This window comes from Peribacillus frigoritolerans, from assembly GCF_030676415.1.
Lineage (GTDB): Bacteria > Bacillota > Bacilli > Bacillales > DSM-1321 > Peribacillus > Peribacillus frigoritolerans_A.
The window spans coordinates 173015-217049 of record NZ_JAUUTW010000006.1 but is presented as its reverse complement, the minus strand read 5'-3'; the positions used below and the strand labels follow the sequence as shown (position 1 = coordinate 217049).

General features: G+C 38.8%; 49 protein-coding genes and 1 other annotated feature (1 of these 50 only partly in view). Of the genes, 11 read left to right on the top strand and 38 right to left on the bottom strand.

Going from position 1 to position 44035, the window contains the following annotated elements:
- Positions 1-384: 384 nt before the first annotated feature.
- The 4 genes from Q8G36_RS08710 to Q8G36_RS08695 all read right to left on the bottom strand — a co-directional run bounded on the left by Q8G36_RS08710 (position 385) and on the right by Q8G36_RS08695 (position 5242).
- On the bottom strand, positions 385-1677 hold the full coding sequence (locus tag Q8G36_RS08710) for a CitMHS family transporter (RefSeq protein ID WP_305159663.1): 1293 nt from the start codon (positions 1675-1677) through the stop codon (positions 385-387).
- A 256-nt stretch (positions 1678-1933) separates the two neighbouring features.
- A complete protein-coding gene (locus Q8G36_RS08705; RefSeq protein WP_305159662.1) occupies positions 1934-2815 on the bottom strand; it encodes a helix-turn-helix transcriptional regulator in 882 nt (293 codons plus the stop codon).
- A 148-nt stretch (positions 2816-2963) separates the two neighbouring features.
- The gene (locus Q8G36_RS08700; RefSeq protein WP_305159661.1) at positions 2964-3653 is read right to left on the bottom strand and encodes a response regulator; all 690 of its coding nucleotides are present in this window, start codon (positions 3651-3653) and stop codon (positions 2964-2966) included.
- A complete protein-coding gene (locus tag Q8G36_RS08695; protein WP_305159660.1) occupies positions 3647-5242 on the bottom strand; it encodes an ATP-binding protein in 1596 nt (531 codons plus the stop codon). The genes Q8G36_RS08700 and Q8G36_RS08695 overlap by 7 nt, the downstream gene beginning before the upstream one ends.
- A 173-nt stretch (positions 5243-5415) precedes the next feature.
- Here Q8G36_RS08695 and Q8G36_RS08690 point away from each other — a divergent pair, with 173 nt between their 5' ends.
- Positions 5416-5781, top strand: a complete 366-nt coding sequence (locus Q8G36_RS08690; protein WP_305159659.1) for a hypothetical protein — start codon at positions 5416-5418, stop codon at positions 5779-5781.
- Positions 5782-5957: 176 nt separating this feature from the next.
- On the opposite strand, the gene Q8G36_RS08685 is transcribed toward Q8G36_RS08690, so the two are convergent.
- Complete coding sequence (locus Q8G36_RS08685; protein ID WP_305159658.1) at positions 5958-6884, bottom strand: DNA-3-methyladenine glycosylase family protein; 927 nt, start codon at positions 6882-6884, stop codon at positions 5958-5960.
- 222 nt (positions 6885-7106) lie between these two features.
- Between Q8G36_RS08685 and Q8G36_RS08680 the strand changes: the two genes are divergently transcribed.
- Together Q8G36_RS08680 and Q8G36_RS08675 are read left to right on the top strand one after the other, a co-directional pair.
- Positions 7107-7703 carry a bifunctional transcriptional activator/DNA repair enzyme AdaA gene (locus Q8G36_RS08680; RefSeq protein WP_305159657.1) on the top strand — a complete coding sequence of 199 codons (597 nt, stop codon included), beginning with the start codon at positions 7107-7109 and terminating at the stop codon, positions 7701-7703.
- A complete protein-coding gene (locus Q8G36_RS08675) occupies positions 7693-8217 on the top strand; it encodes a methylated-DNA--[protein]-cysteine S-methyltransferase (protein ID WP_305159656.1) in 525 nt (174 codons plus the stop codon). Before Q8G36_RS08680 ends, Q8G36_RS08675 begins: the two co-directional genes overlap by 11 nt.
- 60 nt (positions 8218-8277) lie before the next feature.
- Here the strand turns inward: Q8G36_RS08675 and Q8G36_RS08670 are convergent, their stop codons facing one another.
- The 4 genes from Q8G36_RS08670 to Q8G36_RS08655 all read right to left on the bottom strand — a co-directional run bounded on the left by Q8G36_RS08670 (position 8278) and on the right by Q8G36_RS08655 (position 10558).
- A complete protein-coding gene (locus tag Q8G36_RS08670; protein WP_305159671.1) occupies positions 8278-8721 on the bottom strand; it encodes a DUF2690 domain-containing protein in 444 nt (147 codons plus the stop codon).
- An 84-nt stretch (positions 8722-8805) separates the two neighbouring features.
- Positions 8806-9267, bottom strand: coding sequence for a YjfA family protein (locus Q8G36_RS08665; RefSeq protein WP_370694023.1), 462 nt, complete (start codon positions 9265-9267; stop codon positions 8806-8808).
- A 359-nt stretch (positions 9268-9626) separates the two neighbouring features.
- On the bottom strand, positions 9627-10253 hold the full coding sequence (locus Q8G36_RS08660; RefSeq protein WP_305159654.1) for an NUDIX hydrolase: 627 nt from the start codon (positions 10251-10253) through the stop codon (positions 9627-9629).
- A gap of 38 nt (positions 10254-10291) precedes the next feature.
- On the bottom strand, positions 10292-10558 hold the full coding sequence (locus Q8G36_RS08655; RefSeq protein ID WP_230176643.1) for a transporter suffix domain-containing protein: 267 nt from the start codon (positions 10556-10558) through the stop codon (positions 10292-10294).
- Positions 10559-10845: 287 nt separating this feature from the next.
- Here Q8G36_RS08655 and Q8G36_RS08650 point away from each other — a divergent pair, with 287 nt between their 5' ends.
- Entirely contained in the window at positions 10846-11526 is a 681-nt protein-coding gene (locus tag Q8G36_RS08650) for a copper homeostasis protein CutC (RefSeq protein ID WP_305159653.1), read from the top strand.
- Positions 11527-11557: 31 nt separating this feature from the next.
- On the opposite strand, the gene Q8G36_RS08645 is transcribed toward Q8G36_RS08650, so the two are convergent.
- Together Q8G36_RS08645 and Q8G36_RS08640 are read right to left on the bottom strand one after the other, a co-directional pair.
- Positions 11558-11980, bottom strand: coding sequence for a UPF0715 family protein (locus Q8G36_RS08645; protein WP_305159652.1), 423 nt, complete (start codon positions 11978-11980; stop codon positions 11558-11560).
- 204 nt (positions 11981-12184) lie between these two features.
- Positions 12185-12922, bottom strand: coding sequence for a MerR family transcriptional regulator (locus tag Q8G36_RS08640; protein ID WP_305159651.1), 738 nt, complete (start codon positions 12920-12922; stop codon positions 12185-12187).
- Between the two features lie 559 nt (positions 12923-13481).
- Between Q8G36_RS08640 and Q8G36_RS08635 the strand changes: the two genes are divergently transcribed.
- Entirely contained in the window at positions 13482-13706 is a 225-nt protein-coding gene (locus Q8G36_RS08635; RefSeq protein WP_305159650.1) for a hypothetical protein, read from the top strand.
- Here the strand turns inward: Q8G36_RS08635 and Q8G36_RS08630 are convergent.
- Positions 13694-14548 (bottom strand): pentapeptide repeat-containing protein, encoded by an 855-nt coding sequence (locus Q8G36_RS08630; protein ID WP_305159649.1) that lies wholly within the window; start codon positions 14546-14548, stop codon positions 13694-13696. The two genes, Q8G36_RS08635 and Q8G36_RS08630, sit on opposite strands and share 13 nt — an antisense overlap.
- A 302-nt stretch (positions 14549-14850) precedes the next feature.
- On the opposite strand from Q8G36_RS08630, the gene yyaC reads away from it, so the two are divergent.
- On the top strand, positions 14851-15423 hold the full coding sequence (gene yyaC, locus Q8G36_RS08625) for a spore protease YyaC (protein WP_305159648.1): 573 nt from the start codon (positions 14851-14853) through the stop codon (positions 15421-15423).
- Positions 15424-15602: 179 nt separating this feature from the next.
- Here the strand turns inward: yyaC and Q8G36_RS08620 are convergent, their stop codons facing one another.
- The 6 genes from Q8G36_RS08620 to Q8G36_RS08595 form a co-directional block, all read right to left on the bottom strand.
- A complete protein-coding gene (locus Q8G36_RS08620) occupies positions 15603-15761 on the bottom strand; it encodes a hypothetical protein (protein WP_305159647.1) in 159 nt (52 codons plus the stop codon).
- 67 nt (positions 15762-15828) lie between these two features.
- Positions 15829-17139: a CitMHS family transporter gene (locus Q8G36_RS08615; protein ID WP_305159646.1), complete on the bottom strand. Its 1311-nt coding sequence runs from the start codon at positions 17137-17139 to the stop codon at positions 15829-15831.
- A gap of 174 nt (positions 17140-17313) precedes the next feature.
- Entirely contained in the window at positions 17314-18012 is a 699-nt protein-coding gene (locus Q8G36_RS08610) for a response regulator (RefSeq protein ID WP_305159645.1), read from the bottom strand.
- 2 nt (positions 18013-18014) lie between these two features.
- On the bottom strand, positions 18015-19604 hold the full coding sequence (locus tag Q8G36_RS08605) for an ATP-binding protein (protein ID WP_305159644.1): 1590 nt from the start codon (positions 19602-19604) through the stop codon (positions 18015-18017).
- Positions 19605-19632: 28 nt separating this feature from the next.
- Positions 19633-20103, bottom strand: coding sequence for a VOC family protein (locus tag Q8G36_RS08600; protein WP_305159643.1), 471 nt, complete (start codon positions 20101-20103; stop codon positions 19633-19635).
- Between the two features lie 144 nt (positions 20104-20247).
- Positions 20248-20757: a GNAT family N-acetyltransferase gene (locus Q8G36_RS08595; RefSeq protein WP_305159642.1), complete on the bottom strand. Its 510-nt coding sequence runs from the start codon at positions 20755-20757 to the stop codon at positions 20248-20250.
- Positions 20758-21055: 298 nt separating this feature from the next.
- Between Q8G36_RS08595 and Q8G36_RS08590 the strand changes: the two genes are divergently transcribed.
- On the top strand, positions 21056-22444 hold the full coding sequence (locus Q8G36_RS08590) for an L-cystine transporter (protein WP_305159641.1): 1389 nt from the start codon (positions 21056-21058) through the stop codon (positions 22442-22444).
- A 94-nt stretch (positions 22445-22538) separates the two neighbouring features.
- On the opposite strand, the gene Q8G36_RS08585 is transcribed toward Q8G36_RS08590, so the two are convergent.
- The 3 genes from Q8G36_RS08585 to Q8G36_RS08575 all read right to left on the bottom strand — a co-directional run bounded on the left by Q8G36_RS08585 (position 22539) and on the right by Q8G36_RS08575 (position 26138).
- Positions 22539-23744: a hypothetical protein gene (locus tag Q8G36_RS08585; RefSeq protein WP_305159640.1), complete on the bottom strand. Its 1206-nt coding sequence runs from the start codon at positions 23742-23744 to the stop codon at positions 22539-22541.
- 156 nt (positions 23745-23900) lie between these two features.
- Positions 23901-24557 (bottom strand): phosphatase PAP2 family protein, encoded by a 657-nt coding sequence (locus Q8G36_RS08580; protein WP_305159639.1) that lies wholly within the window; start codon positions 24555-24557, stop codon positions 23901-23903.
- A gap of 231 nt (positions 24558-24788) precedes the next feature.
- The gene (locus Q8G36_RS08575; RefSeq protein WP_305159638.1) at positions 24789-26138 is read right to left on the bottom strand and encodes an amino acid permease; all 1350 of its coding nucleotides are present in this window, start codon (positions 26136-26138) and stop codon (positions 24789-24791) included.
- Positions 26139-26197: 59 nt separating this feature from the next.
- Positions 26198-26434 (bottom strand) — a binding site (T-box leader).
- Positions 26435-26729: 295 nt separating this feature from the next.
- Here Q8G36_RS08575 and Q8G36_RS29150 point away from each other — a divergent pair.
- Complete coding sequence (locus Q8G36_RS29150; protein ID WP_370694027.1) at positions 26730-27077, top strand: HTH domain-containing protein; 348 nt, start codon at positions 26730-26732, stop codon at positions 27075-27077.
- A 453-nt stretch (positions 27078-27530) separates the two neighbouring features.
- Here the strand turns inward: Q8G36_RS29150 and Q8G36_RS08565 are convergent, their stop codons facing one another.
- The 11 genes from Q8G36_RS08565 to Q8G36_RS08515 form a co-directional block, all read right to left on the bottom strand.
- A complete protein-coding gene (locus Q8G36_RS08565; RefSeq protein WP_305159636.1) occupies positions 27531-28226 on the bottom strand; it encodes a cupin-like domain-containing protein in 696 nt (231 codons plus the stop codon).
- Between the two features lie 13 nt (positions 28227-28239).
- Complete coding sequence (locus Q8G36_RS08560) at positions 28240-29313, bottom strand: TldD/PmbA family protein (protein WP_305159635.1); 1074 nt, start codon at positions 29311-29313, stop codon at positions 28240-28242.
- Positions 29310-30545: a UPF0489 family protein gene (locus Q8G36_RS08555; RefSeq protein ID WP_305274998.1), complete on the bottom strand. Its 1236-nt coding sequence runs from the start codon at positions 30543-30545 to the stop codon at positions 29310-29312. The genes Q8G36_RS08560 and Q8G36_RS08555 overlap by 4 nt, the downstream gene beginning before the upstream one ends.
- Positions 30538-31332, bottom strand: coding sequence for a hypothetical protein (locus tag Q8G36_RS08550; protein WP_305159633.1), 795 nt, complete (start codon positions 31330-31332; stop codon positions 30538-30540). Before Q8G36_RS08550 ends, Q8G36_RS08555 begins: the two co-directional genes overlap by 8 nt.
- A complete protein-coding gene (locus Q8G36_RS08545) occupies positions 31317-32282 on the bottom strand; it encodes a DUF692 family multinuclear iron-containing protein (protein ID WP_305159632.1) in 966 nt (321 codons plus the stop codon). The genes Q8G36_RS08550 and Q8G36_RS08545 overlap by 16 nt, the downstream gene beginning before the upstream one ends.
- Positions 32283-32306: 24 nt before the next feature.
- Positions 32307-34193 carry a B12-binding domain-containing radical SAM protein gene (locus tag Q8G36_RS08540; protein ID WP_305159631.1) on the bottom strand — a complete coding sequence of 629 codons (1887 nt, stop codon included), beginning with the start codon at positions 34191-34193 and terminating at the stop codon, positions 32307-32309.
- Between the two features lie 95 nt (positions 34194-34288).
- Positions 34289-34423 (bottom strand): hypothetical protein, encoded by a 135-nt coding sequence (locus tag Q8G36_RS08535; protein ID WP_260286709.1) that lies wholly within the window; start codon positions 34421-34423, stop codon positions 34289-34291.
- 55 nt (positions 34424-34478) lie between these two features.
- Positions 34479-34613, bottom strand: a complete 135-nt coding sequence (locus Q8G36_RS08530; RefSeq protein ID WP_258831800.1) for a hypothetical protein — start codon at positions 34611-34613, stop codon at positions 34479-34481.
- A gap of 55 nt (positions 34614-34668) precedes the next feature.
- Positions 34669-34803, bottom strand: a complete 135-nt coding sequence (locus Q8G36_RS08525) for a hypothetical protein (RefSeq protein ID WP_258831800.1) — start codon at positions 34801-34803, stop codon at positions 34669-34671.
- A gap of 71 nt (positions 34804-34874) precedes the next feature.
- The gene (locus Q8G36_RS08520; RefSeq protein WP_305159630.1) at positions 34875-36266 is read right to left on the bottom strand and encodes an MFS transporter; all 1392 of its coding nucleotides are present in this window, start codon (positions 36264-36266) and stop codon (positions 34875-34877) included.
- A gap of 87 nt (positions 36267-36353) precedes the next feature.
- Positions 36354-36482 carry a hypothetical protein gene (locus Q8G36_RS08515; protein WP_285847022.1) on the bottom strand — a complete coding sequence of 43 codons (129 nt, stop codon included), beginning with the start codon at positions 36480-36482 and terminating at the stop codon, positions 36354-36356.
- Positions 36483-36650: 168 nt separating this feature from the next.
- On the opposite strand from Q8G36_RS08515, the gene Q8G36_RS08510 reads away from it, so the two are divergent.
- Together Q8G36_RS08510 and Q8G36_RS08505 are read left to right on the top strand one after the other, a co-directional pair.
- A complete protein-coding gene (locus Q8G36_RS08510) occupies positions 36651-37556 on the top strand; it encodes a helix-turn-helix domain-containing protein (protein WP_305159629.1) in 906 nt (301 codons plus the stop codon).
- A gap of 528 nt (positions 37557-38084) precedes the next feature.
- Complete coding sequence (locus Q8G36_RS08505; protein WP_305159628.1) at positions 38085-39248, top strand: MFS transporter; 1164 nt, start codon at positions 38085-38087, stop codon at positions 39246-39248.
- Between the two features lie 479 nt (positions 39249-39727).
- On the opposite strand, the gene Q8G36_RS08500 is transcribed toward Q8G36_RS08505, so the two are convergent.
- From Q8G36_RS08500 to Q8G36_RS08480, 5 genes are all read right to left on the bottom strand, one after another.
- Positions 39728-40369, bottom strand: a complete 642-nt coding sequence (locus Q8G36_RS08500) for a response regulator transcription factor (RefSeq protein ID WP_305159627.1) — start codon at positions 40367-40369, stop codon at positions 39728-39730.
- Positions 40362-41408, bottom strand: coding sequence for a sensor histidine kinase (locus tag Q8G36_RS08495; protein WP_305159626.1), 1047 nt, complete (start codon positions 41406-41408; stop codon positions 40362-40364). The genes Q8G36_RS08500 and Q8G36_RS08495 overlap by 8 nt, the downstream gene beginning before the upstream one ends.
- On the bottom strand, positions 41405-42151 hold the full coding sequence (liaF, locus tag Q8G36_RS08490; RefSeq protein ID WP_305159625.1) for a cell wall-active antibiotics response protein LiaF: 747 nt from the start codon (positions 42149-42151) through the stop codon (positions 41405-41407). Before liaF ends, Q8G36_RS08495 begins: the two co-directional genes overlap by 4 nt.
- Positions 42152-42309: 158 nt before the next feature.
- The gene (locus Q8G36_RS08485) at positions 42310-42945 is read right to left on the bottom strand and encodes a PspA/IM30 family protein (protein WP_305159624.1); all 636 of its coding nucleotides are present in this window, start codon (positions 42943-42945) and stop codon (positions 42310-42312) included.
- Positions 42946-42964: 19 nt separating this feature from the next.
- Positions 42965-43312 (bottom strand): flagellar basal body rod protein, encoded by a 348-nt coding sequence (locus tag Q8G36_RS08480; protein WP_034309581.1) that lies wholly within the window; start codon positions 43310-43312, stop codon positions 42965-42967.
- Positions 43313-43507: 195 nt separating this feature from the next.
- On the opposite strand from Q8G36_RS08480, the gene Q8G36_RS08475 reads away from it, so the two are divergent.
- Complete coding sequence (locus tag Q8G36_RS08475) at positions 43508-43636, top strand: hypothetical protein (protein ID WP_305159623.1); 129 nt, start codon at positions 43508-43510, stop codon at positions 43634-43636.
- Positions 43637-43710: 74 nt separating this feature from the next.
- Here Q8G36_RS08475 and Q8G36_RS08470 read toward each other — a convergent pair whose 3' ends face one another.
- Positions 43711-44035 carry the 3' portion of a TetR/AcrR family transcriptional regulator gene (locus Q8G36_RS08470; RefSeq protein WP_305159622.1) on the bottom strand. 290 nt of this gene lie beyond the right edge of the window, so the window shows 325 of its 615 coding nt (coding positions 291-615); the start codon falls outside the window, past its right edge; it ends in the stop codon at positions 43711-43713.

Below are 44035 nucleotides of genomic sequence, written 5' to 3'. Positions count from 1 at the left end.
TTCTGATGATTCTGCTGTCCATCACTGGACAGGTTACCAAGTGTACTTGGCTGTCATCAGACCTCCCCGGGTAAGAGTGCAATCTTTCCCTCCATCTATCTGCTTCATTTACTCTGTACCACCTTTGGCAGTAAGGACTTTGTTTTGTTTCGCAAACTCATCCAATGATACCTAGCCTTATATGAAGTTCGTGTTCCTCAGACCGGAGGTTTGCCGCTTGCTTCCTTCAGATTCCACGTCACCGTGGACACCCTTGCATTAAGCTAACCACTACTACTGCCTTCATGGTTCGGGACTTTCACCCTATAGATTGCACCCATGCCGGGCGCACGAAAAGAGTCCCGTTCGCATCTTGACGAACGGGACTCTTTTATAAATGGAGCTTTATAGTGGGATGATTCCCAATAGGACAGATACCACTATCATGACAAGCGTCGATCCGCATGCCCATTTCAGGAAAGTGCGCTGCAATGCACCGAAATCTTCCCCTACCATTCCAACCAATAGATAGGTGGATGGAACAAGCGGGCTTAATAGATGGACGGGCAACCCTAATAGTGAAGCTCTACCGATCAGGGCAGGATCAATTCCATAAGCAGCTCCCGCTTTAGCAAGTAATGGGAGCACACCATAATAGAATGCGTCATTAGACATGAAGAACGTGAAAGGTGCAGAGATGATGGCTGTGATGACAGCAAAATGTGCGCCCATTTGATCTGGAATATGCTGAATCAAAGAGTTTGCCATGGCATCCACCATTTCCGTACCGGCAAGGATTCCAGTGAAGACACCTGCTGCAAAAATCATCGAAATGACAGATAAAGCATTGTCCGCATAGTTTGCCACACGCTCTTTTTGATCACTGAGTTTCGGATAATTAACCGTAATGGCAATGGCAAAACCTATCATGAACAGGACTGCTGAAGGCATAAGTTCCATGATCAGCGCAACCAGCAGTGTAAGAGTCAATGCGTAATTGAATATTATCAATTTAGGACGCTTAAGATAAGCATCTTCCGTTGCAGCCGCGTGCTGTGCCACAGCACGATAATCGACTTCTATGATCCCAATTCTCTTTCTTTCTTTTTTACCCAGGCAATATGCCATGAAAAGGACGAATAGGACTCCGCCAATCATCGCAGGAATGACAGGGGTGAAAACATCGGACATTTCAAGTTTTAAAGCGGTCATCACCCGTGCTGTAGGGCCTCCCCAAGGAAGTAGATTCATGACTCCAGATGACGAAACAGCAATACCGGCCAATACTAGCGGTCTCATTCCAATCCGTTTATATAGCGGAAGCATGGCTGAAATCGTTATCATATATGTAGTCGTACCATCTCCATCCAAGGAAATCAGCAAGGCCAGGACTGCCGTGCCGATGGCAATTTTCACTGGATCACCTTTTACAACCTTAAGGATCGTATTGATGATCGGGTCAAAAACGCCAGCATCGATCAAAATCCCAAAGAAAAGAATCGCAAACAAAATCATGATTCCCGTTGGCGCAACGTCTTTGATCCCTTCTAGCGCCATCTCACCCATTTCACCGCCAAACCCACCAATAAGTGCAAAGGCACTTGGTACTGCAATCAAAGCTATCATGGCTGAAAGTCGCCCTGTCATAATTAAAATCATAAACACAACTATCATCAAGTATCCTAATAAAGCGAGCATATCTATCACTCCTAATCTTCTAATAAGATAAATTGTATATGAAACCGCTTCATCTGTAAGCGTTTTCAATTTATTGTGTTTTAAAACTATTTTGTCAATTGTGTTCATTGTGTTCACGGAAGCGATTTTTCGAGGCCGAACCGGACGCCACTCCCCGGGTTGAATGGCGGGTTCTTTTAGGAAATGATACGATTATTAAGCAAACAGTGGCTTAATCTTTATGCAAGGCAGAGGCATACTAAACGAACTGCCGCATTTATTCTTCAAATGATAAATTTGCCGGTCCATCCAGGAGGTCACAGCCGTAATCTATATTGGTCGTTGGTGTATCTATACTGACTTCCTCAAATTCCAGTTCATCGACCCATACTTGGCCACGCCCTGAAAGAAGGACCCCGAATGAAATGATGGAACTGTTTTCGGGTACATCCAAGACAATATAATAATGGTTCCATTCCGTATCGTTAACGATGGGCCGATTCCCCATATTGTCGAATTGCAAAACATCATGAAGGGCATTATCCACCCTCATCCATAAACCACAAAATCCATCAACATCCTTTGATTTTAAAAAACCCGACAGTTTCATTCTTTTACCAAGGTAATGTTCCGCCTTGAATTGTTGCATCATCGTTGCAAATTCCCCCTTTGATTCCGCAGTGACGGATTTCAGGAAACCTGATGCCTGGCCTTTATGGAATATCTCCCTGTCAATTCCCATTTTATAATTGAATGGATGACTCCCGCTTAAATTCCATCCTTTTAATAGTTGTTCGTTTTTCATCGTCATTTCCTCCTTTTGCAAGGTTAATTTACTTACGAGTTTCCGATATTGCCCTGGCGGCAATTCATAATATTTCTTAAATGAACGAGTAAAGGATTCTTGTGTTTCAAAGCGGTAATATAAAGCAATGTCAATTATTTTTTCATCCGTATAAAGCAACATGTTAGCTGCATTGGCGATTCTTCGATATCGAATATATTCTGATACGGTCACGCCAACCTCCTTGTGAAAAACTCGATGATAATGAAACTTCGAAAAACCTGCGAATCGTGCGATGTTCTCCAAGGACAATTCGTCTTGTAAGCTATTCTCTATATATTCAATCGTTTTTTGAATGATGGGACTGTATCTCATTTCCGAACCTCCTTAAGAATAAGATAACAGATTAAAACATCATTCTTTTGACATATATTGCTTTTTTTGAAATCTTTCAAAGCATTTTAACTGCTGTACAGCATCAAAAAAAAACACCTCCAATCTTGAAGGTGTTCCACACTTAATTCTATTGAATTTTATAATATCTTCGCTCAGGTCTTCCCACTACCCCGTATACGACTTCCGCTTTACATTTCTTAACGGATATCAAGTATTCCAGATAGCGTCTCGCAGTTGTCCTGGAAGCACCGATCTGACCGCTAACTTGCTCAGCCGACAAACCGATATCGCTTGCTTCGAGTACCTCGATCACTTTCGCCAAAGTGATTTCGTCGACCCCTTTCGGTAAGGCCGGCCCATCGTTCGTTTCCGAAACCGAAGATCCCTTTTTCAAAATGAGATCAACAAAATCCTGATCTATTTCTTGTTTGGATTTCATCAGATGGACTTTCTTCAGATACTCTTCGATTACTTGGTTGAAGCGCTTCATTTCCACTGGTTTAATTAAATAATTCTCTACACCATAGTGAAGCGCCTTTTCAAGTTGTTCTTTATCCGTTGCCGCGGTAATCATGATGATATCCACATTCGGGAATTTTTTCCGTATGTCCGGAAGGAGGTCTGTACCAAGCTGATCTGGCATATAGACATCAAGCAAAAGCAGATCCGGGCTTTTTTGTTCCAAGATCCGAAGCGTTTTTTTGGCATTGACGGCTTTTCCGACCACTTCTATTTCATCAAAGTTTTTTAAGAATTTTTCATGGATATCCGCTACACGAAAATCATCTTCTGCGATGACTGCTCTTATCTTCAGCATTCTTTCCCTCCTCTCTGTTCTTTAGGAAGATACACGGTGAATATGGTGTTTCCATCCTCGCTTTGAACTTCGATGATGCCGCCCAGCTCTTTTACGACATGATCAGCATTCGAAAGTCCATAACCACTCGGACTTCCGCTGTTTTTCGAAGTGAAACCCCGATCGAAAATATGGGCGATGGCATCCTCAGGTATTCCTTTTCCGTTATCACTCACTTCAAATACCATATCATTTCCGATATCTGTGGCGAAAAATTTCACGAGCGGCTCTTCCATGCTTGAAACCGCTTCAAGTGCATTATCGATAATGTTGCCTAGAATCAATGTTAGTTGTGACAATTTTATATGATCAGGGAGTTTCTCTAGGTAACTTTGTGCGTCTATTTCAAAGATGATCTTCTTCTCCGAGGCTTTCCCTATCTTACCAAGTAACAGGGCTTGTACTTTTGTATCCTTTATCTGTTCGAACACGACACGGTTCAGGGAATGCAATTCGGATGTTTCGCTTTGAATCATATCTATTGCTTCATCGTATTCCCCTAATTGTATCAATCCTGAAAGGACGTATAATTTATTGGTAAATTCATGGGTTTGTGCCCTTAAATCCTCTGAATGCATCTTCACTTCAGATAATGTGTTGACCATTTCCTCAATTTCCGTTCGATCACGGAACGAAGCGACAACACCGCTTACCCCTTCACTATCGAAGATTGGCGTACAATTAACGATAACGGATTTGTCTTTCCATGAAATCTCCTTATCCATTTGCGGTTCACCGGACTTCAGCACTTCGAATAAATATTTCGAAGGAAATAGGCCATCCACGTTCAAATGGCGAACGGACTCTTTAATATCCAGCAATTTTTTCGCCGGCTGATTCATCGAGGTAATCAACCCATTTGGGTCAATGGCCAGAATCCCTTCTTTCACCGATTGAAGCACTGCATTTTTTTCTTTATATAAATTGGCGATTTCAAATGGTTCCAGCCCCAATGTATCTTTACGTATGCTCCTTGCCAGCATATAACTGCCAATGATCGATATCATGATGGCCACTAAAGATACAATCATCTCTTTGGACAAATCCTTAAAAATTTGGGCGCGGACATCGTCCACTAAAAAACCGACCGAAACGATCCCAATTATTTTCCCATCCTCATTGAATACCGGTGACTTCCCCCGAATGGAAAGACCGAGTGATCCTGCCGCTTCGGAGACATAATATTCGCCTTCCCGAATGGCCCTGCTATTATCCCCGCCCTCCATCCGCTTCCCAATTTCAGAAGCCAGCGGATGGGAATAGCGAATTCCCTCTGTATTCCCTACAACAATGAACTCAGCCCCTGTTTCCCTGCGGATCTTTTCGACAATCGGCTGGATTGTGCCAGCGGGATCATCCGTTTCAAACGCCTCTGTAACGGTAGGCATGAAGCTAATCGTCTTTGAAAGTTCCAACGCCAATTGACCTTTATCCTTCGCTATCTGCCTTCCTTCCATATAGGAAAAAGTAGTCGTCAATAAAAGAATCAAAAACAGGCTCAACGATAAGACTAACCCGAGAATCTTGGTTTCCAGTGATACTTTCCTCATATTCAACAGCATCCTCTATTTTCATTTTCATTCTCTAAATTTTATAGGAGCATAATGATTTTACCATTTCTATTAAATATTGAACATTGTTGGCCGTATATTTCGCCACATTCAAAAATGAAAGGATTTAAGCAATAAAACAAGGTAAAATTTAACAAAAAAGGGAGTGCGAAATGAATTTCTTGAATCCTTTTCAAATGATTTATATGATCATCATCACCCTTTTGCTTATTTATGATTTTTTTCCAGTCTTTTTTCTTTCTGATATCTTTTCACCTGAGGTACTTCTTGGGGTTATGATCGGTTTATTTCTCAGTGTCCTATTTAAGAAAGATGGTCGTGCCGATCATGGTGCGAAGTTCAAGGAGCAATTGTTGTACACCTTTTACCTCCTTTCCGTGGTGGGAGTGTTGACCGCTTTAGGGGGACGATCAGCGATAGGCATTTCCCTTAATGATGTTTTTCTTTGGATAGTGCTGCTTCTGTCTTGCTGCCATATCTATTCGTATTGGAAGAAAGCAAAACAACCTGAAATATAAAATGCTCAAAGGAAACATCTCCTTTGAGCATTTTTTCAAAAACAGCTAAATGAATTGATTTGCAATACATGGTCATTCACCTCTATAAGATTGAATGTAATAAGTTATAATATATGGACTAAAGGTGTTTGGGCTGGAAATGCAATTTATCTCCGAAAATAGGAATATACACCAATTCAATATAGCAATCTCCATAAATAGAAGGTCGCATAGGATTCCCAATCGGCCCACGCTTCCGATAGTTTCTGGATTTCCGCTTTCGTTGGTTTTACTTCCGTTTGCATGACCAGTTTCATGGAATTATGCAGCCCGACGTCATCGATGGGAAAGGCTGCTGGAAAACGCAAGCACCGCATCAAGACATAGTTCGCTGTCCAGGGGCCGATTCCCCGTATTTTGGTCAGCATTTTTTCAGCCTCTTTTACATTCTTTGCATTCAAAAGCTTTTCTTTTGTAAGTTCTCCTTCTGCAATCAGTTGAGCAACAGCTATTAAATATTCACACTTCTTCACCGTCATCCTCAAATCGGCAAAATCTTCGACCGTCAATTTTGCGATCACATCAGGCTTCGGAAATAGCCAATATTGCTTTCCTTCAAATTCAACAAAATCACCAAATCCCTCCACAAGCCTCCGTTTCAAGGTATAGGCATAAGTCAAGTTAATCTGCTGTCCAAGTATTCCCCAGGCAATCGCTTCAAATAAATCAGGGATGCCCATATTTCTCAAACCGAAGAATTGGCTTACCGGCTTTTGCAATAAAGGGTCATTTTGGGCCAACTCATAAAAAGGAAGCAGATTTGTCTCAAGATCGAACCAGTGACGAATATATTGGGAAACAGCATTCTTTACCTTATTATCCAATGGTGCAATTCTTCCTGGAAATCGAACGGTCAGCTCCGTTTCATTCATCGTACTGATTTCTATTAAAAGTGCCTCGTTTTCGACAACAAGTGCTCGATAAATTTTTTGATCAACAATATCGAACAGACATTCATTGGAGGATCTTGATAAGTATTTAAGATTTTCCGAAAAACTAAACTCTTTTGGTGCACGGATTCTCAATTCAATCATGCCTTCATCATTTGATAATGTCTCTTTCATTCTGCTCCTCCTTTGGCCTATTCTTTTTATTCTAATGATAAATGGGTACGTTATCTTGCTTTTCCCTTCAAATAGTGATTCATCAACTCCCTTATTTTAACAGACCAATAGTCATCCTCCCCAACTTTTCACTTATTGAATTATTACGTTATCTTGCTTTTATATTATCAAAATGTTTGTATATCAACCCTTTCTTGTATACTAAATGGAGAGGTGAATGTGATGAATCCGAAAAAAGCAGATTTCCCGAATGAATATTGGAAAGCTATTATAGATTGTGATTCAGCATATGATGATCATTTTTTATATGGAGTAATGACGACGGGCATCTTTTGCAGGCCTTCCTGTAAATCCAGGGTGCCGAATAAGGAAAACGTGAAGATATTCAAAAATGCCATGATGGCTTTGGAAGAAGGTTTTCGGCCTTGTAAACGATGTAAACCGGAAGGACTGAATTTGCCGACAGAAGAATGGGTTGAACAAATAGCCGAATGGATCGACACCCATTACAGCGAACCCCTCACTTTGAACAAATTGGCGGATATTTCCCACGGCAGCCCCTATCATTTACAACGATCATTCAAGCGTGTGAAGGGGATATCGCCCACTGAATACATTCAACGGCTTCGCCTTGAAAAAGCAAGGAGGCTGTTGGAAAACTCCGAACAGTCGACAACTGAAATAGGCTTGGCTGTCGGGTTCTCCAGTACACCCTATTTCATGACGCTATTCAAAAGGAAAATGGGGAATACCCCTTCAGGATATCGGAAAGCTTATCTCAAAACTCAAGCTTTGGAGCGTGAAGAAAATGAAGAATGATAAAGAACAAACCATTGATTGGGCCATATTGCATTATGATAAGTGGCAATTATATGTGGCCAAGACGGAAAAAGGCCTTTGCTATGTAGGCTCCCCCGGTCAAACGTATGAAGAACTGAAGTCTTGGTTACAAAAACGCTTTCCAATGGCGAGCCTTGTTGAAAATGAAAAAGCATTAAATCCCTATCTAAAAGAACTTCAAGAATATTTCGAAGGAACCAGGCAGACTTTCTCAATTCCAGCGGATGTAAAAGGCACGCCCTTTCAACAAGAAATTTGGGCAGCGCTGAATCAAATACCTTATGGAAAAACCTGTTCCTATTCCGATATCGCCCACCTCATCCAAAGACCTGCAGCTGTTCGGGCGGTCGGTACGGCCATTGGTGCCAACCCTGTTCTGATCACGGTGCCATGTCACCGGGTTATCGGAAAAAACGGGGCCATTACCGGTTACCGGGGAGGTACGGAGATGAAACAATTTCTCCTTCAATTGGAAGCAGAAATGAAAGCGTGAGTACAATCCGACCGTAAAAAAAGCATCCGACTATTAGGATGCTTTTTTGCGTCTTTGTTTTTAGTACCAAATGGTCACCGCTTTTTTATATGCATCACTATTAGGGATCGCATGTATCCCTTGGGCCTGTGCTTTGCGCGGGTCATAATCATATACCATTGGTGTATAGCACGCGGTCTGCCCGATATTCACAACACCATTGCCCCCGGAACTGGCGCATGTATAGGCTTTACCATCAGTACTTCGGACGATCCTGGCATCCGCTTCATGGTTGTACACGGCAGGGCGAGTTACGGTCACTTTTGCCCAGGCGGTTTTACAGACAGTGCTGAATTTCAATTCTACGTACGAATTGGAATCGATCCATTTTTTATCCTTCGTTACCGCCGAACTTGCACAGCTATTATAGTATGGACTTTTCCCATCATAGGTGTGTGTTTCGGCCAGTGCTTGATTTTTCCCAAATCCAAAGTCGACAAGAAACATCGACAGTGTCATCACCATGGATAAACCTATCATTTTAAGCTTTTTATTCAATTCATTCATCCTTCCTTTGCATAAAAATAGATGAAGGCTTTTCCTTTTTCATTAATACCAGTCGGTTTCACCTGCTGTATATGGCCAAAAAGCGACCGCTTTTGCTTTTCGCGGATCTAAATCATATACCATTGGTGTATAGCATGACGTTTGACCTTTATTTATTTCACCATTTCCTCCAGGAGATGCACAGCTAAATTGTTTATTATCAGTATTTCGAACAACCAATGCCGTTGCCTCCCCATCTGTTTTAGCCGGTCTGCTTAGAGTGATCTTTGCCCAAGCCGTTTTGCAAGTTGTGCTGAATTTCAACTCCAAATTGGCAGAAGCACCGTTGGCATAAATTTTCACGGACTTCTTCGTGACTGCGCTATTCGCACAACTATTATAGTAAGGACTTTTTCCATCATAAGTGTGTGTTTCTGCTGATGCTTTGCTCGCAAAAGAATCAAGGGAGCCAAAAAAGACTAAAAAAGCTACAAAAAATGAAATGCTTAAAACCATTTTTTTCATTATTTCACTCATCCCCTTAACAAAATTTGTACACTGTTCATCTTACAATTTTGTCATATTCTTACAAGTGATAAATTCCCTAGTTCATGAAAAACTACAGAAACCTCCTTTAACTCGCATCCTGCAATCACTATAACAGTCTGGTATGTCTCGCTTTATCAACTGAATCAACACAGAGACAAAGTCATTATCCCTATGAGCAATTCAGGACAAACAAAGTACCAACTAAGGACTTATGCGTATCGAGCTGAGACAAAACGAGCCAATAGGCTGCCGTTTACCGGGAAAGATACAGATCGATGTACTTAATGTTTAAAAAGCCCCGACAAAACTCGAATCGTTTTGTCGGGGCTTTATTTTCATTTAGCGAGGTTCTCTCTGATCAATCTAATGATGCTTTCATAATAGGAAAGATCATGCGGCACGAACTCATCTCGTCCAACTAATCGATCGATCATCATCCTACGGCCTTCGCGATTCATTTCAAATCCCTTAATATTCACTCTGTCCTTCGCTTCGGCCCAAAGCTCTTCGAAGTCATTCAGCACAACTTTCACCATCCCGGAAACCTCTTCTGGCTGCAGGGTGAAATCATCGAAGCGATGTGCACTTTCATATAGAAAGACGTTTGCCAGTTCTTTGTCGATGAAATCTTCTTTCGTTTGATGGTATTCAATAATCCCTAATGGAACCAACTCGTCAAAGGAAACGTCAATGCCTATTTCTTCATTGATCTCCCTGACTCCGTCGTATACCGTTTCATGAGCCAGTAAATGGCCGGCAGCCGTAATATCCAATAGATTCGGATAATCTTTTTTCATCGCACAACGATGCTGAAGATATAGGTAATCCACACCCGCTTCCCTACTGACGAACCAGCAATGGAAAACCTCATGCCAATATCCCAATCTATGTACTTCCTCACGCGGAGCCACGCCGGTTTGAATCCGATCGGAATCGAAAACTTTCAACCACTCAGTTTCCATGGAGCTTCACTCCCAGCCCTTTTTTATAAAAAACAGCTTCATCCTTTTTCTTTTCTCCAATTTTTCGGGTTTAAATAACCTTTATATTTAGCAGCGACTTCTTTCCCGACCAAAAGCGCGCCTGCCCAAAACATGACTTCCGCAAAGACGATCGCACCTGTTATGACTCCCGCTTTCACCGCAGTCGAAAATGGCGTAAAAGGAGCTACGACAGGAATGATCCAAGTGAGAAGGGAAATGATCAGGAATCCCATCCCTACTTTGTAAAACCTCGATTTCTTTATTTCCTTACTTTCTTTATCCAATTAAATAACCTCCGTCATGATAATTTTCATATAATTACTTCACCAAACATTACACTTTCAAATATACCATTGAATCTATTCTTTTTTTATACGTTTAACTGTTCATTTCGTTTCATAAATATGAGAAATAAAGAATTTCCATTTGAGGAAAGCAAGGGAAAATCGGAGCAGGTATTTGATAAGAGGTCATTGTATCTATTAATGAATTGACTTTACTATTCTTAATGGATTTAATAATCTTATACAAACTATTCTTATAACACTTGCATGCTGGAAAGGAAAATCCAATGTACATTGAATTCATTGCCACAACGATAAAAGATGCCATTTTAATCGAAGAATCGGGCGCAGACCGAATCGAGCTTGTCAGTTCTTTAGCCGAAGGGGGATTAACTCCTAGCCACGCCCTGATAGAAGCTGTCGTCAATTCGGTAAAGATACCAGTCAACGTGATGGTTAGGCCTCATAGCCAGTCGTTTTGTTATACGCAAAGTGATTTGGAAATCATGAAAAAAGATATCGAAATCATTCGATCACTGGGAGCGAACGGGGTCGTATTGGGCGCATTAAATGAAAAAAATGAAATCAATCGACCATATCTCGAGGAACTATTGACGGTATGTGAAGGTTTGGAGATTACATTCCACCGAGCCATCGATGACACAAACGACCCAGTCAATTCAGCTGAAATGCTGGCACAATATCCAGAAATCACAACGATATTGACGTCAGGTGGGCATGGGGATTTCCCCAGCCGCATGAAAACGATTCAACAAATGAAAAGAGTCTGCGGCGACATAGCGATACTGGTTGGAAGCGGCTTAAATAAGGATAATATCCTTTCCATCCATTCCGAACTGCATACCGGTCACTATCATTTCGGTACGGCTGTTCGAAAAAATAACAGTATCATTGAAGGAGTTACATTAAAAAAAGCTAAAGAAATCGTAAACATGCTAAAGAAATAATGTCGGAAAGGGACCATTTAACTGGTCCCTTTTATGATGCAGATCTCTTTTTTTGTAAAAAGACCGAGTCCCAAAACCAAAAAAACAGGGCCGCAGAAAGGCTTATTGCATAGTAATTCTTTGTAGTTAAAACATCCATACTGAAGTCAAAATTAAGCACCGAACTATAAATGAATACAGCCAGCAAAGAGAACAAAATATAAAGGCTAAAATAAATTAAACTGAATTTTTTAGGATATTTATTGAAGAAAACCTGTACCGGAACAGCAAATAATAAATAAGGGATAACGACATAAAAAGAAAACACGATAATGCCAAGCCCCCCCAAGGAACCCTCGATAATAATAACCATCATCGTGGCAAGCGACAGACAGGAAGAGACTAGACTAAAAAAATAATAAGGAATCACATCGCTTAGCTCCGATACCTTTTGATTCATTTTCCAAAGTTCCATTTTAACCAGCACCTCTCTATAATGCAGACGCACAACGTAGCCTACAATACTATAATGGTAATTTTTACATAATCATTATACTATATAAAATGGAGGTGTATTTATTTTTGGGCTAAGCAATCATCTTGATTGCCTGATATTCAGCTGCAAAATAAGAAGGTTGCCGGAGCAACCTTCCATCATGAAATTTCTCAATCTTGAGATTTAATTTTTGTTAGCGTCAGCAAAGTGCCCCATCGCCTCACACATGAATTTTGCTAAACCATCACCGTATTGGTCAATATTTTTGGTGAAGCGTTGATCATCCACGTACATTTGACCTAATCCTTTGAAAGCATCCAGTGAGTATGTTCCGAAATTATTGTTCAAACAATCATACCATTCTTTAATTGCCTCTTGTGCCTCCTCAGATTTGGGCGAGGCAGCACGGATTGAAGCAAGTTTTAAATAGATGTCCGATACAATTTTCTGTGCATCTTCGGACATGCCCGCCACTTTAGCCTTCGACTCATCGACAGCTTTATCCCCCCAAAGCTTGCGAGCTTCTTCTTCATATGGATTCTGACTGAAGTCGAACCCTTCAAATTTTTCTTTATTCGTCATTTGAATTTCCCCTTTCATATGCTTAATCGATTTTTCGACCGTATTAATTAATTTATCGAGCTGACTGCGTTTCTCCAGTAACATTTTTTGATGTTGCTTTAACGCTTCTTGTTTATCAAACGAAGAGCTGCATATCATTTGTTTTATTTCCTTTAATGGCATGCCAAGTTCCCTGAAAAACAGGATTTGCTGCAACATCTCAAGATTATCGTTCGAATAAAGGCGATAACCTGCATCGGTTATTTCCTCTGGCGATAATAACCCGATTTCATCATAATAATGCAGTGTCCGCACACTAATGCCAACTAAATCGGCTAGCTCTTTCACCTTCATTGCCACTGCTTCTTACCTCCTTTCGATATCATTTACTTTAAGGTATTACGCAACGTCAGAGTCAAATGGAAAAATGAAAGTTTTCCGCCCAATTTGAAAAGACGATCCTTCCTAATGAAGAATCGCATGTTAGTCAGAGTTCACTCTTTGTAAAAGCTTCGGATTAAAGCCAAATCTAATTTACTTGAAAGATAATTGCTGTTGATAATTCCCCTATACTCGTAAGTATGGGTCCTTTACTCGTGAATTTGGTGCTTTTACTCGTGAATTTGGGCTTTACTCGTGAATTGTGTGAATTTTACTCGTGAATTTGGGCTTTACTCGTGAGTTTGGGCTTTTACTCGTAAGTTTGGTGCTTTTACTCGTGAATTTGACGCTTTTACTCGTGAATTTGGTGCTTTACTCGTGAGTTTGGGCCTTTTACTCGTGAATTTGGTGCTTTTACTCATAAGTTTGGGCTTTACTCGTGAGTTTTGGCCTTTTACTCGTGAATTTGGTGCTTTTACTCATAAGTTTGGGCTTTACTCGTGAATTTGGGCTTTACTCGTGAGTTTGGGCTTTACTCGTGAGTTTGACGCTTTTACTCGTGAATTTGGTGCTTTTACTCGTGAGTTTGACGCTTTTTACTCGTGAGTTTTGGCCTTTTACTCGTGAGTTTTGGCCTTTTACTCGTGAGATTGGTGCTTTTACTCGTAAGTTGGACGCTTTTACTCGTGAGTTTGGTACTTTTACTCGTGTCTTTTTCATGAAAGTTAGCTTCGATCTTAAGCTATACTTCTACCTCCAATGAGCGGGAATGCTTAATGAGAGCGGTAATTTTGTCTTCATATCGCCTTTAGCCGAGTTAATCTGTGCTTGTGTGATAAAGAAACATCCTGTGAGATCGGCACCGCTTAAATCAGCGTCCCTAAAGTCTGCACCGATAAGATCAGTCACTCTCATGTCAGCTTCTCTGAGGTCAGATGCAATAAGCAAAGCTCCCCTTAAGTTCACTCCCCTAAGGTCAGCACCTCTCAACTTTGCACAGATAAGGTCACTTCCCCTACCTATTTTGTTCTGTTTTTTTTGATTTTTCTTTTTCTTAAATGAAACCTTTGCACGTACCAGTTCACTTGTGCGCAGAAGTAAATCATTAACGATTGTTCTATGAGCTGGTACATTCAGGTCCATGATAGACTGTGGACTTTGCTTAGTGAGATATTCCGTGTCTTCAAAAGCAGCCTGCAATTCTCGGTGAAGAGGTTGCGCATCTTCTAAATTCAGTGCTTCATTTAAGTAGCAAAGCATTTCATGGAGTTGTTGCATAATAGGAAATACATCGAACATTTCCTTTGCTGACGCTGGGTTGTCTCTCCAATCGTTTCCATCATAAGTGACTTGGGATACCTTTTGACCGGCACCAAAGCATTCATATACCGTACAGCCCCGATATCCTTTTGCTCTGAGATTTTCATGGATGCCGCAACGATAATCCGATTGCAGGTTTGAACATGGTGTACCTCCATCTTTATCAAATGCAAAATCAGCAGATTTTGCAAAAGGCAAAGCTACACAGCACAAACCAAAACAATTCTCACAGTCTGCACGTAAATTTTTAAGAATACTATCGTCATTTTTTAATTGATTAAACAATACTTACACTTCCTTCTATTAAAAATTGGTTCTATAAAACCAATCGTTTCATACTAGTGTATTTTTTTTGTTTTCTACTATTTTATCAAAAATCCCAGATAATCTATATATTAACAAATACCAATAATCAAGAAATGATAATCCACTTGGTATGGAGGCTGTAGTTTTGTTTGAGATCAAATGCGGATCTGAAAATATGAAATTAATCATTGGTGGGAAGCGAGTGATTTCGATAACATTTCGAGTAATTCTTAATCATGTTATAATTTCTTCAAGATCACGGAGCTCTAGGGGGTGTAGGCTTGTATCCTTTTAATGGCAGAAAAAAAGGCGAGACAAAAAAAGAAATGCAGTATTGCAACTATACGTTGGATACAAATGTAGAAAGAGAAATAGACGAAATTTCTTTTCAAATCGCAAGAATTCTTCGGGCAACTTCCAAAGAGATCATTTTTTTATGTATTGGTTCAGATCGTTCCACAGGAGATTCATTCGGTCCTTTAGTAGGGACGATGCTTAGAGAAAACAAAGTCCCTTATCATGTCTTCGGAACACTCGCAGATCCTGTTCACGCCCTTAATTTGAAAAGTGTTTTGAAAGAAATTAAAAAGCAATTTAAAAATCCCTTTATTTTTGGTATCGATGCTTGTTTGGGTGGTTATCATCAAATCGGTTCTATATTTCTGACAAAAGGTCCTTTTAGCCCTGGTGAAGCGATGAATAAATCCTTACCTGATCTAGGTGATTATCACCTAAAAGCCGTCGTGAATTATTTAGATCCCCTTTTGCCCCAACAATCTTTAAATGATACGAGACTGGATACTGTCATGAATCTGGCGAAGATTACCACAAGAATCATTGTTAAAAGTGTCTAGAGCAACAGAAAAACCCCAATAAAGCCTTAGCTTTCCGGGGTAAACAATGAAATGCATAATCTTGAAGGGCACTCCCATGTTTTAATTTTCATATTTTGTAAAGTTCCGCTTCCAATTTCCAGGTGATGATGACCCTTTATTCTTAACTAGTTTACGATTCATTGCTATCATTATACTTCTTACCCAATCCGATAAGCTAAACCTGGGTCATTAAAGTAAATAACTTCTGAAAGAATCTTATTACCCTGAATATTACAGAAAACTTCCCTTGCTGCTTGTTCTGTCTCAAATTCATACATTACAATACCTCTGTTTTTATAGAGAGTGATGATCCACATTGAAAATCCTCCAATTTATAAATATGATTTTGCACGATCCTCAAGATAGGGTAACCGTCCTTTTTCACTAAATGACTCCCAAGATTATCGCTGCTATTGTCATGACAGTGACGGTCCCTAATGCCCATTTCACGGCAAACCGCTGTAAATCCCCGAAGTCAGTGCCAACTAAACCTATTAGCAAATGTGCTGCAGCTACCAAGGGACTCAATACGTGGATCGGCTGCCCTATTAACGAGGCGCGGCCTATTTCTGCCGCGCTAATTCCATAAGCATCAGCAGCCTGTGCGATAATCGGAAGTACGCCAAAATAGAATGCATTATTTGACATAAAGAAAGTAAAAGGGGCACTGGCATACGCTACAATGACCGGTAAAAATGGTCCTAAAGATTCCGGGATTAATGAGACCAACGTAATGGCCATTGCATCAATCATTTTCGTTCCAGACATGATGCCGGTAAAAATCCCGGCTGCAATGACAATCGAAACGACGGCCAATGCATTTTTCGAATGAACGGCGATTCGATCCTGCTGATCTTTCAAATCAGGATAATTGACCAATAACGCTACGGCGAAAGCAATCATGAATAAAATGGTCAAAGACATAAAATCAATGATTAATGATGCCATAAGCACAATCGTTAAAAGGAAGTTGAACCAGACCAATTTCGGTCGACGATAATCACGGGAGACCGTTGTTGCCGCTAACTCGGAATTAGCCTCGGTATTCATTTCTTTTGTGTGATTATGCTGGATCTCCACTACTCCCAATCTCTTTCGTTCCCCTTTTCCCAATATAAAAGCCACGACAAGAACCCAAATCAGGCCAAAACCCATGACAGGAATCATTGGCAAGAACAATTCCGATGCGTCAAGATTTAACGAAGCCATTGCCATAGCGGAAGCTCCTCCCCACGGTGTCATATTCATTACACCCATGGATAACATGGCTACAGTGGCTAATATTATTTTGTTCATGCCCAGACGCTTATAAAGGGGTAAAAGCGCTGAGACAGTAATGATGTAAGTAGTTGTACCGTCCCCATCTAATGCGACGGTCATTGAGAGAATAGCGGTTCCCAAAACTATTTTTAAAGGATCTCCTTTTACTATTTTCAATATTTTAGAAATTAGAGGATCAAATAAACCGGAATCTATCATTATTCCAAAATATAAAATTGCAAATAAAATCATTATGGCTGTGGAAGCTATTCCTTCAACGCCATCCTGCATCATGGGCCCCAGTTCTGTAAAAAATCCTCCGATCACGCCAAATATGATTGGAACGAGCATAATGGCCACTAGTGCCGATAGTCGCTTCGACATAATCAAATACATGAATACTGCAATCATGGAAAATCCTAAAATGGATAACATCTTCAAGCTCCCTTCTGTTTACCACCATCTTTTTTTGATAGCGCTTTCTTTAGAGACTATCATCCCCTAGGCCTTTTTCACATATAAAGTAAGTTATAAGAGTTTTATTCATTTTTTTCACGCCTAAAAAAGAAAAAACCCCCATTGATGAAAACAAATTTCATCAATGGGGGTTTAAATGTGTTTTATTTTATATTTTCTTTCAGGCCTTCCTACACTGCCATACAAAACCTCAACTTCCATTTCATTACAGGAAACTAAATACTCTAGATATCTGCGCATGGTTGAATAACTAATTCCAACTAGTTGACCAAGTTCATCAGCATTTAAACTGCCATTGACGTTTTGAACCTTACTTCTGACCATTTTCAAGGTATGTTTGTCAATTCCCTTGGGAAGGATTTGGGCAGCATTTGCTGTATTTGGAATACTTATAGTCCGAAAAAGAGTATCGACTTTATCTTGATTTACTAAGTTGTTATTATGAAGCTGCCGTCTCGTCTCGTCGTATTGATTTAGCGTTGCAAGAAGTTTATCGATAATGATCGGTTTAATAAGGTAACCAAACGCCCCTCCCCTAATCGCTTCACTGACTGTTTCGGTATCATTTGCGGCGGTGATCAAAATAACATCAATCCCCCGGTATTCCTTCCTAATTTCCCGAAGAAGGTCAATTCCATTCATATCCGGTAAAAAGATATCCAATAAAATTAAGTCCGGTTGTGCGGCATGCAAAATATTTAACGCTTGCTCGCCTGTGCTAGCTGTAGCAATGACCGTGAATTGATCTAGTTGATTCGTAAATTGCTTATATATATTCACTGCATTTTCGTCATCTTCAACAATGACGACTGTAATCGGTCCTTTGGACATTCTTATGCCTCCTTTTCTGCTTTTATATCCTTCGGGAAGACGATTGTAAATCTTGCTCCTCCCAAATAACTGCGATCAATATAAATTTCACCACTTAAAAGACCAATGGAGTTTTTTACAATGGCCAAGCCGATCCCATGGTTTTCCCCATTTTTAGTCGTATAACCATCTGTAAAAATAATATCTTCCATTGCATGAGGGATACCTGGACCGTTATCCTCGATATCAAATATAATTTCGTTTCCTAAATCCGTAAACGAAACTTTGACCTTTCCCTCATTTTTGTTCTTTTGCCGTGCTGCCTCCATCGCATTATCGATTACATTACCAATAACCGAAACCAAGTGATGGGAATCCTCAAGTTTTAATGAACAGTTTAAATTGCTTTCCTGTTCGATTTCTAATATAACCTGCAATTCTTTTGAACGGTTTATCTTTCCTAGTAAACAGGCGGCGATTAAAGGATCTTTAACAGATGACATAAGAAACGAAATGATATCTTGCCTCTCCCTCACTTCAGAAGAGATGATGTCCAAAGCCGTATCGTACTGTTTTAAACTAAGTAATCCATAAATGGTATTTAACTTGTTTAAAAACTCATGGTTTTGTGCCCGCATATTTTCTGAAAAGGCCTTGATTTCTGAAAATTCATCTGTTAATTGTTCAATTTCGGACACTGTTCTTATTGTTAAAACGATGCCCCTGACGTCATTATGGTTTAAGATTGGGGATAAATCCAAAATGTATAACTGTTGACCTAAAAGTAGCTTACGATTGAACTGACCTTCTTTTGTGCTGATTACCATTTTAATGAGTTTTTCTAAATGCCCATTTACAACCCGCTTTCCCACCATAAGCTGATGATCATGAAACAATTCACGCGCTCTTTTATTCATGGAAGTAACCTGTTTTTCAATATTAATCGTAATGGTAGCATAACGGATGGCATCAAGTGTCGCTTCCCTCTCTTGAAACAGAAAGGAAATTTCCTCAGGCTCTAAACCTAAAATAAGCTTTTTTAAGCGTCGCGCTATAAATATTGCCCATAAGATTCCTACACTGATTGGGATAAGTGACAAATGAATAATCTTCATTTTATAATTGGATAGTTGATCTTGCACATTCTCTACCAAAAACCCTACAGATGAAACACCGATAACTTCCCCTTTATCATTCCAGATAGGCGCCTTAGCTTTAATCGCTGGCCCCGATATCCCATTTCCTTGATAAATAATTGATTTGTGTTCATTGAGTACTGCATCATTACTAGTAGCCGTAGGCTTCCCAATATATTCTGGATTAGGATGAGAGTATCGAAGTCCTTTATGGTTCGCAATGGTTACATAATCGGCACCTGTTGTTTGACGGATTATTTCTGATGCGGGTTGAATCACCTCTGAGGGCTGATCATCGTTAAATCCCTGGATGATCGTTGGATTTTGAGCCGCTAATTTGGCCACCGTCATTGCTTGCTTCCCCATATGGTTTTCGACGATGTCTTCCAGCAGTGTAGAGAATAGAATGCTCACAAGCAAGGTACTGATAAAAACAACGAATATGATAAGTAATGTCATTTGAGTTAATAAGTTCACTCTAATTTTAAACACCCGCATTTATTTCCTAAACCTTTCCGTATAGAGTTAATAGTGCTTCCCATTCTTCAAGTGAAAGTTTTTCGGTCATATGCTTATATGCATCAGGGACTTTTACCGAACACATAAGTTCCAGACTATTGCCATCCGGATCATTGAAGTAGACGGAAGCGTTTCCTTGGTTCGGCCGCACAAAAGGTTCAATGGTAGTCCTTTTTCCAAAAGGGACGACTTCAATTTTTAGGGATTGGAGCCAAGTTAACGCATTTTTCATATTTTCATAAGATACCCGAAATGCGATATGCCTTAGTGAAGGGTGGTATGGAGTTTGATATTCTTTCCCTTCCCATAAGCCGACCCAGCTTTTGTTTTCCTCGATCCAAAAGAAGGCCGTATCTTCATCCCTCCAAGCTAGTTTCAAACCTATTTTCTTATAAAATTCCATTGAGATGGCCAGGTTCTTGACGGGTAAATGTGCTTCATATAAACCTTCTATCATATTATATTCTCCTTTCTCCTTTTAAGTAAATGAACTCTTTTGCCGGGAAAATATCTCGCGATTATTTCTTCATCGCTTCAACTCTTAAATCCTTTGTATTTTAAAATATGGTGGAATGCGGTCTATTAATAGAAGAAAATGGATTTATAGGTTCCAACTATAATGGTAGAATATTAGCCTTTGGCCCGTATCCGCACTAATTTCCTCATCAATCGAAATCCGTTCAAAACCGTTTTTCAGCAAAACCTTTTGGGAGGCGATATTGTCACTTGTCGTTTTGGCATGTATTTTAGTCACATTCAATTCCGAAGCCAGATTAACCAAAAGCTTTAAAGCTTCGTTCGCAATCCCTTTTTGCGTAAACGCTTCACCGATTCTATAACCGACATGGGCCGTACCTTTAATGGGGTCGATATCCACAAGATTAATCCTGCCGACGATTATGCCTGTACCATCCTTAATCAAATAAAAAGAGGAGATAGCATCTTCTTGTTCTTTTAATAATTCCTTATGCCTGATTCCAAACGTTCCAAAGCTATAATAATCATCTCCCCTCCCCGGGACCGTTTGCTCGAAAAACCTTCTATTCTTGCATTCAAATGCAAATAACGCTGGTGCATCCTGTTCATTAAGCCTGTCAATGTATATATCCATCATTCCTTCATCCCTTTCAAAAAAACGCTAAGCATATGCGGCCTGATATATCACTTCAAGAAAACCAAGGGCTTATCCTTCCTGATAGATATATATAATGGAAGATTTGTACCTATTTTGTTCCAGTCTCACCTTTTTGTTCCTTATTATCCAGTCCGTGAATATGGATAAATACATGAATTACTTGAAAAGTCAAAAATAAATGATTTTCTTCTGGTAAAAAATCAACGGATGATGTATCATAGTCTTCAGATATTCATTATTCTCATTTGGTTAATCGGAATTAGGAGGAATATATATGATTGGTTATGTGTTTTTAAATCTCGCCATAATGCTCGTTCTCTTAGGCGTTTTATTTTACATGAGTAAGAAGCATGTTTCCTTTACAAAAAGGGTCTTTACTGGACTTGGTTTAGGGATCGTATTCGGACTTCTTTTGCAGTATTTCTATGAACCTCAGTCAGAAACGATCGTTAAATCGGTCGATTGGTTTAACATCGTAGGATCAGGCTATGTCAAATTCCTGCAAATGATCGTCATGCCGCTTGTCTTCATTTCGATCTTATCCGCATTCACAAGATTGAAACTATCTAGCAATATCGGAAAGATCAGTATCCTGATCATCGGAATCCTGCTTGGAACGACTGCGATTGCAGCAGCCGTGGGGATTACCTCTGCAACTGTGTTCAATTTGGAAGCCGTTCAAATTGACCAAGGGGATGCAGAGGTAAGCCGCGGGGATGAAATAACTGAAACTTACGGTACGATTCAGGATAAAACGATGCCGCAGCAAATCCTTGAATTGATTCCGTCCAATCCGTTCCTTGATTTAACGGGAGCACGTCCGACCTCAACCATTTCCGTTGTGATTTTCGCTGCATTTCTTGGGATTGCCTACTTAGGGATCAAAAGAAAACAGCCTGAACACGCTGAATTTTTTGCTAAAATAGTAGATACATTGCACAGCATCACCATGCGCGTAGTTACATTAATCCTGCGTTTAACGCCATACGGAATCTTGGCGATCATGACGAAGACAGTAGCTACGAGTGATTTGGATGCCATCCTGAAATTAGGGAAATTCGTGGGTGCCTCTTATGTCGCCCTGATTGTCATGTTCCTCATCCATTTGTTATTGCTGACAATTGCAGGATTGAATCCTTTGGTATATTTGAGAAAAGCTTTCCCGGTATTATCGTTTGCCTTCACTTCGAGAACAAGTGCAGGGGCACTTCCATTGAACATCCAAACACAGAAACAACTAGGGGTGTCCGAAGGAATTGCCAACTTTGCTGGATCCTTCGGCTTGTCGATCGGTCAAAATGGCTGTGCCGGAATCTATCCGGCCATGTTAGCGGTCATGATCGCTCCAACGGTTGGAATCGACCCATTATCGCCTTCCTTTATAGCCATGTTAATTGCCGTCGTGGCCATTAGCTCTTTCGGGGTTGCAGGTGTAGGCGGAGGAGCAACATTCGCTGCCATTCTAGTATTATCTGCAATGAACTTGCCAATCGCTTTAGCTGGAATTTTGATTTCCGTCGAGCCATTGATCGATATGGGAAGAACGGCTGTGAATGTCAGCGGCAGCATGACTTCCGGTATTCTGACAAGTAAAATGACGGGTGACCTGGATAAAGAACAATTCAGCGAAGAATCATCTTTGAAAATCGAAGCTGAAATGTAAAAGAAAAAAGCATCGGACTTCCTGTCATGGGAAGTTCGATGCTTTTTTTCATAGGCTGTACATTTACTTCAACCACTTTTAATATGAATACATATTAAGGAATAAGTACATGCAACATATTTTCTTGTTTCTTATATCTTCCCTTTATTTCTCCAACACCATCAATTGTGAGCGAATCCATGTTTTCAATGGGTCTTTTCTCTAATATCAGGTGTAATTTATTTATGTTTTGAATTCCATTATCAACATGGGCAATAACAGGTTGTTGAATAAGAAAATCTTCATTGTTCATTCTTACCTTTATAAAGCTCTTATGTAAAAGTCTATCTTCTAATAGGATGATATTCATCGGGTCAAAGGATTTAGCCGTTATTTCCCCTTCAATATATAGATGAATTCCAGCTTGTTTATTAAACTCTTCAAATGCTTTAGTTCTCTTTTCTTTAGCAAAATTAACGACTTCCTCTGTTTCAGGACTTATTTTCACATCAGCTATTGAATATTCCATATAGTCACCGGACTGCTGTTTTAATAGGTCATATAATGTATCTTCTATTTCAAAAAAACTTTCCATCCAGCCTGGTGAAAGCTCCTCCAGTAACAAACACATAAACAAACCTGAACTATAACAACTTCTTCTAATACTAGAAGCAGATTCACATTTGTTTATTAGTTGTTGTGCATACTTTTTTAAAACTGAATGGTAATCAAGCGGGCTTTTTTCCGAGTAAGCCCTCAATTCGACATACCACGCAGGTCCCTCAATGGTTTCAATCAATTTTTCATATGTTAGGTACTCTTCAATCATGTCTGCTCTTTTTTCCCTTAGGGCAATGAAAGCATTAAGGTATTGTTTCTTCTTCATTATGTTATTTTCCAATAACGCACGATAAAGATTTGTCCGTTCCTGATTTCGCAATTCCACATTTTCTTTTGACAACGGATATGTGATTCCCATCATTTCATCAGGAAACCGTTTTTCATCCTTTATATACTGATAGCCGTGAAATAATTCATGAACCAGTATTGAATACAAATCTTCATATTCCTCATACGATTCCATATTAACAATCGCAGTGGGATATTCTTCATAGATAATAATTGTGTCACCGGTAAACTGGACATCCCACTTTAAAATATGATATGTACATTGTGGATTGTTACTGTATTTAGGATGATTGAATAGATAAACATTTCTCTTATCATATAATGCATATGCAACAAGTTCAAAACCCGGCCAATAATTTTCCAACTTCACTTTAAGCAGGTCTTCAGCCATTCGATTAAGATGATGAGGCATTCTTTTCCTCCCCTCCACTGTTTCAATTCGATTAAAAACATAATAGCATATATATTTTAACATAAATATCCAAATTTTTAATAAAAATACAAAAAGCCACTGTAACCTATCAGCTCATGGGAGCGAATATTCTTACGGTGGCTTTTTTTCCTGTGGTCACTTTTTAATTTGCCTCGCTGCGTAATGATTGGCCTGAGAAGCCGGTAGGGCTTGGAACATATACTGGACAGCTGCATATACCCCACATGCAAGGAGTATTCCTGCGAGTACATCCAATACAGCATGCTGTTTCGTAAATAGCGTGGAAAGGATAATCAGTGTTCCGAATGCAGTGACACTGGCATACTCCCATTTGTGCTGTTCTTTCCGCTTATGGGCGACGATCATCATGATGAATGTAGTCAGTACATGAATGCTGGGAAGACAGTTGACAGGTTGATCATGACTATAGACGAATCGCATTAAATGGGCAAAGATATCGCTACCCACCACTTCTGGACGCGGGACTGTCGTTTGCCAAAGGCAATATACAAGAAAGCAGAGAAGTTTCCCCGATATCAAACTTCCTAATCCTACGAAATAGTGCTTTCGGTCAACAAAACAATAGTAAATCAGCAATCCATAAATATATGGATACCAAAGTAAATAAGGAACGGCAAACTCTTTAATAAAGGGAATCTCCCCATCTATTATAGTCGTAACATCGACAGCATGACCTGAAGATTGATTGATGATTGAATAGATGGAACTAGTAATCACCAAAAGTAATAAATAATATAACGGGTGAAAGGATAATATGGAATTGTTTTTCATAGCTCGCTCCGACTTTCAATATATTGGTTTTTTTCCAAAGATTATTATACAACATTTTTCACTAGATTAACTCTTTAAATGCTAAAGTTAATGATTCCCATGAACTAGTAAAATGGATATCTCTTACTTTTCATCAGGCCAAGAATACATAACGAAAGCCATGGCATATATACCACGGCTTGAAACTGAAACTTATATGCGGGAAGGCAAAAGTGATTTCCCCCGCTTTCTCTAGATTTTGTTATGGCGTTTTTTCCATACAAACGTTAAGGAAATGAAGATGTAGATGCAAAGTGTAATGAGCGTAACGATTATGGATGTCGTGAAAATGATTCCGATCAGGATCGTTATTAAAGCGATGATCGCAGCCCAAGTCGTATACGGGAACCACTTTACTGAATAGGCACTTGTTTTTTCGGACTGTTGTTTACGTGATTTCAAATGGGCGAAAGCAATGATCAACCAGATGAATAATACGGTATATCCCAGCGAACCCATTAGAAATTCGAAGGTCTTGCTTCCAGCAAATAAGGAAATCAGTACACCGCCATATAAAGCGGAAGTACACATTAATATTGCGGGAACAGGTACTTTCTTCTTGGATAACCGGGAAAAGATTTTCGGAATGCGACCATCCACGGCTTGTGTATACAGAACGCGGGATGAACCATACAACCCGGAGTTCATCGATGAAATGATCGCTAATAAAACAACGGCGTTCATAATATGGTCGGCACCTGGAATACCGATCATTTGAAAGACCATTACAAACGGACTTTCCTGCACCCCGTTCACTTCGTTCCAAGGAATTAAGCTAACGATGATGAAAAAAGGAATGATATAGAAAGAAATGATCCTGACCAATGTACTGCGAACGGCTTTTGGAACCACTTTTTCAGGATTTTTCGTTTCAGCCAATGTGACCCCGATGATTTCCGTACCGCCATATGAATAGATGACCACCAGCATCGCCGTGATCAAACCTGTCGATCCATTCGGAAAGAAACCGCCATGCTCAGTCAAGTTAGAAAAACCGACGGCTGTATGATCACCAAAAGTAACGAGCAGCAACAATAATCCAGCCATGATGAACACAATGATGACGGTAATTTTAATTAAAGCAAGCCAGTACTCCGTTTCAGCAAAAACCTTTACCGACAGCAAGTTAACTGCAGTAACTAAAACCGAAACAGCTAATGCCAGTATCCAGATTGGATACCCAGGCAGCCAATATTGAATGAAAATCGCCGCAACCACTGATTCGGCCGCGATATTCAATACCCACATTTTCCAATAGATCCAATCCAGGAAATAGGCAGGATACGTTCCTAAAATCGATTGGACCAAATCCCTGAATGTTCGTGCACCGCTATTGCGGACCGCCATTTCAGCTAAACCTTGCATGATGAATAATAGGATGATGCCTCCTATCAAGTACGCAATGATTACGGAAGGGCCTGCCATATCAATGGCTGAACTGCTTCCTTTAAATAAACCTGCTCCGATGGCACCGCCTAATGCCATCATCGTAATATGCCTTGAAGTCATTGTCCTCTGTAAATTCCGTTTGTCAGTTTCCATATCCTTACCTCCCAAAAATCAAAAAAAGCATATCGTCTCTTCCTTCATAATCAAATGAAGAAAGAGACGATATGCCTTAAGCTTACCGCGGTACCACTCTTATTGGCTCTTTTAAGAACCCTGCTTTAAGAACCTTGTAACGAAGGTCAATCGTTAAAACAAAAGAATAGAGTAATTCCTATCTTTCGCTTTACCACTCCCAGGCAAGTTCAAAGTATCATTGGACTGCGTTGCACCAACCCGCAGCTCTCTTTACCGAATAATGAGCTTTTACTACTCCTGATCATTGCGTTTCAAAAATTATATCTGAATATTTTTAATAATATCCCATACTATACGGACTCGAAGTAAATTTGTCAATAACTTTCTTAGGATAATATTTTCAAAGAAACAAATCATGGGAAATCGAGTTGAGCCAGCCATATGAAATCCGTAAAATACTATATAAAATAAAGTGGATGTTCTACTGAGGAATTGCTGTTTCACGGTTTAATGATTCTGTTTCTTAAAAGTATAATAGAGTTAAAAGTGAAAGAGGGTTATTCAAGATGATTGGTCATGAACCTAAAGAGTTATTAAGAACTCTTCTAAATTAAAATTACCGGAATATCTGAGCAAGTCATTTTAGATTTTGCAAACGGTGAAAATATTCAATCCACGGTAACTCAAACAGAAATGATGGACCTAATAGATTTAGTAGGCCTTTTAGTCATCGGGGTGCCTTCAACCGATGAAAATGAAAGGGTCTCCGCCATAACTCAAGCACTGAACAATGAATTGGGTATACCAGTGGAGACGATTTCCTTATTCTCTAATCTTGAGTGTGAAGATATCGAAGAATTCATGAAAGAAATGATTCTCTGTCCATTGAGAAAAGATACAACCTTGCAGTCACAGTCCTTTTTATTGGCTTGCTCCGTTATTAAGTCTTCAAGATGACTGACTTTTTGCTTCAATTCCTGCAACTCTTGAATCGCTTTTGAGTCTTGATCCATTAAATACCACCCTCTTCAATTAACAATAAATGTTTATTCTATCATTTTCATCCATTTTTTAAAAGTGAGATTAACTATTTTCCGGCAAACCTCCTTTCTTAAGTAATAACACCCAAGTAAAGAGGATTCTCTACAAAATCTCTTTTTTTTAGATGAATCACATTAGACTTTTATCTTTAAAAGGGTACAAGAAGAATTCGTATGGAGGTTTTTCGAAAAAAATCAGGCGATGCTTACGAGGGCCAACAAGGATTCAGAAGGTAAAAAGAAAAACAGCCCTATGGCTGATTTCCCGATTACATTAGGTATGGCGGCACGGCTAAAATCAGAATGTTTGTAAGCCGCTAAATTTAGTAAGTACAAGTTTTTAGCCTTTACACTTAAAAGGAATAAAGGATTATTCCTTTTCATCTTTATACCAAAAATTCTCACTAACTGAGAAAGAAGTTTCGATATTTCGAACGGCATGCCACCAATTTTTAGGTGTGTACATTAATTCTCCAGAAAACTGTTCCACAATGTAGGGCTTGGTATATTTGAAATTCGGATCCTCCTTTAAATTCAAATCGAATAAATCATGCTTAAATTCTTTCACATACTCAGTATCATCAGGACTGAAAAAAATCCATTTTTTTTGGCCAAATACTACTGCATTCCAATTATGTGATTCCTCAAAGTCCTGGTGTATTGGGGTTCCTGTTCCAACCGAACCTAGGAAAATCCATTTTAATTTCTTGTTATTTTTAGTCTTGATTGTATTATGGTTGAATAGAGATGGGGTTTCAAAATAACTCTCTAAATCCTCATTGCCCATGATGGAAAAGGGCCAGTCACAATACAATTTTTCGGGGTTATCATTTAAAATACCTATGAATTTACCAAGTTTTGATTTGTAAAATTTTTTTTCTTGATCGTATCCTGATTTCCTTATGATGATTTCCCTTTCTCCATAATTATACTGTAGATAGTCTGGATCCCAGTCCCTAGAAGGCCATAAATCTACTAATCCAGTTATTATTAGTGGCTTTTTCCCCGCATAATTTTCCTCAAAATTCGTTAGTGATAATTGTTTATAGTGTATCTTTTCTATCAATTCGCTCATCCTTTCAGAGTACGGGATAAAGTGTTAGATTTTCAAAATGAATATGAGGTGAACCTTGGGTGACGCTAAGATTATTTTCACCATTCTTATTACAACCGAAAACCGGATTAAAGAAAAGCAGTTCATTGCTAAGGGACTTAATAGCTTTAGCTGAATCAAGTTTGTTTCCTTTAATATCAAATCTTCTAAGTATTTTATTGGTTATTTTCCCATTTTTAATGACCAAACCATATGATGGACGGATTACAAAATTCAAACCAAGTGATCCCCCACCCCAGGCACCTCTGCAATAAATACCATTGTCGATTCCTGAAATTATCTCCTGTACTTCCATATTGCCAGAATCCAAATAAGTTGTTGACATTCTGGGCATCGCAAGTGAAGATAAGCCAACGCTTCTTGCATTACAGGAAGATTGTAAGCCTAGGAGCTTACAAGTGTTTGCATTATGCATCAAACCTATGTTTATCCCGTCCTTTATTAAGTGAGTCCTAAATGTTTCATTCTGTTCCGCATCCAATAAATAACTACCATTTTGCCCAGGAATGGTCGGGTCATCGAATACGTTAATTTTATATTCTGACCACTTGTATCCCATCGTTATTCCATTTGGCTTTAAATACTCTAGGTAATTATCTGCTTCTAAAGTATGACCAAAACATTCGTGTACATAATGAGATCCAGTCCATGGCTCAAGCACAATTTGTGTTTCAATCTTGCGTTCAAGTTGCTGACCATATATAGCAGCTTCTACTTCCGCTAAAATAACTTCAAAATGATCCATTAATTCAGAACATGGTGACTTATTAGTTCTTGTTTGCCATAACACTGGAATAATAGATGTTGAAGTCTCTATTAAAATCATGATAAGGATGGAATACTTTAATTCATTACAGCTTAATCCAATACGAAGTTTAAAAGACTTCCAATGCCTTAAGTGATCATAGCTATCCCGTTCAATGAATTTTAAACAATGATTTAATTCTTCTTGAAGAAACTTATTCTTTTCTTTATCGCACCTTGGTGAAACGACCCCTTCAACAGTTGAATCATATGATATTAAATATTCATTGTTCATGGTTTCGTATCAGCTCGACTAATTACTGATTGCGAAGGGTCGTAATGGATCTTGCCATCAAAATCCAATAATTTCATTCCTAGTTTTGATGCGAATACTTCACCCAATATATAACCCTCTATTCTCATAGGTAATAATTCGATGCACTCTTTTGATAAACCATATCCTTTTTGATACAGCTCCAAACGAAGGCAACAAATTAAACGTAATATTAGGCCATGTGCCTCGATGGTATCCACTATATTTCCAGTTTTACTAAACCAATTTAAAGCCTCTTCATAATTACTATCCTTGAAAAAGTGAATGCCTAAAACATAGGCAGCCCAATATGAATCATCACCTGTTTTAGTCGCTATTTGATAGCAATTCTTAGCAAGTTCAATTTCACCAGACTGGGTATAGAGAATCGATTTCAATTTCCACCCTATTGCTCCTAATGGTCTCAATTCAAAGTTTAATTCATCTATTTCTGCTAGACTCAACTTTTTATTTGATGAAATTTTCTCCATCGTTACCTTCGGGGAAAATTTATCTTCCTTGGAATATACAATTTTCCTCCCCATTTGCCCGGCTATATATTCCCCCATCCACCTGAAACTTTCAGGTAGAAACCCACTTTTGATAGAATAGGTCATTGTTTTCACTTGATTAAAGAGGCCGAGATCGTTCAATACATTTAAGGTTTCGTCTATATCATTCGATAAATCATTAGTCTTGGGATCATAAAAATAATCCAAATCGATATCTACAATAACCTGTTCATTAATTATGAATTCTCGCAGATATTCAATAGTTGTGACATGTAACTCAATATTATTTAATTGTACAGAAGCAGAATTTTTTCCGTTTCTAAAGCTTGATATGAATTCTTTTCCATGGTTGGGTACAAGGGATAAAAGCCCCCAAAGTAAATCACTAAACCCTTTTTCTCCCAACATCCGAGGGTATACCCATATAATTTTCCGAAAAAGACCCTCTTGTATTGCAGCGTACAAAAAGTCATCAATCCCATAAGAATATCTTCCATCTTCCCTACAAGGAGTATCTTTTTTCAACTCATCAATGCAAAGACCCTCTTTAATGAACTGACTGATTCTTTTCATTTTTGAATTTTCTATGAACTTTAAATCTAAGTGTTGATCAAAATAAACCAAGGTACTATTCCTAGGAACTTCATTTACCCAATATGAAAATACCTCACTATGTTCCTCATATACATATATTTTATCCATCATTCTTGATTAATCCTAAGTTTAGAATCCAATCTATCTGGTCTTGTTTGAACTTTTGTTGGCGGTTTATTTCCCTTGAACCTCCTATTTCTACCATTTCTAATATACTTGGATGAATGGGGCCCCTAATTAAATTTCTTTCGGTCGCTGCATAAAGCCATATAACCTTTTCGGAATCACTAGCTACTTTTTTTCCACTTAGTGCCTCGGCTATTTCTTTGGAATATGTTTGGTACGCATAGTAAATATGACCATTATTTTTAACCAGGTCACTATCTATTCTGAAAAATGGGTATTTATTGACTGTTAGTATAGATAAAATGGCATTTAAAAATTCGTGTTTTAATAGTAAATGATTATTATCAGCCGCAAGGATAAACTCTTTGTTTTCAGACAAATAATTGTAAAACGCTTCCTCGATACATGTACCTTCCCCTGCATAGGGCAATTCCATGTAACACTCGAAATGTTTGGACGCCAGGAACTTATGCATTAGCAGCGTTATGTCGGTTTCAAGGATTTCTAAAGCCTGAAAAACACCGGGAAAAGAAGTTCTTAAACCACCTTTATGTTCGATATTTCCACTCATTAAATTTCTTACAATCGTTGCAGCGGTTGCTACAAGCTCTTCTTTATCTATTGTTTTTATGTGATTTAAATTATCAGCTGATAAATTCAATTCATTAAATTCATCATTTAAAAAGTTATTTCGATATTGGTAATCATATAATAAATTGTAAAGTAACTCGTCTAGCGAATAATTCTTTGGTTTTAAATCATTTGCCATTTTTCAACTGCCTCCTTCATTCTTTGATAATTTTTCTGTGACTTCGGAATTAATATTCCTTCATCTGTATATTTAGGGTCTTCATATGTAATGGCTTTTAAATTAGGGCATAAAGGAAGCAAGTAATCTAAAAGCAGGATTTGTTCATCCATTAAAACTCCATGATGCAGATCTCTGAATTTCCCTTTAATAATTTGACAACCTGAAAGATGCAATTCAAAACAGTTCTCAAAAGGTAATTTTTCTAAACCATTGAACATCTTTTCATTTGTATTCCCTAACAGCCATTGATAACTAAGGATATGACCAATATCTATAGTGATAGGGGAGTTTGTCTCCTCGACCAATGTTCTGAAATACTCAAATCCATTTATTTCCCCAATAAAGAAGTTAGTACCTTCAGTGAATCCAGGAAACTCAACTGAAACTGGAACAGCCAGTTCAGATTGGTATTCGTTTATGTTCTTTATACAAGCTTCCAATCCTGCTGGTGTCATATATGGCGGTAAAGGGAAAGGGACGGTTTTCCCTTTTATTGACCACAGGCCAAGATCTTCTACAATCCATTTTATGTCATATCTTTCTATAATCTTATTTGTGAATTCTATGATTTCTGTTTTTTTGTAATATTCGGTAGCCCCCATATTTAAAATCGTTTGATGGAATGCTCTCGCTTTTAGATGTGGATTGGCTTCGAATAATCTATCATAGGCATCAAAGTAGTCCTCGGCTTTTAACACACTTCTATTTTTCGGTTGAAAAGCAAAGAAAATATAATTGAACTCGTCTTTATAATTTTGAAAAAAGCCTTTCATCTTAAGCGTGATATCGTCATGGTCCCCCTTGCTGGAAAAACCTATATCATCCCCCCAAGGTAAATCCATGCCTAAACCAAGTCCAAGTTTTTCCTTTACATTCGGAAATTTTATTTTCTGATAGACTGTGCTCATTTGAAATTCCTCCTCATAGTTATTTTATTTAAGATTAATCACACCTTTTTCGACAAAATACTCAAGGTACTTTTTATCGTCTGCCTTGCTAATTATCAGTGTGTTTCCGAATACTTCTAAGGATTCTGGCACTAAAAAGATTCTTTGCCATACAAAATCCATGATATACGTTTTATCTAACTGAATGATTTTAGTCCATGGGTTTATCAATAAGGTATTTGAAGTGATATCCTGTCCTTCCGTTTTGTATTTATCAGGAGGAAGCTCATCATTTTTTTGGGGGTTGACATTTTTGTGCAGTTGCAAGAATCTATCCAGCTTTTCTTCAAACGTTTTTCCGTCAGCGTATTGAAATGTAGCTCCCATTCTACCCATCCCATAATTGAGTAATTTGTTTCCTCTTAGATTCTTGCTTGATTGAATATGGATATCAGGATTATTTGTATTTTCATAAATATAGGTACCTGGTTCTAAGACGAGCATTTGCATGACGTCGATGCCAATTTTATCTTGATTTTTAAGTAAAAATTCCTCAGAACGTTTAATTTCATCCTCGGTTTCACCAGGTAAGCCACCAATTATAGACATTCGCAGCGTAATGTTGGCATTATGTAAATTATCTATTATCTGTTGATAATTACTAGATTGCACTCCTTTATCCAAGGAATCTAAAATCCTTTGAGAATTGGTTTCATAGCCAACAGACATTAAAATACAACCTAAATTACTTAGTTCAAAACAAAATCCAGCGTCTAACAACACATTCTCAAGACGGTTTCGTGTACTGAATTTAATTTCATAACCTCTAGATTTAAGTATTTTGACTGCATTGACGACAAGCCTCAAATTAGTATTCTCATCTATGAAATTAATTCTATTAACCCCGTAATTATTAATGATATCCTCGCACTCGTTTGCTACTTGTCTTGCCGTTTTCTGCTGATAACTTTTTTCTTTCCTTGATCTATTACCATATGAACAAAAAGTACATCGTCCCCAGTAACACCCCACACATGTAATCAAGGACATATGCACTTCTTCATCTAAATAGTTTTTGTACGGTAAATCAGAAAAATCAGGTGGTAAGGCATCGGTAATCCTATATGCAGACTTAGATGGGATATTTTCAACATTATTCTCATTAAGCCAAACAATATCCGGCACCTTCCCGATTTCGCAATCGTTTTTCAAATACCTGTCTAACATGAATAATGTTTCTTCACCTGCTGATATTCCTAATGAATCCACAAATTGATTTAATCCATTTAGGCTAAAGAAAGATGATTGACGAATCATGATTTGTTGCCCACCCAGAATAATGTGGGTAGTAGGGGAAAGTTCTCTAATCCACTTGCATATTAAAAGGGAAGGTAATATTTGGCTATAGTATGCAATAGAAAGCGCGAAGATTTTGGGCTTATCGTTAAGAATTTTTTCTTTGATATTTTCGTATAAAACCTTTGTTGGCATATCACTTTTTTTCCAACTAAAATCCCTTACCAATTCAAGGATTTCTTCCAATGAGGTAATCTCAAGTTTTAAAAACGAATTTACTAGTAATAGTTCTATGCCTTGTCTCACCAACCGAACATCATACTTCAATGAATCAGGAGATCTTTTCTCAATAAATACATTATTGTAAAGTTGCTTTTGTTCTTTGAATAAGTATTTAGCCATTTCGACTTTATATATCAATTTTAAGTCTTTATTTCCGTTTTCATTGATGCTCACATATTCAGCTAAACAATCTTCACTAAAGAGGGTATGGCATAATTCAATATTTAAATCAATTTGACTTACACTCATTCCCTTGTTCCTCAAAAAACTAGTAATCATAGGTAAACTTAAATATGGAAAGAGCCTGGCTTCAGTTAGAGGAGGAAAAACTATCATAGCATCTGAATTTTCCATCTAAAGAAATTCTCCTTTTATTTATCCAAAGAGAGTGCTAGTTTCTTTAAAAGCTAACACTCTCTTTGAATCACCATTATGGATTAGGATCTAACTTATTTTTCTGCGTCCGACACTGTACTGAAACGGAATGCATGAAACGCGCTACCCACTTCTAGCTCTTTAGCTTCGATTACTTCAAGGTTTTCCACTAGCTTTTCCGCTTGTGTATTTTCCACTTGCTTAGTCATATGTTTCACCTCCTTAACATCTGCAATGGATTGCCTGTAACTTCTAGGCTCTAATCTATTTTTCTGTGTCCGACACTGTACTGAAACGGAATGCATGAAATGCACTACCCACTTCTAGCTCTTTAGCTTCGATTACTTCAAGGTTTTCCACTAGCTTTTCCGCTTGTGTATTTTCCACTTGCTTAGTCATATGTTTCACCTCCTTAACATTTGCACTGGATTGCCTGTAACTTCTAGGCTCTAATCTATTTTTCTGTGTCCGACACTGTACTGAAACGGAATGCATGAAATGCACTACCCACTTCTAGCTCTTTAGCTTCGATTACTTCAAGGTTTTCCACTAGCTTTTCCGCTTGTGTATTTTCCACTTGCTTAGTCATATGTTTCACCTCCTTTAAATCACTTCAAAGCTGTCTCTTCTTGGCATATTTCACTTTCAGCTAAACGAGAATTATACTTCTTCTTTCAAAGACAATTTTATATTGCTCTTTAGAAGCCTTTTATCATAAATGACTGTTCCTATAGCCACCAAATATAATCCTATACAAATGAATAACACGTATGAAAAACCAACTTGGGAAAAGTCACCTTTGTCAGTGCCATAGTCCAATAAAGTGTTGAATACCCCCGCCGCGAAAGCCCCAGTTCCAAACTGCACCATCTGGAATAAACCCATATAAACCCCTGTTTCTTCCTCAGGAACGGACATCATAGCAATTTTATTTTGTGTGGGCATGGAAATGACACCGGCCAATCCAAAAAGGAGAAATGCAAATATAAAGAAAATTAAGCTGCCATTAAACATTGTCAAAGTAAGGTTTACCATTCCAATTATGGAAATCGAAATAGATAAAAGTAAAAGGTTTCTATTGTCTTTTAAATCTGCAAGTTTACCTGCATACCCAGATAACAAAACGGCCAGTATCGAATCTGCCATAATGATATAGCCAACAATATCTGGTTGAATATTGTGTATATCCCGCATGTAACTTGGAATGTAAAGCACTATTACATTTGTGATGGTAAAAAGAACGAATATTCTAATAATTGAAGAGATAAAAATGGTGTTTTTTATTGCCTTTCTTGGAAGCAAAGAAGTATTTCCGTGGTTTGCCCGTTCATAAAATATAAATAAAATTAAACTTAATATCGTAACAGCAATAGAAAGTGACCGTTCCACTAAACTAATTTCATCGTTGAATATGAATTGAAAACTGATTACCATAACTAGTAAAGCCAAACTGTTTTTTAAAGGTAAATGAAGGTTTGCCGTGATTCTTTTTTTTGACTTGGGAGTTACCATTAATACAAGAATTAAGGATATGCAACTTATGATAATCAATACTCCAAATATCATTTGCCAAGAGTAATATTTTATTACCAAACCACCAGCAGCTGGTCCAATAAGTGAGGCAGTCGCTAAAACTCCGGAAAACCATCCAAAAGCCCACCCTAACTTATTATCCTTAAAACTTTGCCTAATCAATAATACCTGTGCCGGTACTACCATTGCATCTGCAATTGCCTGAAGCGTCTGATAGAGCAAAAACAAATTCCAATTATTTGTGGTTCCACTAAGAATGGTAGATGCGATAAATAGCGATAGGCCAAATATCAACAATTTTCTTGCGCCTAACCTATCCCCCACTTTACCAAAAAGCGGAATGAGAAATGCGAAAAAAGAAAAGAATAGAATATTTCTAACTTGAAGTGTGGAATAAGAAATATTAAAAAAGTCTACAAGATTAGGGAACGCAATCGTCAACATGGACGTAGACATCACACTAGCTATAACACATGAAGAAATGGTTATAATCAATAATTGATCTTTACTTATTTTCATATAAATAATCCTTTTTTTATTTATTTTATTTAAATTCGCCTTTAGGCACATTCCTTTTTAACATAGGACGATATTGGTATTTAAATCTTAATGCTGATTCGGCAGATCATTTATTATAGGCCGATCATCTACAGCCAAATTGACGCTTGAATCGAATTGTAAAACCATCGCTAGCGTTAATAGAATGGAGAACCCAGATACTAATATTTTATTCATATACCCTAACCTCCTGATATTGATCGATACAACTAGTATAAACCATCCAGATATGGTACATTTTTCTTGTATCACTGCTACAGAGTATTTTTTTCGATATTTTTTTGGTGTTTCCAATGAAATACATAAAAAAATATAAAAGTATTTATATTTTGAGGAGTTGGTAAAATGGATGCAAGTATTCCTTTTAAGCTCGGAAATGTTCTCTACACTTTAAGAAAAAGGTCAGGCATAACACAAAAAGTCATGGCAGAGGGAATCATTACTCAAGCACAACTAAGCAACATAGAGAAGGGGAAAGTCATTCCATTAGCGACTACTTTATATGAGCTCTCATTACGTTTAGGTATCAGCATTGAAGATATACTTTTAGAAACTTATTCAGACCGAATGGAATATAGTGAGGAAGTGAAATCTCAAGTCAGGGTTTCTATTAGAAATAGAGAGTATCGGCAGGTAAAACGGATTCTCGAAGCAGAACAATACCATGCAGATTTCCAGTCACCTATCAATAAACAATTCATCCTCTGGCATTTGGGGATCGTAGCATATTATTGTGATAATGATAGATTGAAATCCCTAGATTTTTTAGATCAAGCATTAGACTTATCTACTCATTTTCATATTTTTTCTGCTCAAAGAATAGAAATTTTGAATAGCAAAGCCATTATTTATAACGAAATTGCTGAATATAAAAAGTCAATTGCCTCTTATAAAGATGCCCTTAAGCAATTTCAACAACTTCCCAAAACCTCAATGAACTATAGAATTAAAGTCCGGATTCATTACGGATTGACAAAATCTTTACATAAGGACGCACAATATTATGAATCTATAAAAATTTGCTCTGATGCTATTCAAATTTTAATCCGAGAAGAATCTATGTACCTTTTGGGAGAAGTTTTATATCAGCGTGCCCAATCCTTGCAGTCACTGAACAACATGGAAAGTGCCACAAAAGGGTATGAAGAGGCAAGGAATATATTCTTATTGCAGCAGAATTACGAATTTGAGAAAGTCGTTCAGGAAAGACTGTATGAGATAAAGAAATCTCTTAAAGTGTATAAAGATTGAAGAATTCACTTAGCAAAACATGCTGTACTTTTTTTGGTTAGTTTAATGTCACTGATACATTCTAAATAATTTTTTTAGAGAATATGTCCGTCTTGGAACGTAAAAAGCCTGCATATCATTATTACCGATAAGCAAGCATGATAGTTAAGGAATACGGTTATTTATATTTTCAATTAAAAATAGCCAAGATTTATCAAGGTACACAATAACCCGTATTAAAAAAAATCCCAATAACTACCTTTCCAACTCATTCAGATAGGCGTCATGAACAGGACTAATAAAAGAAACCTACCTTATTCAAGCTGGAAAGCAAAGGATAGCATAGGGGGTCCCTATCTATATTCCTCGATGTCATGAATTTTGAAAGGCATCCTACCCTCATGGGTCCAGAACCTCTTGAAACCAACTCTATCATTCTATTTTTAATCCATAAAATTAAAACTATTTTTTCAAATTCTGTCATCAATGTTACAATAACAGGGTTGAAATCAATCCATTCTATAGAACACGTGAGGTATCATACTTTTTATGAAAGCATTACGATTATTAAAGAGTTTTAACTTTTTATATTTTGGACTGCTTGCCATTTTCATTCCGTTTCTCCCAGTCTATCTGGCTGATCAAGGTTTGCGTCCAGCCCAAATCGGATTCATCATCGGTACAGGTGGTTTTGTCACCCTCATCACCCAGCCTTTATGGGGAATGATCAGCGACAAAACAAGGACTATACGAAAAGTCCTGTTATTACTCATCTTTTTCTCGAGCGTAATCGGTTATTTCCTCTATGATTCCAGCAGTTATCTCCAGCTCATCCTGTTTGCCATGCTGCTATATTTCTTTCTGATGCCGATCGATCCCCTGACGGAAAGCCTCAATTTTACGATTGCAGAGAAATCCGGGATCAGCTACGGTTCCATCCGGACATATGGTGCATTGGGTTATGCGGTCATATCGCTGATCACCGGCTATGTTATGTCATATTTCGGAGCGAACAGCCTTGCCTTCCTTTTTGCGGGCATAGGTTTGATCAGTTTCATTGTAAGCTGGATGATGCCTGATGCACCCGTTTCAGGGAAACCTGTCACCTTAAGCAGCCTTAAGCATTTTTTCAGCAATAAAGAGACGCTTCTCTTTCTGTTATTGGTCTTTATCTGTGCTGTTCCAGCAAGGATGAACGATACTTTCCTCGGAGTGTATATCCGGGAACTTGGAGGAAGTGCCAAGCTTGTAGGCTTGACCTGGTTCTTAGCGGCGGGAAGTGAAATCGTTGTATTCGCCCTAAGCTTCTGGTGGCTGCGCAAAGGTAAGGAAATCATCATCATTTCGTTTGCAGCAGCGTTTTTCTTTATCCGTTATTTCGTCTCTGCGTGGATTACCGATCCGCAGCTATTAGCTTATTTGCAAGTCATGCAGCTATTGACTTTCCCGATTTTCTACTCGGCAGCCATCCAATATCTGTATCGGATCGTTCCTGTGGAATGGCGTGCCACAGGCCAGACCGTACTGGCGCTGCTATTCTTCGGGGTTTCGGGAATCATTGCTTCTTATATAGGCGGAGCCATATATGGGGCTTTCGGCGGCAAGACCCTTTACCTGTTCATCTCCTCCATCTCCTTTATAGGAATGGTATTCGCTTTGGTTCTTTATCGGGTATACGGCAAGAGGCTCGATACCGCAGAGGAAGCTGTATAATCCAAAAAAACGTATAAAAAAGAGCATGTTTTGATTAAAACATGCTCTTTATGCATTCCGTTAGCGAAATAAAGGGGCAACCGTTAACATTAGCACAGAGAAGCAAAGCAGGATAGCAGTTGCCCTGTTTGAGAGTTTACTTGTCCGTCATTTTTATAGAACCCTGAAAATTGAAGCGGTTTTTATAGAGTACATAAAGTAATGGAAAAATTGCCATACCAACAATCCATCCGCCCGTGGTATTCTCTACGGTTATTCCAAAAATCGCATAGATTGAATTAATGATGAACCCGATTATCATTCCAATAACAAATAGTGATTAGACGAAACAATTCTAAGATAACTCTTAACATCATTTCACCGGCTTTCTGCCTGCTTTCCCGTTAACCGTAAAAAAAGGCTGCAATCAGCAACCTTGAAAGAACTTTTACAGGATGGTTAATTATCCAAATATCATAATTTTGGTAAATAGACGCTCTTTACTCTTCTTCTTGAACAAGCGAATGCTTAAATGCGTAAATCACTGCTTGCGTGCGGTCCTGCACGGCAAGCTTACTTAATATATTGCTGACATGTACTTTGGCAGTTTTCAGGGCTATGTATAATTCATCCGCAATTTCCTGATTCGTTTTCCCTTTTGTCATCAGCAGCAAAATTTCCATTTCGCGGTTTGTCAATTGATCATGAAGCTGGGTACTCTTTGGGCGACGCAGCTTTTCCATCATTTTTCCCGTCACTTCAGGTTCAAGTACGCTTTGACCCTGGAAAGTGGAACGGACGGCTCTCGCAATTTCGCTGGCCTTTGATGTTTTCAACATATAGCTCGTCGCTCCGGCTTCCAATGCCGGGTACACTTTTTCATCATCCAGGAAGCTTGTCACGATGATGATCTTTGCTTCTGGCCATTTTTCAATAATTCGTTTCGTCGCTTCTATGCCGTCCATTTCCGGCATCACCAAATCCATCAAAATGATATCCGGACGCAATTCCATTGCCAGTTCGACAGCTTTCAAGCCATTGTCCGCTTCCCCGATCACTTCGATATCCGACTGTGCGGATAAATAAGCCGATACCCCTATCCTTACCATTTCATGGTCATCGACAAATAATACTTTAATCATCATGATCACCTCCAGCATTTAATAATGGGATTTTCACTTCAAGTTTCGTTCCTTTATTCGGAACGCTTACAAGTTGCATCGTTCCGCCTAATTCAACAGCCCGTTCATGCATGTTTTGCAGACCATATGATCCCGTTTTCGACTCCTCGACGTTAAAACCGATGCCGTCATCCGTTATTCGTAAAATGATCATCCCATCACGAACAATCAGTAGCACTTCAAGCGAGTTCGCTTTTGCATGTCTCAGTGTATTGGAAATAGATTCTTGTAATATCCGAAACAGATGGTCCTCAATCCCCTTATCCAGAGTGACAGGCTCCATTTTCCAATTTATATCCATCGTCACTTTTTGGGCCAATTCCAAAAGGAGCTCCTTCATTCCTTCATGTAAAGATTTTCCCTTTAATGCAACAGGTCTCAAGTGAAGCAATAACGCCCTCATCTCAAGCTGGGATTGATGGATCATTTCTTCCACTACCTTGAATTGTTTCATTTCCGTTTTTTCCATATCGGATTGTGATTCGGTGATGGCCGACATGAACATCGAAGCGGCAAACAATTGCTGGCTCACCGAATCATGCAGTTCCCGCGCCAAACGGTTTCGTTCCTGGGAAACGATTTCCTGGATCTGTTTCTCCTGATCAATGGCCTTTTCATTCGCCATTTTTTGTGATAATTTTGTCTGCTCATTGATTTGCCTATGGATTAGATGCATCCGTTCCACCATTTTAGCCATCTCTTGGACCGGATACGTATCCTGTTGCGAAGGTAAGCGGCCCTGTTCAAGTAAATGAAGCCCTTCATCCACCCTTTCCAGCTGCCTCTTCCAAAACATTCCCGAAACGACTCCATAAATCAATCCTACCGTAATGACCAGACTTGGCAGGAATATGACGAAGGGTAACCCCATGACCACTTTCTCCCACAATAAACTCCAGTCGGATAAAGGAAAGATGAAGAAAACCGCCGCTGGCAAGGCAAGGGAAAGAACGAAAGAAACACCAAGGGCAGTCAATATCTGCCGTGTCATTATGCTCATACCCGCTTCACCTCTAAATCCCCAACTAAGATTGAAGTGATGATATGAACCTTGTGATCCGTTTCATTGAACCCTTCCGTTTGGTAAGAATAAATTTGATTAAAGACCCTGGATTCAGGCTTATTTTCAAAAATCCGCGCTCTGCCTGCAATGACAGAATGATGGACCCTGATTTCGATTCCATACGGTACAAGCACAGTGATATTGCCAATGATATTCCTGATGGAAATGACAGCGTCGCCTTTCGGTAAAATCGTTTTGCTTAAATCGATAACCGTATCACCGACCCCGCCCTGAACATTCACGGAATTCCATTCATATACATGCTCGGCCGTCTGTTGATGACCGAACAACTTATTTTTAAAAAGGTAATCGGTTTTCAGCAATCGTTCCTTATTGATCTTTTCTTCGTCCGAATCATCATTGGTTAAAATGGGACTGACCCAATCAGGATTCTTTTTGGACTGATAATATAAAAGTAAAAGATAAATGAGGATCGCCATTAGGAAAAATCTAAAGACGAACATATTCAAGACAGTGATGATAAGGGAAATCAACCCTATAAAAAATAGGATTTTCCCGATTGTCCGTTTTGTGAATTTCCTGCCTAAATAGATACATCCTATTGAAAATGCGAGGGAAAAAAGGAGACCTCCACCCGTAAATGAAATCTCTAAAAAAAGCAGGACGACTCCGATGAGAAGTATCCATCCCATATAGTCCGTCTTCATCTTGTTCAACATCGGTTCGCCTCCCCCTGTATATGATCATGATATTCTTAAAAGGCACAGGAACCCGTGCCTTTTAAGAATACCATGAAATTATCACATTCTGACAGCCTGTTTTCCCCCGCCCTCCATTCCAAAAGGCCAGGGGATAACAGCGATGCCTAAAAAAACCTTTACGCTTCTTTCTGTTCCAATTCTTTTTCAAGCTGGACAATCCTGGCATCAATCGTATGCCGATTATAATCAGTATGGACCTGGTGCTCAATGCGATCGATATAATGCTCCATTTCTTCAAACATCGCTACCGGTTTGGCTTCGGAACTGCCACCATCCAAAACCCGATTGATCCGGTTGTTTGCCCGGGCAATATTTTCCCTGCCCATCAGTTCCAGCCGTTTTAGATGCATATCCTTCAGCTTATGCTTCATTTCTTCATATTTCCGTTCCAGTTCAGCCAACTGAACCTCTGCACTTTTATGCGCCTCCTTCAAACTCAGCGCCCGATCTTCATAGTGCAGGCTTTCCTTTACAGCAAATTCCATTAAATCTGTTTCTCCCGACTGCTTAGCAATCTCAGCCTGATGCTTACGTTTTTCAGCTAGATTTTGTGCTTGATTATATTCACGCGTAAACTCATCTTTCAAAAGATATTGACGTTCAAGCAGCTTACCGACCTTTTCTGTCTCCTGCTCACATTGACGCAAATATTGATTTAACATTCCAATTGGATTTTTTTGCTCCTTTTTATCCAACAAGTCGTGAAAATCCGCTGAAATCGTTTGTTTCATTCTTGAAAATAAATTACCCATTCCAATTCCATCCCTTCTATTAGTTCTTATTCAACTCTTTCCACTCTCTTTCAAAATTTGAGAATGGGTCACTTTCTTTCGAAGATGCACTTTCATCATTTTCATTCCATTTTTTATAGACTAGGTAAAGAACATAAGCTGCCACCAATCCCAATATTGCCGGGATATGGGAAATAGAAACGATCAGCACGATAATGGAGACTGATCCCCACGCAATCTTCGCCCCTGTCGATTCGGACTTCATGAACTGCTTGAATCCAAAGTATAGGATCGCCAAGCAAATCGCCAGACTGATCAGTGGACCAACGTTCGCCAGTAACAGGAAAAGTGCGATCAGTCCTACAATAAATAAACCAAATTTCTTCATTGTTTTCGTCCTCCTTTCTATGTTTATATCTTATCTACTTTTACAAGTTCGTATAATGAGCCTTAGCTATATTTTCTAGTAAGACTTAAGGCGTAGACGCTGTAAGTCCGATGCTAATGAGGGCATTTTACTCGTGAGTTTGGGCGTTTCTCTCGTGAGTTTGGCGCTTTACTCAAGAGTTTTGGCGTTTTACTCGTGAATTCTGCGGCTTTACTCGTGAGTTTGGGCAGTTTACTCGTGAATTCTGCGGCTTTACTCGTGAGTTTGGGCAGTTTACTCGTGAATTCTGATGCTTTACTCGTGAGTCTAGTGTTTTTGTTATAAATGCTTAATGCTGTAAACCTTGAATAAAAAAAATCTTCCGATATAACCGGAAGATTGTTGAACTGCCATTATCATTACAAATACAAGCCTTCGACGTAAACTGAGGTGATGGTTTGAGAAATTTCTTCGACAGAACTTTGATGTTCGTTTCGGACAATTTCCCACAGATACATTTCATTTGTGAAAAACCACCCTCTTGCCACAAGCTCATGGTTCAGTTCAGCTCTTGCCAGCCCATTTTGCTGTGCATAGGCGACGTCCTTTGAAATTCGCTGAATGAACTTCATGCGAATCGCTTTCCATTTATCTGAAATAATGGTTGATATCCCAATGGCCTGTTCGAAAACTTGCATCATATTGCGTTCAGCTTCTGCCATTTTCAAAAAAGCGTTAGCTTGT

Coding starts and splice junctions, on each gene's coding strand:
- Q8G36_RS08705 (WP_305159662.1), bottom strand. CDS start 2,815: ATGAGATACAGTCCCATCATTCAAAAAACGATTGAATATATAGAGAAT.
- Q8G36_RS08710 (WP_305159663.1), bottom strand. CDS start 1,677: ATGCTCGCTTTATTAGGATACTTGATGATAGTTGTGTTTATGATTTTA.
- Q8G36_RS08580 (WP_305159639.1), bottom strand. CDS start 24,557: ATGAAAAACAATTCCATATTATCCTTTCACCCGTTATATTATTTATTA.
- Q8G36_RS08520 (WP_305159630.1), bottom strand. CDS start 36,266: ATGAAAATAAGTAAAGATCAATTATTGATTATAACCATTTCTTCATGT.
- Q8G36_RS08480 (WP_034309581.1), bottom strand. CDS start 43,312: ATGAAGAAATTTGGTTTATTTATTGTAGGACTGATCGCACTTTTCCTG.
- Q8G36_RS08665 (WP_370694023.1), bottom strand. CDS start 9,267: ATGAAAAAAATGGTTTTAAGCATTTCATTTTTTGTAGCTTTTTTAGTC.
- Q8G36_RS08530 (WP_258831800.1), bottom strand. CDS start 34,613: ATGACTAAGCAAGTGGAAAATACACAAGCGGAAAAGCTAGTGGAAAAC.
- Q8G36_RS08660 (WP_305159654.1), bottom strand. CDS start 10,253: ATGGAAACTGAGTGGTTGAAAGTTTTCGATTCCGATCGGATTCAAACC.
- Q8G36_RS08585 (WP_305159640.1), bottom strand. CDS start 23,744: ATGCCTCATCATCTTAATCGAATGGCTGAAGACCTGCTTAAAGTGAAG.
- Q8G36_RS08670 (WP_305159671.1), bottom strand. CDS start 8,721: ATGGTGATGACACTGTCGATGTTTCTTGTCGACTTTGGATTTGGGAAA.
- Q8G36_RS08590 (WP_305159641.1), top strand. CDS start 21,056: ATGATTGGTTATGTGTTTTTAAATCTCGCCATAATGCTCGTTCTCTTA.
- Q8G36_RS08610 (WP_305159645.1), bottom strand. CDS start 18,012: ATGTCCAAAGGACCGATTACAGTCGTCATTGTTGAAGATGACGAAAAT.
- Q8G36_RS08525 (WP_258831800.1), bottom strand. CDS start 34,803: ATGACTAAGCAAGTGGAAAATACACAAGCGGAAAAGCTAGTGGAAAAC.
- Q8G36_RS08690 (WP_305159659.1), top strand. CDS start 5,416: ATGAATTTCTTGAATCCTTTTCAAATGATTTATATGATCATCATCACC.
- Q8G36_RS08500 (WP_305159627.1), bottom strand. CDS start 40,369: ATGATTAAAGTATTATTTGTCGATGACCATGAAATGGTAAGGATAGGG.
- Q8G36_RS08575 (WP_305159638.1), bottom strand. CDS start 26,138: ATGGAAACTGACAAACGGAATTTACAGAGGACAATGACTTCAAGGCAT.
- Q8G36_RS08700 (WP_305159661.1), bottom strand. CDS start 3,653: ATGCTGAAGATAAGAGCAGTCATCGCAGAAGATGATTTTCGTGTAGCG.
- Q8G36_RS08515 (WP_285847022.1), bottom strand. CDS start 36,482: ATGAATAAAATATTAGTATCTGGGTTCTCCATTCTATTAACGCTAGCG.
- Q8G36_RS08620 (WP_305159647.1), bottom strand. CDS start 15,761: ATGTGGATCATCACTCTCTATAAAAACAGAGGTATTGTAATGTATGAA.
- Q8G36_RS08535 (WP_260286709.1), bottom strand. CDS start 34,423: ATGACTAAGCAAGTGGAAAATACACAAGCGGAAAAGCTAGTGGAAAAC.
- Q8G36_RS08675 (WP_305159656.1), top strand. CDS start 7,693: ATGAAGAATGATAAAGAACAAACCATTGATTGGGCCATATTGCATTAT.
- Q8G36_RS08505 (WP_305159628.1), top strand. CDS start 38,085: ATGAAAGCATTACGATTATTAAAGAGTTTTAACTTTTTATATTTTGGA.
- Q8G36_RS08595 (WP_305159642.1), bottom strand. CDS start 20,757: ATGGATATATACATTGACAGGCTTAATGAACAGGATGCACCAGCGTTA.
- Q8G36_RS08695 (WP_305159660.1), bottom strand. CDS start 5,242: ATGAGGAAAGTATCACTGGAAACCAAGATTCTCGGGTTAGTCTTATCG.
- Q8G36_RS08685 (WP_305159658.1), bottom strand. CDS start 6,884: ATGAAAGAGACATTATCAAATGATGAAGGCATGATTGAATTGAGAATC.
- Q8G36_RS08540 (WP_305159631.1), bottom strand. CDS start 34,193: ATGGAAAATTCAGATGCTATGATAGTTTTTCCTCCTCTAACTGAAGCC.
- Q8G36_RS08510 (WP_305159629.1), top strand. CDS start 36,651: ATGGATGCAAGTATTCCTTTTAAGCTCGGAAATGTTCTCTACACTTTA.
- Q8G36_RS08680 (WP_305159657.1), top strand. CDS start 7,107: ATGAATCCGAAAAAAGCAGATTTCCCGAATGAATATTGGAAAGCTATT.
- Q8G36_RS08600 (WP_305159643.1), bottom strand. CDS start 20,103: ATGATAGAAGGTTTATATGAAGCACATTTACCCGTCAAGAACCTGGCC.
- Q8G36_RS08560 (WP_305159635.1), bottom strand. CDS start 29,313: ATGAACAATGAATATTTAATATCATATGATTCAACTGTTGAAGGGGTC.
- Q8G36_RS08615 (WP_305159646.1), bottom strand. CDS start 17,139: ATGTTATCCATTTTAGGATTTTCCATGATTGCAGTATTCATGTATTTG.
- Q8G36_RS08650 (WP_305159653.1), top strand. CDS start 10,846: ATGTACATTGAATTCATTGCCACAACGATAAAAGATGCCATTTTAATC.
- liaF (WP_305159625.1), bottom strand. CDS start 42,151: ATGTTGAACAAGATGAAGACGGACTATATGGGATGGATACTTCTCATC.
- Q8G36_RS08485 (WP_305159624.1), bottom strand. CDS start 42,945: ATGGGTAATTTATTTTCAAGAATGAAACAAACGATTTCAGCGGATTTT.
- Q8G36_RS08550 (WP_305159633.1), bottom strand. CDS start 31,332: ATGGCAAATGATTTAAAACCAAAGAATTATTCGCTAGACGAGTTACTT.
- Q8G36_RS08495 (WP_305159626.1), bottom strand. CDS start 41,408: ATGAGCATAATGACACGGCAGATATTGACTGCCCTTGGTGTTTCTTTC.
- Q8G36_RS08645 (WP_305159652.1), bottom strand. CDS start 11,980: ATGGAACTTTGGAAAATGAATCAAAAGGTATCGGAGCTAAGCGATGTG.
- Q8G36_RS08555 (WP_305274998.1), bottom strand. CDS start 30,545: ATGGATAAAATATATGTATATGAGGAACATAGTGAGGTATTTTCATAT.
- Q8G36_RS08545 (WP_305159632.1), bottom strand. CDS start 32,282: ATGAGCACAGTCTATCAGAAAATAAAATTTCCGAATGTAAAGGAAAAA.